This is a genomic window from Sulfuricurvum sp., assembly GCF_028713855.1.
In the GTDB taxonomy this organism is placed as follows: Bacteria; Campylobacterota; Campylobacteria; order Campylobacterales; family Sulfurimonadaceae; genus Sulfuricurvum.
This window is the reverse complement of the sequence record NZ_JAQTNN010000008.1, coordinates 57672-115342: the sequence shown is the minus strand read 5'-3', so window position 1 is coordinate 115342 and position 57671 is coordinate 57672. Positions and strand designations below refer to the sequence as shown.

General features: G+C 44.3%; 56 protein-coding genes and 1 tRNA gene (1 of these 57 only partly in view). 30 read left to right on the top strand and 27 right to left on the bottom strand.

The window, feature by feature from the left end; all coding sequences use genetic code 11:
- Nucleotides 1-104: 104 nt before the first annotated feature.
- Genes PHI47_RS08980 through mnmH form a run of 5 tightly spaced genes read right to left on the bottom strand, consistent with a single transcriptional unit; the run spans nt 105 to nt 4103 of the window.
- Nucleotides 105-371, bottom strand: coding sequence for a heavy metal-associated domain-containing protein (locus PHI47_RS08980; protein ID WP_299936436.1), 267 nt, complete (start codon nt 369-371; stop codon nt 105-107).
- On the bottom strand, nt 359-967 hold the full coding sequence (locus PHI47_RS08975; protein WP_299936433.1) for a sulfurtransferase TusA family protein: 609 nt from the start codon (nt 965-967) through the stop codon (nt 359-361). The genes PHI47_RS08980 and PHI47_RS08975 overlap by 13 nt, the downstream gene beginning before the upstream one ends.
- Nucleotides 967-2055 (bottom strand): transglutaminase-like domain-containing protein, encoded by a 1089-nt coding sequence (locus PHI47_RS08970; protein WP_299936430.1) that lies wholly within the window; start codon nt 2053-2055, stop codon nt 967-969. The genes PHI47_RS08975 and PHI47_RS08970 overlap by 1 nt, the downstream gene beginning before the upstream one ends.
- 4 nt (nt 2056-2059) lie before the next feature.
- A complete protein-coding gene (gene selD / locus PHI47_RS08965) occupies nt 2060-3094 on the bottom strand; it encodes a selenide, water dikinase SelD (protein ID WP_299936428.1) in 1035 nt (344 codons plus the stop codon).
- Nucleotides 3078-4103 (bottom strand): tRNA 2-selenouridine(34) synthase MnmH, encoded by a 1026-nt coding sequence (gene mnmH / locus PHI47_RS08960; RefSeq protein ID WP_299936426.1) that lies wholly within the window; start codon nt 4101-4103, stop codon nt 3078-3080. Before mnmH ends, selD begins: the two co-directional genes overlap by 17 nt.
- 66 nt (nt 4104-4169) lie before the next feature.
- Here mnmH and PHI47_RS08955 point away from each other — a divergent pair, with 66 nt between their 5' ends.
- Together PHI47_RS08955 and PHI47_RS08950 are read left to right on the top strand one after the other, a co-directional pair.
- Nucleotides 4170-4697, top strand: a complete 528-nt coding sequence (locus PHI47_RS08955) for a YaeQ family protein (RefSeq protein WP_299936424.1) — start codon at nt 4170-4172, stop codon at nt 4695-4697.
- A 98-nt stretch (nt 4698-4795) separates the two neighbouring features.
- Entirely contained in the window at nt 4796-5518 is a 723-nt protein-coding gene (locus tag PHI47_RS08950; RefSeq protein WP_299936421.1) for an ATP-binding protein, read from the top strand.
- Between the two features lie 25 nt (nt 5519-5543).
- Here the strand turns inward: PHI47_RS08950 and PHI47_RS08945 are convergent, their stop codons facing one another.
- Complete coding sequence (locus PHI47_RS08945) at nt 5544-8657, bottom strand: EAL domain-containing protein (RefSeq protein WP_299936419.1); 3114 nt, start codon at nt 8655-8657, stop codon at nt 5544-5546.
- A 164-nt stretch (nt 8658-8821) separates the two neighbouring features.
- Between PHI47_RS08945 and PHI47_RS08940 the strand changes: the two genes are divergently transcribed.
- On the top strand, nt 8822-9529 hold the full coding sequence (locus PHI47_RS08940) for a YebC/PmpR family DNA-binding transcriptional regulator (RefSeq protein WP_299936417.1): 708 nt from the start codon (nt 8822-8824) through the stop codon (nt 9527-9529).
- A gap of 38 nt (nt 9530-9567) precedes the next feature.
- Here PHI47_RS08940 and PHI47_RS08935 read toward each other — a convergent pair whose 3' ends face one another.
- Entirely contained in the window at nt 9568-10248 is a 681-nt protein-coding gene (locus PHI47_RS08935) for a lytic transglycosylase domain-containing protein (protein ID WP_299936414.1), read from the bottom strand.
- 78 nt (nt 10249-10326) lie between these two features.
- Entirely contained in the window at nt 10327-12456 is a 2130-nt protein-coding gene (locus tag PHI47_RS08930) for a hypothetical protein (RefSeq protein WP_299936411.1), read from the bottom strand.
- A 118-nt stretch (nt 12457-12574) separates the two neighbouring features.
- Here PHI47_RS08930 and PHI47_RS08925 point away from each other — a divergent pair, with 118 nt between their 5' ends.
- Nucleotides 12575-12892 carry a hypothetical protein gene (locus PHI47_RS08925; RefSeq protein WP_299936408.1) on the top strand — a complete coding sequence of 106 codons (318 nt, stop codon included), beginning with the start codon at nt 12575-12577 and terminating at the stop codon, nt 12890-12892.
- Between the two features lies 1 nt (nt 12893).
- On the opposite strand, the gene PHI47_RS08920 is transcribed toward PHI47_RS08925, so the two are convergent.
- Entirely contained in the window at nt 12894-13820 is a 927-nt protein-coding gene (locus tag PHI47_RS08920) for a methyltransferase domain-containing protein (RefSeq protein WP_299936406.1), read from the bottom strand.
- Nucleotides 13817-14491, bottom strand: a complete 675-nt coding sequence (locus tag PHI47_RS08915; protein ID WP_299936403.1) for a TIGR01621 family pseudouridine synthase — start codon at nt 14489-14491, stop codon at nt 13817-13819. The genes PHI47_RS08920 and PHI47_RS08915 overlap by 4 nt, the downstream gene beginning before the upstream one ends.
- Before the next feature lie 115 nt (nt 14492-14606).
- On the opposite strand from PHI47_RS08915, the gene PHI47_RS08910 reads away from it, so the two are divergent.
- Genes PHI47_RS08910 through PHI47_RS08890 form a run of 5 tightly spaced genes read left to right on the top strand, consistent with a single transcriptional unit; the run spans nt 14607 to nt 22635 of the window.
- On the top strand, nt 14607-14987 hold the full coding sequence (locus PHI47_RS08910) for a FixH family protein (protein WP_299936401.1): 381 nt from the start codon (nt 14607-14609) through the stop codon (nt 14985-14987).
- Nucleotides 14988-14997: 10 nt separating this feature from the next.
- Nucleotides 14998-16197 (top strand): TolC family protein, encoded by a 1200-nt coding sequence (locus PHI47_RS08905; RefSeq protein ID WP_299936398.1) that lies wholly within the window; start codon nt 14998-15000, stop codon nt 16195-16197.
- A complete protein-coding gene (locus PHI47_RS08900) occupies nt 16194-17192 on the top strand; it encodes an efflux RND transporter periplasmic adaptor subunit (protein ID WP_299936395.1) in 999 nt (332 codons plus the stop codon). Before PHI47_RS08905 ends, PHI47_RS08900 begins: the two co-directional genes overlap by 4 nt.
- Nucleotides 17193-17200: 8 nt before the next feature.
- Nucleotides 17201-20305, top strand: coding sequence for a CusA/CzcA family heavy metal efflux RND transporter (locus tag PHI47_RS08895; protein ID WP_299936393.1), 3105 nt, complete (start codon nt 17201-17203; stop codon nt 20303-20305).
- A 20-nt stretch (nt 20306-20325) separates the two neighbouring features.
- Nucleotides 20326-22635: a heavy metal translocating P-type ATPase gene (locus PHI47_RS08890; protein ID WP_299936391.1), complete on the top strand. Its 2310-nt coding sequence runs from the start codon at nt 20326-20328 to the stop codon at nt 22633-22635.
- Nucleotides 22636-22637: 2 nt separating this feature from the next.
- Here PHI47_RS08890 and PHI47_RS08885 read toward each other — a convergent pair whose 3' ends face one another.
- From PHI47_RS08885 to PHI47_RS08865, 5 genes are read right to left on the bottom strand one after another with little or no spacing between them, the layout of a single operon-like run.
- Entirely contained in the window at nt 22638-23354 is a 717-nt protein-coding gene (locus PHI47_RS08885; RefSeq protein ID WP_299936388.1) for a 16S rRNA pseudouridine(516) synthase, read from the bottom strand.
- Nucleotides 23332-25164, bottom strand: coding sequence for an ABC-F family ATP-binding cassette domain-containing protein (locus PHI47_RS08880; protein WP_299936385.1), 1833 nt, complete (start codon nt 25162-25164; stop codon nt 23332-23334). The genes PHI47_RS08885 and PHI47_RS08880 overlap by 23 nt, the downstream gene beginning before the upstream one ends.
- Before the next feature lie 9 nt (nt 25165-25173).
- Complete coding sequence (locus PHI47_RS08875) at nt 25174-26250, bottom strand: phosphoesterase (RefSeq protein WP_299936383.1); 1077 nt, start codon at nt 26248-26250, stop codon at nt 25174-25176.
- A 7-nt stretch (nt 26251-26257) separates the two neighbouring features.
- A complete protein-coding gene (gene flhA, locus PHI47_RS08870; protein WP_299936501.1) occupies nt 26258-28396 on the bottom strand; it encodes a flagellar biosynthesis protein FlhA in 2139 nt (712 codons plus the stop codon).
- A gap of 54 nt (nt 28397-28450) precedes the next feature.
- The gene (locus PHI47_RS08865) at nt 28451-28855 is read right to left on the bottom strand and encodes an Rrf2 family transcriptional regulator (protein WP_299936373.1); all 405 of its coding nucleotides are present in this window, start codon (nt 28853-28855) and stop codon (nt 28451-28453) included.
- 160 nt (nt 28856-29015) lie between these two features.
- On the opposite strand from PHI47_RS08865, the gene rpsO reads away from it, so the two are divergent.
- Nucleotides 29016-29291: a 30S ribosomal protein S15 gene (gene rpsO / locus PHI47_RS08860; RefSeq protein ID WP_299936370.1), complete on the top strand. Its 276-nt coding sequence runs from the start codon at nt 29016-29018 to the stop codon at nt 29289-29291.
- A gap of 94 nt (nt 29292-29385) precedes the next feature.
- Here the strand turns inward: rpsO and PHI47_RS08855 are convergent, their stop codons facing one another.
- Nucleotides 29386-29766 carry a PaaI family thioesterase gene (locus PHI47_RS08855; protein WP_299936367.1) on the bottom strand — a complete coding sequence of 127 codons (381 nt, stop codon included), beginning with the start codon at nt 29764-29766 and terminating at the stop codon, nt 29386-29388.
- 24 nt (nt 29767-29790) lie between these two features.
- A complete protein-coding gene (locus PHI47_RS08850) occupies nt 29791-30903 on the bottom strand; it encodes a PLP-dependent aminotransferase family protein (RefSeq protein WP_299936364.1) in 1113 nt (370 codons plus the stop codon).
- A gap of 119 nt (nt 30904-31022) precedes the next feature.
- Here PHI47_RS08850 and PHI47_RS08845 point away from each other — a divergent pair, with 119 nt between their 5' ends.
- A complete protein-coding gene (locus PHI47_RS08845) occupies nt 31023-31901 on the top strand; it encodes a GyrI-like domain-containing protein (protein ID WP_299936361.1) in 879 nt (292 codons plus the stop codon).
- Between the two features lie 13 nt (nt 31902-31914).
- On the opposite strand, the gene PHI47_RS08840 is transcribed toward PHI47_RS08845, so the two are convergent.
- The gene (locus tag PHI47_RS08840; protein WP_299936358.1) at nt 31915-32256 is read right to left on the bottom strand and encodes a hypothetical protein; all 342 of its coding nucleotides are present in this window, start codon (nt 32254-32256) and stop codon (nt 31915-31917) included.
- Between the two features lie 74 nt (nt 32257-32330).
- Nucleotides 32331-33050: a 3-deoxy-manno-octulosonate cytidylyltransferase gene (gene kdsB, locus PHI47_RS08835; RefSeq protein ID WP_299936355.1), complete on the bottom strand. Its 720-nt coding sequence runs from the start codon at nt 33048-33050 to the stop codon at nt 32331-32333.
- Nucleotides 33051-33142: 92 nt separating this feature from the next.
- Between kdsB and PHI47_RS08830 the strand changes: the two genes are divergently transcribed.
- The 12 genes from PHI47_RS08830 (at nt 33143) to PHI47_RS08775 (ending at nt 44465) form a co-directional block, all read left to right on the top strand.
- Nucleotides 33143-34051: a hypothetical protein gene (locus PHI47_RS08830; RefSeq protein ID WP_299936352.1), complete on the top strand. Its 909-nt coding sequence runs from the start codon at nt 33143-33145 to the stop codon at nt 34049-34051.
- A 12-nt stretch (nt 34052-34063) separates the two neighbouring features.
- Entirely contained in the window at nt 34064-35143 is a 1080-nt protein-coding gene (locus tag PHI47_RS08825) for a Fic family protein (RefSeq protein ID WP_299936350.1), read from the top strand.
- 126 nt (nt 35144-35269) lie between these two features.
- A complete protein-coding gene (locus tag PHI47_RS08820; protein WP_299936347.1) occupies nt 35270-35968 on the top strand; it encodes a methyltransferase in 699 nt (232 codons plus the stop codon).
- Nucleotides 35953-36333, top strand: coding sequence for a YkgJ family cysteine cluster protein (locus tag PHI47_RS08815; protein ID WP_299936344.1), 381 nt, complete (start codon nt 35953-35955; stop codon nt 36331-36333). Before PHI47_RS08820 ends, PHI47_RS08815 begins: the two co-directional genes overlap by 16 nt.
- Complete coding sequence (locus PHI47_RS08810) at nt 36326-37582, top strand: hypothetical protein (RefSeq protein WP_299936342.1); 1257 nt, start codon at nt 36326-36328, stop codon at nt 37580-37582. The genes PHI47_RS08815 and PHI47_RS08810 overlap by 8 nt, the downstream gene beginning before the upstream one ends.
- Nucleotides 37579-38364 (top strand): indole-3-glycerol phosphate synthase TrpC, encoded by a 786-nt coding sequence (gene trpC / locus PHI47_RS08805; RefSeq protein ID WP_299936339.1) that lies wholly within the window; start codon nt 37579-37581, stop codon nt 38362-38364. The genes PHI47_RS08810 and trpC overlap by 4 nt, the downstream gene beginning before the upstream one ends.
- An 84-nt stretch (nt 38365-38448) precedes the next feature.
- A complete protein-coding gene (locus PHI47_RS08800) occupies nt 38449-39813 on the top strand; it encodes a circularly permuted type 2 ATP-grasp protein (protein ID WP_299936336.1) in 1365 nt (454 codons plus the stop codon).
- The gene (locus tag PHI47_RS08795) at nt 39810-40508 is read left to right on the top strand and encodes an alpha-E domain-containing protein (RefSeq protein WP_299936333.1); all 699 of its coding nucleotides are present in this window, start codon (nt 39810-39812) and stop codon (nt 40506-40508) included. The genes PHI47_RS08800 and PHI47_RS08795 overlap by 4 nt, the downstream gene beginning before the upstream one ends.
- Complete coding sequence (locus PHI47_RS08790) at nt 40475-41443, top strand: M14 family metallopeptidase (RefSeq protein ID WP_299936331.1); 969 nt, start codon at nt 40475-40477, stop codon at nt 41441-41443. Before PHI47_RS08795 ends, PHI47_RS08790 begins: the two co-directional genes overlap by 34 nt.
- Complete coding sequence (locus tag PHI47_RS08785) at nt 41440-42369, top strand: M14 family metallopeptidase (RefSeq protein WP_299936328.1); 930 nt, start codon at nt 41440-41442, stop codon at nt 42367-42369. The genes PHI47_RS08790 and PHI47_RS08785 overlap by 4 nt, the downstream gene beginning before the upstream one ends.
- A 73-nt stretch (nt 42370-42442) precedes the next feature.
- Nucleotides 42443-43771, top strand: coding sequence for a GGDEF domain-containing protein (locus PHI47_RS08780; protein ID WP_299936326.1), 1329 nt, complete (start codon nt 42443-42445; stop codon nt 43769-43771).
- A 22-nt stretch (nt 43772-43793) separates the two neighbouring features.
- Nucleotides 43794-44465 carry an EAL domain-containing protein gene (locus PHI47_RS08775; RefSeq protein ID WP_299936323.1) on the top strand — a complete coding sequence of 224 codons (672 nt, stop codon included), beginning with the start codon at nt 43794-43796 and terminating at the stop codon, nt 44463-44465.
- A gap of 14 nt (nt 44466-44479) precedes the next feature.
- Here the strand turns inward: PHI47_RS08775 and PHI47_RS08770 are convergent, their stop codons facing one another.
- Both PHI47_RS08770 and PHI47_RS08765 read right to left on the bottom strand, forming a co-directional pair.
- The gene (locus PHI47_RS08770) at nt 44480-45769 is read right to left on the bottom strand and encodes a sensor domain-containing diguanylate cyclase (protein ID WP_299936322.1); all 1290 of its coding nucleotides are present in this window, start codon (nt 45767-45769) and stop codon (nt 44480-44482) included.
- A 3-nt stretch (nt 45770-45772) separates the two neighbouring features.
- Complete coding sequence (locus PHI47_RS08765; RefSeq protein ID WP_299936319.1) at nt 45773-46216, bottom strand: GatB/YqeY domain-containing protein; 444 nt, start codon at nt 46214-46216, stop codon at nt 45773-45775.
- Nucleotides 46217-46274: 58 nt separating this feature from the next.
- Here PHI47_RS08765 and flgH point away from each other — a divergent pair, with 58 nt between their 5' ends.
- Nucleotides 46275-46991: a flagellar basal body L-ring protein FlgH gene (flgH, locus tag PHI47_RS08760; RefSeq protein WP_299936316.1), complete on the top strand. Its 717-nt coding sequence runs from the start codon at nt 46275-46277 to the stop codon at nt 46989-46991.
- An 87-nt stretch (nt 46992-47078) separates the two neighbouring features.
- On the opposite strand, the gene PHI47_RS08755 is transcribed toward flgH, so the two are convergent.
- From PHI47_RS08755 to PHI47_RS08730, 6 genes are read right to left on the bottom strand one after another with little or no spacing between them, the layout of a single operon-like run.
- Nucleotides 47079-48296, bottom strand: coding sequence for a peptidoglycan DD-metalloendopeptidase family protein (locus tag PHI47_RS08755; protein ID WP_299936313.1), 1218 nt, complete (start codon nt 48294-48296; stop codon nt 47079-47081).
- Nucleotides 48297-49109 (bottom strand): cell division protein FtsX, encoded by an 813-nt coding sequence (locus tag PHI47_RS08750; protein ID WP_299936311.1) that lies wholly within the window; start codon nt 49107-49109, stop codon nt 48297-48299.
- A complete protein-coding gene (locus PHI47_RS08745; RefSeq protein ID WP_299936309.1) occupies nt 49096-49767 on the bottom strand; it encodes an ABC transporter ATP-binding protein in 672 nt (223 codons plus the stop codon). Before PHI47_RS08745 ends, PHI47_RS08750 begins: the two co-directional genes overlap by 14 nt.
- A complete protein-coding gene (gene trmB, locus PHI47_RS08740; RefSeq protein WP_299936306.1) occupies nt 49760-50935 on the bottom strand; it encodes a tRNA (guanosine(46)-N7)-methyltransferase TrmB in 1176 nt (391 codons plus the stop codon). Before trmB ends, PHI47_RS08745 begins: the two co-directional genes overlap by 8 nt.
- Before the next feature lie 3 nt (nt 50936-50938).
- Nucleotides 50939-52192: a hypothetical protein gene (locus PHI47_RS08735; protein WP_299936303.1), complete on the bottom strand. Its 1254-nt coding sequence runs from the start codon at nt 52190-52192 to the stop codon at nt 50939-50941.
- The gene (locus PHI47_RS08730) at nt 52137-53114 is read right to left on the bottom strand and encodes an RluA family pseudouridine synthase (protein WP_299936300.1); all 978 of its coding nucleotides are present in this window, start codon (nt 53112-53114) and stop codon (nt 52137-52139) included. The genes PHI47_RS08735 and PHI47_RS08730 overlap by 56 nt, the downstream gene beginning before the upstream one ends.
- Before the next feature lie 167 nt (nt 53115-53281).
- Here PHI47_RS08730 and PHI47_RS08725 point away from each other — a divergent pair, with 167 nt between their 5' ends.
- The 6 genes from PHI47_RS08725 to PHI47_RS08700 form a co-directional block, all read left to right on the top strand.
- Nucleotides 53282-54391 carry an FtsW/RodA/SpoVE family cell cycle protein gene (locus PHI47_RS08725; RefSeq protein WP_299936297.1) on the top strand — a complete coding sequence of 370 codons (1110 nt, stop codon included), beginning with the start codon at nt 53282-53284 and terminating at the stop codon, nt 54389-54391.
- Nucleotides 54392-54425: 34 nt separating this feature from the next.
- Nucleotides 54426-54501: transfer RNA gene (locus tag PHI47_RS08720), tRNA-Ile, on the top strand.
- Nucleotides 54502-54960: 459 nt separating this feature from the next.
- Nucleotides 54961-55110: a lmo0937 family membrane protein gene (locus PHI47_RS08715; RefSeq protein WP_299936294.1), complete on the top strand. Its 150-nt coding sequence runs from the start codon at nt 54961-54963 to the stop codon at nt 55108-55110.
- 22 nt (nt 55111-55132) lie between these two features.
- Entirely contained in the window at nt 55133-56245 is a 1113-nt protein-coding gene (locus PHI47_RS08710; RefSeq protein ID WP_299936291.1) for a phospholipase A, read from the top strand.
- Nucleotides 56246-56420: 175 nt separating this feature from the next.
- Nucleotides 56421-56807: a PA2779 family protein gene (locus PHI47_RS08705; RefSeq protein WP_299936289.1), complete on the top strand. Its 387-nt coding sequence runs from the start codon at nt 56421-56423 to the stop codon at nt 56805-56807.
- Nucleotides 56808-56859: 52 nt separating this feature from the next.
- A protein-coding gene (locus tag PHI47_RS08700) for a PA2778 family cysteine peptidase (protein ID WP_299936286.1) crosses the window boundary here: on the top strand, nt 56860-57671 show its 5' portion. 100 nt of this gene lie beyond the right edge of the window; 812 of the gene's 912 nt are visible here — the first part of the coding sequence; its start codon is at nt 56860-56862; its stop codon lies beyond the right edge, outside the window.

The following is a 57671-nucleotide window of genomic DNA, read 5'->3' as shown; positions in this document are numbered from 1 at the left end:
TTTGAATGTGAATTCTACTTAGATTAATATTGAATAGGTCTTAATGTATTTATATTGTATTTTATGATCAGAAGGAATTCTCATGTCGGAAGGTTCGAGGTAACTTAGAATCGCGAATTTGGCGTGGCACTATACCCTGTTTGTGCAACGGCATCCTGCATCATTTGAAGCATAACCTTCTCATCGCTTATGACTATCGCGCTCTCATTTTTGAAATTCACTTTCGCCTCTTGAACTCCAGAGACACCCATCAACGCTTTTTTAACCGCTAGCGTACACGCGATGCAGTGCATTCCGTTGATATGGAGTTTCCACTCTTTTGCATGCGCTAGAGACGCTAACAGAAGTAATCCTAAGACTATTCTCCCCATATCAATACCTCATAATAGGGATAGAAGAGGGCGGCAAGGCTAAAGAGAAACAATCCCCAAAAAAGGATCAACAGAATTTTGGAGGTGAGACTTGGCTCACAGTCGCATTCGATCTGTTTTTTGATCACCATTTGGTAAAATCCGATACTTAGCATCAAGACGGCAAAGGCGGTAAATAGCCACCGATAACTGTTGAGTTCAGGAACATTGATAATCCCGGCGAAGGAGATCCCGAACACCATAAAAAGGGTAGGAACCAAACAGCATGAGGCGGATAGAAGTGCCGTGATGAGTGCGCCGAACAGCACCAGTACCGCACTGCGTCTCTCCTGCTGCATCATTACATCGACGGGGTTCTCCTCGTCGTTCTCAACGTATCCTCTCCCTTTGAGTATGACGAGGCGTGTCGCTCCATCATCTAGAGTCTCTTCGGTATAGGTACAGTGCTGTGAGAGGGCGAAGCGTTTGCAGTTTTCCCGTCCGCTGAGGGTGTTGACCTCTACGGTGAGGGTTGCATCTTCAGGGAGGGCATCGAGAGCCTTTTTCGTCTCCAGTACGGGACGCGGGCAATCCATATCACGGCAATCGAGAATCATTAAGCCTCTTTTGTGGAGCGGATCGTATAACGATAGCTTTTCGGCTCAAAGGGGTCGAGGTATTCGCCGTCCACTTCGGCGTAAGGGTAGCCGAACGAGTCGAGCGAGCCTTGGGTATTGGCGGGGTAGAGATCAAAGTCGCGGGCGTGGTTGAACGCCATCCAGTTGTTTTCCCAAAATCCGAAGAACTTGTTTGCCAGTTCAATCGCGCGCGGGGAGTTTTTCTCGATATTCTCTTTCAGTACCAGTTTCGTGATATCGGCAGGATCACACGGTATCCACCCCATGCTCGGGATAAAAAATTCCACTTTGCAGTGTTGCGCTTTGGTAATATCCTCACCCGCTCCGAAGGCAGGAGAGAGACGTGAAGCGCCGACACGGATTCCTAACACTTCCCGTGCAGGGATATGGGATGCCCGCATCAGCGCGACACAGAGAGCCGACATATCGAGGCATTTGCCTCCCATACGACCATCCCGTTCAAGCTGTGCCAACATAGCGTTAGGACTCCCTACGCCGCATCCGTGAACACTCTCATCGCGATAACCGTTGGCAATAATCCAGTCGTAAATTTTACGGGCTTTTTTGAGAGGGTCTTTTTCAGAACCTACGATACTTTTGGCCGTTTTCGCAACGGCTCCGTCGATGGGGATATGCTCTGAGGGGGCTAAAAATACTTTGGCACTCTTTATTTCATCAGGAGAAATACGTTTGGATCGGAAATCGCATTGACGATCTCTTAACGCGACACTCATCGACAGTTCACATTTTTTACTCACGGCATTTTTGTCCCAACGGGCATAAAAGGTACGGGCGGTGTAACGGTTATGATCGCTTTCGTAGTGGGTATCTCCATCGCATGAGTCTCCCCGTTCAATAATCCTCTGAAATCCGCTGATATCAGAGGGGAGTGGAACCCAAAGGGCGCACTCTTTATCCTTATGGAGGGAGAGATCAAAGCTCCAACGGATGTCATAGAGGGCAAGCCCTTCATTGAACTTTGAAGTTGAGGCGGCGGTTAGAAAAGAGGGGGTAAGGCAGATCGCCCCTGAAATAGCGGTAATTTTCATAAATTCGCGTCTGTGCATCGTGTTATCCTACAATAATATCAGTATCGGTTTTGGCAACGACCTGTGCGACAATCGCTGAGGGTATCCCCTCGTTAAGAGAACGTTCTACTATACGGCGTGCATTTTCAGGGGTAGCGGCGATTAAAAGTCCTCCTGATGTCTGTGCATCAAAAAGGATCATCTCCATATCGGCTCCGACGTCACGTTTGAAGCGTACTTTGGATTCGAGATACTCTTTGTTGGCATAGCTTCCTGCTGGGATGATTCCCATCGATGCCATCGGCAACGCTTCGGCGAAAAACGGGACGGAGGAACACTCTACTTCGATCGATTTTGTGCCTCCGCTCATCTCCGCCAAATGGCCTAAAAAGCCAAACCCCGTTACGTCGGTACACGCATGGGCGTCAAACTCCCGCGCGATGAGAGAGGCTTTATAGTTGAGGGTGCGCATCGTCTCTGCGACTTTTAGCACGGTTGGCTCATTCAAAAGGTCAGCTTTGATCGCGGTGATCAGAATTCCCAGCCCCAGCGGTTTGGTGAGGACGATTAAATCCCCCTCCTGTACCGTGTTGTTGCGGAGGATTTTGTCGGGATGGACAAATCCGGTGCAGGAGAGACCGTAAAGCATCTCAGGGGTTTCGATCGTGTGGCCGCCGACGATCACCGCTCCGCACTCTTGCGCTTTGCTCTGCCCGCCTCGTAGAATCTCGGTTAGCACTTCGGTGCGGTGGTTCTTGCCGTCAAAGCCGACGAGGTTGAGGGCTGTTTTGGCATCGCCCCCCATTGCGAACACGTCGCTCAGAGAATTGGCCGCCGCGATTTGGCCGTAGATAAAGGGATCATCGACTACGGGAGTGATAAAATCGACCGTCTGCACCATCGCGAGGCTCTCATGTATCCGATAAACTCCCGCATCCTCATTCCCCTCAAATCCGACGAGCAAATCTTTATGAAACGATTTCAGATGACAGGTGACGTTTTCGAGTGATCCGGGGGAGAGTTTGGCGGCACATCCCGAAGCACGGACGAATTTTGTAAGCTTAGCGCTGTTGTTCATCTTGAATTCCTCTGAGAATTTCGAGCGTTTTAAGTGGGTCATCGTTGTGGATAATCATATCAGGTTTGATCGTTACTTTATAAACTTTGTCGTAATACTGTGTCAATAATATCTCGGAAACTCTGACGAGATCACCATTGCCGAAAGCGGCAATAGAGGAGGATTTGTCGTCACGGCTGATATAGGGGGAAATCCGCTCCATCCGCTCCATGAAAAAGCTCTCGTCCATAGAGTCGTACATCCGCATGATCCGCTCCACCCGCTGCTCCAGCGGAGCCGTAATCTCAATACGGAATCCTGACTCCATTTGCTTGTAAAGAGTAGGCGGGAGCATGATCTTTCCGATACGTTTACTTTCGGCTTCGACAAAAGCTCTTTTCCCGGTCGCTAATATGAGAAGTGCATTCGCTAGCCGATTTTGAAACTCTTTTTGAGTGGGTTGTGCGCCGTTGACATCGCCGAAGACCGAACCGTAGTGATTGGCCATTTTTTCGAGATCGATCACATTGTCGAGTTCATTTAGGAGGTCGCTTTTACCGCACCCCGTATTTCCGGCAAGGGTTATAAAATTTACCGCGGGGAGATTGTCAAGATACTCGGTTACAAATGTCCGATAGGCTTTATATCCGCCCGTGATACGGTCGATCCGGTAGCCGATGTTGGACAAAATCGTTCCCAGCGAAGAGGACCGCATACCGCCGCGTGCGCAATAAATGGCGATTCTGGAGTTGGGTGTAAATGCAGGATAGATATCGTGTATATGACGCGCCGCGTTGAGGCAGACATAGGAAGCTCCCTTTACCCGTGCTTCAAAGGGGGAAATTTGTTTGTATATCGTACCAATTTCGTGGTGTTCTTCGTCATTTAACGCATAAAAATTTTGAGCAAAGGGGATATGGGATTCACCGTACTCGTGCGGACTTCGCGCATCGATGATGAGGTCATAGATATTTTGGGATTCTAAAAAGGTTTCAATCGGTATGGTTTGTATCATTTCGAATTTTACCATTTATCCGCTAATAGCTCCATTATAAGCCCCCTTATGCCATAATCTCATACTTATAAGGGAGTTCTCATGGCCGCAGGTTCGACAATCTACAAAGCACAACTTAGCATAGCCGATATGGATCGAAACTACTACGAGACCCATGAGATTACGATTGCACAGCATCCTTCAGAGACCGATCAACGCCTAATGATCCGTCTCGTAGCCTTCGCTCTCAACGCAAGTGATCGTATGGTAATAACCAAAGGGATCGGCGGAGATGACGAGCCAGAACTGTGGGAAAAAGACTATAGTAGTGATATTCTTCTTTGGATTGATTTGGGACAGATGGATGAGAAGCGTCTTCGTAAAGCGTGCGGTAGAGCTGAGAATGTGATTGTCTACACCTATAACCTCAAAAGCGCTACGGCGTGGTGGAGACAATACGGTGCGACGTTTGCGCGTTTTAAAAATCTCCGTGTGATCCATTTGGATGCGGAGGGGATAGAGAAGCTGTGCGAGCGTTCAATGCGTCTTCAATGCAATATCAGTGACGGAGAACTCAGTTTTCACAGTGAACGGGGAGATGTTACGATTATGCAAGAACAGTGGCAATAATACGTCACTATTCTCTACACCGGCTCGCCCTTTATCTCTAAATCTGTTACCTTTAGCTATACTTATCCACAATATTATCTCCCTTTACGGATAAACTCATGAAACGAAAAATCGGAAAATTTAAAAGCTCTATCGCGACACTCGAACTCCAAGACCGCGTATTACGCGAGAACACCCTTATTCTGGCAGAACCGGGTTCGGGTAAAACACATCTTGCAAATAAGATTCGGGCATTTGTTATCGACAGCGGTATCCCGACCCTTTATCTTGATTTTTCGAATCCGACCCCGGATCAGGTTGAGGAGAAATTCAAAACAAGCAGTGATTTCCACTACATGTGTTTTGATGAGAGTGATGAATTTAATGCCGCTTTAGATAAAGCGATTGCCGAGCGTAAAAATATTTATATGGCAGTCAGTCCTAGCTTTTTCGCGAGTAAACGAGACATCAAAAGCAAGCTTTCTCAAATGATGCAAAAGCGTGAACTTTTGGATAATTATTACTACATTATGCAGGAAATCGCCAGTTTGGAAGGGTTCTATACCAAGTTTGAAGATTTCATGTTCTATATCTTCGACCTCGTCAATCTTAAAAAATTCGGTCTTACCTTTTTGGCACAACCGCACGAGATGTTTGAGAACCCACGTATTAAACTTCTGTTTTCATTCCTCTTTGTCGGTCGTTGTACGAATGCTTTTTATTACAACACGACGGTTCTTCGTTCGATGGAGCCGAATACCTTTTTGTATCAACACCGCGTCGATAACCGTTCACTCCTCTTTAACAACATCCAAAGCGATGTTGTCTTTATCGACGCCTAACTATTTAAATCCTGATAGGAGAGAGTTAATGGCTCTCTCTGAACGCTTCAAAGATTTCTTGTGGGAGCGGTTTGGAAAAATAGTATCCCTGTATTTCGTTACACCCCTGTTCTCTTAGATATTCAAACTGTTCGATTGTCTCAACTCCTTCCGCTATCGTTTGCAGTCCCAGACTTTTTGCCATGATGATGATAGCGGCGACAATCGCTTTATCTTCAGGATTGATATCAATCTCACGGACAAAGGATTGATCGATTTTGAGTTTATAGATATTAAACTTTTTGAGATAATTCAGTGAGGAGTATCCGGTTCCGAAATCATCGATCGACATTCGTACCCCTCGTTCGTTTAGATCATTCATAACATTGATAGCTCTTTGAGGATCGTGCATTGCGACGCTTTCGGTAAGCTCCAGCTCCAAATACTCCGGAGGCAATCCCACCTCTTCGAGTATGGTGGTAACAAGCAAAGGAAGATTGGATGAGCGAAACTGTACGGCTGAGAGGTTCACAGCCATAATGATCGCCGGATATCCTTGTTCTAGCCACATTTTAGCTTGCTTGGCTGCTGTACGCAATACCCATTCTCCAATAGAGAGGATTGTCCCGTTTTCCTCGGCAATCGGGATAAATTCAGCGGGTGACACCATCCCAAAATCTGGGTGAGTCCATCGCAATAGTGCTTCTGCTCCGATAATTGTTCCGTTTTGAGATGAGAATTGGGGTTGATAGTGAAGTTGCAGTTCGTTGCGATTCAAGGCATGTCGGAGTGCATTGCTCAGTTCAAGATTACGTATTGAATAACGCTGCATCTCATCGGTAAAAAAGGAAAAAGTATCTCGTCCGTTATGCTTCGCCCGATACATTGCAGTATCGGCATTTTTGTAAAGTGTTTCGAAATCGGTTCCGTCATCCGGATAAAGAGCAATACCGATAGAGATACTAATCGTGAGTTCATGATATTCAATATGGAATGGAGCTTTAAATGCGTCCAAAAGTTTTTGAGCTACCTGAGCGGCCCCTTCCATTTTGGTATTGGGGAGAAGAAGAATAAATTCATCGCCGCCGAGACGAGCAACGGTATCCTCTTCGCGTAAAAGTGATGTGATTCGTGCAGATGATTCGATCAGAAGTATATCTCCGATATTGTGACCTAATGAGTCATTGATCTCTTTAAATCGATCAAGATCGAGAAACATAACGGTGATATGGTTCTTGTGGCGTTTTGCAAAACTGAGCAGGTCTTTGATTCGGTTATCGAGCTGTGTACGATTGGGAAGTCCGGTTAAATGGTCGAAATTTGCCAAATAACGAATCTGTTCTTCTTGTTGTTTTCGTTCCGTAGTATCGCGTGTGATGCCCAGTAGCATTGAGACATTTCCGTCGGTATCGCGTAACGGAGTTGCATGGGTTTCAAGCCAGCGTCGTGTCCCCCTCAGCCCTTTTATCTCAAATTCCAAAAGGGCATTTTCTCCCTTCATCACCTGTTTATGCAAGGCAATGAACGAAGCTCGCCATTCGGGTAAAAGATAATCGATCAGGTTGCATTTTTGCGCCTCTTCCAGCGTATCTGCTTCTAACATCGCGAGTCCGGCAGGGTTCATTTCCAAGAGGTTTCCGTGTGTATCGACCAGTTTGACACATTCGGGTTCATTGTCGATAATGGCCATTAGATGATTTTGTTTTTTCTGCAAGGCCTCTTCTGCTTGTTTACGGGCAATATCGCGATCAAAAGTCTCCAAGGCATAGCTGATATCCATCACCATCTCTTCAAGCAGTTTTTGAACCGGTTCATCAAAAGCACCTGCTTCTTTTGCATATAGGGTAAACACCCCTACGCCTTTGCCGCTGCGGTGAAGCGGCAAAGCAGCAGATGATCCCCACCCGTATTGCCTACCTTTCTCATGCCATTGAGCTGTTGATGGATCATTTTGAAAATCTTGGCACCAAATCGGTCGGTTTTCATGGAGTGAGCGTCCAGTCGGCCCACATGCGGTTGGATTGTCAGGATCGGTTGATATTATCAGTTCTTTAAGGTAATCGGTTCCGCTTCCATAATAACTGACCACTTTTAGCTCTTGCGTTGATTCATCGTGTATTCCTATCCACGCCATTTTCATACCACCGAAATTGACGGCATCCCGACAAATGATCGGAAATAATTCCTCTTCGTTTTTCGAACGGACGATCGCTTGATTACACTGACTGAGTGCTGAATAGAGTTGTTTGAGACGTTCGTTGTTTGATATGAGTTGTTTGAGTCTCTCTTGTGTTTCACTGAGCCACCCTAATACACTGTTTTTATTGTCGTTATCTACACGGATCAGATGGGAAAAATCTCCTCGTCCGATACGGGTTATATGAGCATGAACCTCATCCACTGAGCTTCCCAGTATTGTGTTCAGTGTTTGGTTAAGACGCCGAAGCATGAACATGAATATAATGCCGATGAAAATAAAAACGATCCGCAGGATAAATGCCATTATCTGAGCATTATGGACAGCTGTATCTGTCCTTTGTTGCATCAAAAGATAAAATTCGTCAATCGGACGCATAATGGAAGCTTTGGCCTGATGATAGAACTCATCATGCAAGAGTTCCATTGCTTTGTGTTGCTGAATATCTTTTTCTGCAGGTGAGGATGCCTTTGACTCTATCAGTTTCATGGCGGCATATTCGGTTTCTGTCAGGGTATCGGAATTGTTTTTAGCCTCGGTAAGTTTGGCAAATTCGGTTTGAGTAAATCCGGACTGACGCATCATCTCGATCAGAGGAATGGCTTGTGTGCTGTATCCTCTAGGACGTTTGTCGTCCAAGCCGACTAAATCCCAATAAATATTCTGATATTTCAGAGGACGAGGTTTTAGTCCGTTGCGGATATCAAGGATCTCTTGATAGTGTGCTTTATAAATGGGATTTCCGGTGGCGATATAGGTTCGAACCATCCGAGTCAAATCATCCGAAGAGTGGCGCAACTCATCGGCAAGGAGGAATGAGTGCAATCGCATCTCATTGGCACGGTCAATTTGTTTCTCAGAATAGACGTAAACGACAAACGAAATACCAAAGAGTATCAATACCGCAACACTCTGCCAAAAGTTTCGTGCAAGAGGAGAAGCAAAATATTTTGAAGAGGTCATACAGCCCCTTTTTTTAAAGATATACCTACATTTCAAAGATGATAGCATAATTGTCTATTTTTTGAATAAATGTGTTGCTCAGATAGTAAAACAATGGTTGTCTAAATCCCTTAAAACGGCTATAATTTCACAATTTTTTAAAGTTGATTTTAGGAGCGTACCGTATGGGAAGAGCGTTTGAATATCGCAAAGCGGCAAAAATGAAGCGCTGGGGAAATATGTCGAGAATATTTCCAAAATTGGGCAAAATCATTACAATGGCGGCTAAAGAGGGTGGGGAAGATCCCGACATGAACCCGAAACTCCGCAGTGCTATTTTGACGGCAAAAGCGCAAAATATGCCAAAAGACAATATCGATGCGGCAATCAAACGTGCCAGCGGTAAAGATGCTATTTCATTGGCTGAAATGAATATCGAGGGAAAAGGCCCTCACGGTGTTTTGTTTTTTGTAGAGTGTGCTACCGATAACAATGCACGAACGATTTCCAATGTTCGTACGATTTTTGGCCGTGCCAAAGGGGAAACGCTTAACAATGGTTCACTTGAATTTATGTTCAGTCGTAAAGCGGTATTTCGCTTTCCAACGCCGGCTATGGATTTGGAAGAGCTTGAATTTGCCCTTATCGATGCAGGATTGGATAGCATCGAAGAAGAAGAGGGTGAAGTGAGTGTTTACGGTGAATATACCGCATTCGGAGCGTTGTCCACAGAGTTAGAAAAAATGGGGATTACCCCAGATAGTGCTGCATTAGAGCGTATCGCAAACTCTCCGGTAGAGTTTAGTGAAGAGCAGATGGAGGATATCGAAAAACTTATCGATAAACTCGAAGAGGACGATGACGTCCAAGCAGTTTATACGAATATCGGCTAATTATAATCGTTCACCCTGAGCTCGTCGAAGGGTGCTGTTCATGGTTCGACATGCTCGCCACGAACGGAAACATCTTCTTTTTCTTCGGCTTTTAAATAATGAATTTTTGCATCTAATAGAAGCGTTTTCGCAAAATGAGCCTTTGTCCCTGAGGGAAAATGGGGATCTTTCAGTAAAACGGATATTTTTTTACTTCTGTTTTTATCAATAAGTCTTTGAAGTGTTCCCTCTCCCATTCCATACGCAAAATCGGCCAAATACCAGCTTCCAAACTCTTTTTTGAGACTTTTAAGATAACGTATCACCGCTTCGGTGGAGCGGTTGACATCAAGTCGTCCGTCATTTCCTTTTTTGACGGAAAGACCGAAATTTTTGGCACTTTGTTTACTGAATTGCCATAGTCCTGCGGTATTGTACCCCCGGGCTGAAGGGTTGAATTTGGATTCACAATAGGGGATCAATGCAAAGTAGAGGGGAATGCCTGCTTCGGTAAATTTGGCTTCAATAAGTGCTAAATCATTTTGCGTTGCTTGGTAGCGTCTATAAAGCGGGGGAATGGTTCCTCGGTATTTATCCAACATAGTGTTTAATACTGTGGTTTCGAGGATGGACTCGTCGCTTTCTAACGATTGGAGAGACAGATCGATCGATTCGGCAGTATTTTGGGCAAATCCGGATAGAGATAACAATAAGAACATGATTGCAATGCGTTTCTTCATCCTTCTATCCCTCTGATGTATATGAAATATTTATAATAGCTAAAAAAAGAGAACGACGTTTCTGTCATTCGGATTAATTCAGACAATATAATCGGGAAGACTTCGCAGATTATGAAGCCATTCATCCCGTTTTTGAAGATGCAGTTGCGAGGAATCGATTTCTATCGCTAATTTCTGCCGTCTCGCCTTTTTTATCAAGTGGCGTATTTCCGTATCGATGCCGAACAGTTTGCAATAATTTGTTACACCCAATGAAAAATGTAATGGATTTTTGGATTGGAGGATTTTGAGCTGTACTTGGTATCCCATTCGCAGAATATCTCCGATACGTTCGTAGCGCGCCGGAAGGTTCATGAGATTTTCAAGGGTTGTTTTTATGGATGCTATATTGCCGTGAATAGCATAGTTTTCGCACAGCAGTAATTTTTCTTGCCATTGTTTTTCGAGTTCCTGCGCCCAAGGGAGAATCATTAGATCCGGATGCGAATCGAGCATATGATAGGCGGAACGCCAAAGCTGATTCATAATGGCGTGATGGAGGTTGGAAGTTAGAGAAAAAAATATTTTAAGCTGAGAATAGGCATCTTCGTATTGAATAATGCCGCTTAGTTCATGAATCAATAATGAAGCGTGATCGAAAGCTTTGTTTTTTAGGGCTTCCATAACAGCATTGATGAGCTCGCCCGCTTCACCAATCAGTTGTGAGTATGAGGGGAGTTTGCGAAGAATTGGGTGCTGTTGCGTTAGCTGGTTGAGTATGTGATAGTCATGTTCATATATCGCTTTGGAATACGTTTTCAATACATCGGAATGATGAATCAGCAGTTGAATCAAGGGACGCTTAGCGTTAACGGTAGCAAACGCTTCAAGCTCCTTTTGAGCCTCTTTTGTTTTACCGAGTAGAATGAGTTTTTGCGCTTTGGTAAAGTGCTCGGCCCACATTTTTTCCGCTTGTTTGTAAAGGGCGGTTGTTTGCAGTAAGGGAAACTGCTCAACTAATCCGTAAAAAGGGGAAAATTTTCGGCTTTCATAAAGAAACTTGAGTCGTTCCACGTAGGATAATGTATTTAATATGGGGATGATTTCTTTTGATTTAGCACTTTTGAAAGGTTCAAGTAACTCTTTTACGTGATCGATGGAGCCTTTTTCTAAAGCAATTGCGGCTTTTTTCATTGCATTAACAAAGATGGATTCCAGTAACACATACGATTCACTCTCTTGTAGCAATGGTTCCTCTTCACAAAGGCGATAGGCTTCCGTATAGGCATTTGAATCGATAAGTGTTTTCAACTGGTTGGTTGGCTGTAAATCAAACTGGTAGAGTTCACCGTTTTGTGTACCGATGAAGAGAAGCTCATTGTTATCCTTGCCTATCCATGTAATAGGATGCTCAAGTTCAATGTAGCGCTCTTTTAATATTTTCATGGTTTCTATATTGACCAGTGTCAAGGATCGTTGTTGCGAAGCTGCCAGAACAAAAGGGGTAGAACCGACTTGCAAAAGGTGGACAATAGGACCTAATGCCGTAGCTAGTCTTTGGTTGGGAAATTTTTTATTTCGAGATATTTTTAACAAAACTCCATCGTGATTTCCGGCAATAAGGAAATCTTGGTAAAAAAGAATGGCTTGATTTCTCATTGGACCCGGATGAAACCGTTGAGTGTTTGTTTGGCTTCGATAATTCGTTACAACAATATTTCCGCCGTATCCGGAAGAAGCCAGCATATTTTCCTCAAATGCTAGGGCGGAGACAAAATTTATTTTCGGTTTGGTGTACAACGAGGTATATTCAGGAAATGAATGCAATCTCGAGATCATAGTATTAGTATCGTGCCGCCATAGAAGAACACGACCTTGATTCGTACCGCATACGAAATGGGAACCATCAGGAGAAAAAGCGATTGCTGTCGGTGATTGCTGATCCAGTTCAAACCGGTTTAGGAGCTTTTTTTGGTTGAGGTCAACAATGTGAAGAATATTGTTTTCTTTCGATCCAAATACCAATCGCATATGATGTGGATCAAAGGCGTAGAGGAACTCGGAATCTTTCGGTACGTTAAGATGTAATAGCTTTTCTTTGGTATCGGTGAGCGTATTATAAAGAAAGATTTCATGTTCAGCCGTAACGATTCCCAGTTTAGATAACGGTAACGGCATAATAAAAGAGATAGATGATTCAAATTGCGCCAAGCGGGTTTTGAGAGGCATTATTCAATTTCTTTATATAGGGTATTTATGGAGTATAGCACAAACGAAATATAATATTTATTTGAATGAAGATTCGCTATAATAGTACTCAGATGTATATGTTAAAAAGGGTGAAATAATGCAAGCGGAAAGAAAGAAAATAATTCGATATGCCTTGGATTATGAGATTGAGGATATCAATACCTATTCCGGCTATAAAGGTGATTTGATTGCTAAAATCGTAACCAAAGATTTAAAAGCGGCGGTAGAGATTCAACGATATGCGCGCAGTTTAAATATTTTGGAAGTTGTTGTCAAACATAACCCGAATCTTGAAATCTATGAAATTTATTGCGTTACAAAAGATTCACAGGTGTACCATTTGAAGCAGGAAAATATTATGGAGGAAGTCCATACACATCATCCGAAAAAAGATGTTTGGAACGGAAGCAAATAATTTATACTATTTTTGTTCCCGTTAAAAACAGATAATCTTTTCCCGTTACCGTAGCCCGAAACTTTTTTTGCTGCAAATATTTTTTACAATAATAAATATCTTTTACGAGTATCGACATCTCCGAATAAGGGTAGTTCGGTGCTTTGGCTCCGTAGATCATCTCGCCCCCTATCCAACGGCAATTCGGAAATCCTAAAATCATCGCCCCCTCTTTACTCAAATACTCTTGTACTAGCGAGGCAAAGAGAGATTTGAACTCCAGCGTACTGCTTTGCAGTGTTCCGATGGTGATGATGAGGTCGAAGCGTCCTAGATTCAAAGAGGCGAGGTCGTTGATGTCGTAGACATAAAAGGTGGCATTTCCTTCGTTGAATCGTTCTCGTGCGACGGAAATGGCACTCTCAGAGTGGTCGATCCCGACGAGGGAGAGATTCATGTACTCTTCGTGAGAGAGGATTTGACGGATGAGGTCGAATTCATCTCCCGTATTGATTCCCAGATTGAGAATCCGTTTTTTCTCCCCGACTTTAACACTTCGCAATGCACGCAGATAGGCAGATAGAAAAGCGGGCTCTTCGTTTTTGCGGATGGCGGCAAAACGGGACGCGGTTCCGTATTTTTCTTCTTTCTCCTGTGAGCGGTGAAACGAGTCGCTGAGGTCGAGTTTTTCATAGGTGAGGATAATGGTGTGTTCTGATGCGGGTTTTGGAGTCAGCATCCGGCAAAAGAGGAGTTCCCCAAGATCGCTCCATGCTTTATAACTGCGGTACACATAGGTAGCATCGTCAATAATTACCGATTCTCCGGCATAACTTCCACGTCCGATATCGGGATTGAGGACTTCAAAGGTTAGGTGATCGGACTCTTTTAGGGTTTCATGCGCCCATGCGAGGATAGTGTTCATGGGTTCGGAGGTAAAATATTTCAAAACTGTTCCCACGGTGTTGCCCAGTTTTCCAGCTGTTCTTTGCATTCCTCGCTTACGAATCGCTCTCCCCCATCGGGCGGTGAGACAAAACTAAACTCTTCATCATTGAGACGAAACCGCAGCGCATAGGCATGCAGATACCCCCGTTCTTCTTTGCGTGCCTCATCGGCTTGCGCATAGCGCTCATCTCCCGCGATAGGGGAACCGAGACTTTTTAGAGCGACGCGGATCTGATGCGTTCTCCCCGTATGGGGTTTGATGAGAAAAAACCGCTCATGGGTACGTAAAGCACAGCTGACGAACTGGGTAATGGCGGGATTTTCCGTCGTAGTGAGGAGTTTGTAGTCCCCCCGTCGCGCACTTGTCATGTCCCCCTTAACCCATCCCATTTTTTTCTTCGGTTTGCGCATTGAGATCGCGAGATAGTATTTTTCGATTTCACGCTTTTCAAACATCTTTCCAAATTGTGCGGCGGTTTCGGCATTTTTGGCGAGGATCACGAGGCCTGAGGTCATTTTATCGAGTCGGTGGACGGGGAAGAGGGGAATGCCGAGTTGGGAACTGACCTGTACGACAAATCCCGCTTCTTTTTCGGAATGAAAATTGACCCCTGCTTCTTTGGCGGCAATTAAAAAGGCAGGGTTTTCAAACACAATGCGAATAGATTCCAAGCAGACTCTTTCAGTAAAAATTAGGATCATAATTGTACCGAGTATTAATATAGCGTTTACACATATCGCTCAAGAATACCGCTACAATAATAAAATGTTATCCAAGGAGTCTATTATGAAATTCAAATTTATCCTTCTCACTGTCTTGTTTGCCTCGTTAGCATTCGGTGCGGCGTGGGAACAAAGTACTTCAATGCAAAACATCAAAGCAGTTGTCAGTTCTGACAAGCCTCTGATCGTCGGAAGCAACGCCGTTATGATTACTTTGAATCAGCAAAATTTGCCGCTCGATAATGCAGGTGTAGAGGTTAAAGCATTTATGCCGTCCATGCCGGGGATGCCTGCGATGGAATCCAAAGCAAAAGCGGTTGCTCAGGGGCACGGTGTGTATAAAACATCGGTTAATTTGGACATGGGCGGAACATGGCAGTTTCATATTTTCGTAACCACGAAAGAGGGAAAAAAATACCGTCTTAAAACATCGTTGAGTCTCTAGGACCAGTGCGATGATAAGAGTTGCATTTGCATTGTCGGTTATCGCGGCACTAAGCTACGCTGAGAGTGTAGAAGTCTTAATACAGCAGGCATTGCACAACAATCCCACCCTTATCAGCGCGCAATCGCGGGTCGATCAAAGCCGATACCAAAAAGAGATATCGAAAAATTTCGACAATCCCTCGTTGCAGCTGCAGGTAAATGATATCCAGACGCGGGACATCACCAACCGCTCCTTAGAGCCGATGCAGTTTACGACACTCTCTTTGCAGCAAAAACTTCCGTTCGCCGGGAAAAGGGATCTGCGGTATGAGGATGCGCAGGCTCAGGAAGCGTATGCGGGATTATTTCTGAGCCAATCTAGGGCACTGCTCTCTAGTGAGATTAAAAAAGAGGCCTACCGTCTCTGGCAGATTGGTGAAGAGGAGCGGATATACCATGATTTTGAGATAATAGTCCGTCAAAACAGTGAACTTTACACAGCGCTTTCCTCTGCCGCTGCAGGGCGGCATATGGGGATCATGTCCTCTCAGATGGATCTTTCCCAGATCAAAATCATCCAGGCCGATCTGGCTCAGGAAAAAGAGCGCTCGTATGCGAATCTTTCACAGCTGTGTGCAAAACGGATCGAGAAAGTAGATGTGGATTTGAGTATGGGACAGATTGAGCCGATCGAGTCGTATGAAAAATCTCTGGAAAATAATTTCGGCTACCGTGCCAAAGATGCTCAGCTAAAATCGGCAGGAGTACAGCTGCGCCAATCACAGCTCGATGTTTATCCCGACGTGACGGTGCAGGCGGGATACAGCCGCCGTGAAGCGTTTAATGATTTCTGGAATGTCGGTCTCAATATACCCCTCCCCGTGTACGGTACAGAGTCGGTGAAAGAGCAGATCAGTCGGGAAAAAGTGCTGGAGCGAAGCCGTGACAAAGAGGCGACGTATTTGCAGCTGGAATCCACTTTGCGTCAAAAATATGCGGAGATGCGCAAGGCATCCGAGGTATGGGAAGTGATCCATGATGAGAGCTTACCGCAGCTCAACCACATGTTCGAACTCTCCGAAGCTTCAATCCGTAACGGCGAGGATTTGTTCCGTTTTACCGAACTGCTTAAGCAAAAACTGCAGCTTGAACTGCAGCTCTCGCGTTCGGTTGCAGCATTCTACCGCGCACAGGCGGAACTTGATCTATTGGTGGGGAAAGAGTCATGAGATATTTTTTAGGCTTAGTGATGGCAGGAGCGGTTTTATGGGGTAAACCAGCCCCGATTATCCAGCAGTTCAATGTGACGACAATAAAAGTTAAACGTGCCGATGCCACGGCAAATATGGGAAAAAACTTCGGCTATATCAGAGCGGATGAATCTCAGGAATCGATCATAGCGCTCCGTTTCGGCGGGTATGTTGAAAAGCTCCGAGCCACCGAGACCTATCAGCATATTTCCAAAGGGGAAGTGATCGCCGAAGTTTACAGTCCCGAAGTGCTGCAGGCCAAGGATGAATATCTCAGTTCACTCAAATACAATGCCATCCGTCCCAACCCAGGTATGGTTCAGAGTACAAAAGAGCGACTGATCTATCTCAATGTCCCAATGTCCGAGATAACGGCTATTGAAAAAACAGGGACAGTGGGCTCCACTACGACTGTCCGCTCTCCCGTATCCGGGTATATTTTCGAGAAAAAGATCGATAAAGGCTCAGCCTTTAGTGCGATGCAGCCTCTGTTTCGGATTGTCAAACTTGACCCGATCTGGCTGGAGATGCGATTCCCTCCCGAACAGCTCGAAGCACTGCAAAAAGTGGACTCTTACGAAATCCGTGTAACGGGATTCGAGCGCCCTTTGTACGCTAAGCGGGGGAAAATCTATCCGAATACCAACCCTTCCGAATCGACATTGACAATGCGTCTCAATCTTTCCAACACGAGCGGGAAACTGTTTCCGGGGATGTATGCGGCCATCACACCGATCGTGCAGTCTAAAGCTGCTTTGATCGTGCCGCGCACTGCCGTGATTCGTAAAAAAGGGAAATGGTTCTGTTTCAAAAAAGGGGAATACGAGGGGGAATATGAACCGGTAGAGGTGAATGTGGTTCCGGTCGGAAATGACCGTTATGAGATCCGCTCGGGATTGGTCGAAGGGGATGAAGTGGTTGCGAATGCCCTCTTTATGATCGATTCGGATGCCCAGATTAACGGGAACTTTTAGGATATGTCATGGTAGAGCGTCTGATAGAGTGGAGTTTACGGTTTCGTTACTGGGTCATTGCGGCAGCTATCGTTTTGGGCTTGTTATCAATTTGGGCAATTCGGCATACTCCGCTCGACGCTATTCCCGATCTTTCCCCTCCACAGGTGATCTTGCAGCTCAAATGGAAAGGGCAAAGCCCAGAGATCATTGAAGCTCAGGCAACCTATCCGATTGTACGGCAGCTTCTTTCTCTTCCCGCTATTAAAACAGTTCGGGGATTTTCTGGGTATGAAAACGCTCTGATCTACATCATCTTCAATGACAATGTCGATCTTTATTGGGCAAGATCTCGGGTACTCGAGCAGCTCTCAACCCTCCAATCGCAGCTTCCAAAATCGCTTGAAGTCTCGCTCGGACCCGATGCATCCGGAGTTGGATGGGTATACGAGTACGCGCTTGTTTCCAAAACTAAAAATCTTGCCGAACTGCGGACATTGCAGGACTATACCTATCGCTATGCGTTGCAGGGGGTATCCGGGGTCAGCGAGGTTGCTTCGGTAGGCGGATTCGTACCGACCTATCAGGTAACACTGAACAATGACGCATTGGTGCGCTATAACCTCAGTGTCGGCGAAGTTGCCGCTGCGATCAAAGGGAACAATAATGATGTCGGAGGGCGGATTGTCGTCCAAAACGGGTATGAGTGGATGGTACAAGCCAAAGGGTATCTTCAAAACATCGATTCGATCGAAAGCATCGTCATTACGACGCGCGGCGGTGTTCCTATCCTTTTTTCCCAGATCGCCCGTATCGAAAAAGTTCCTGAGAATCGTCGCGGCTATGCCGATCTAAACGGGCAGGGGGAAGCGGTCGGGGGAATCGTTGTTGTCCGATACGGCGAAGATGTTTATCGTGTTATCCAGCGGATACAGGAAAAACTTGATTCAATCCATGTCGAAGGGGTAGAGGTGGTTCCCGTGTATGACCGCTCCGACCTGATCCAAGCCGCCATTGCTACCCTCACCACAACCCTTGAGCACGAAAGCCTGATCGTTATCGCGGTGATCGCCCTCTTTTTACTCCATTTGCGTAGCGCACTGATCGTTCTGATTATATTGCCGTTGACGATTGCTATCACGTTTTTACTGATGAAACTTTTCGGTATCGGATCAAATATTATGTCGCTTGGTGGGATTGCTATCGCGGTAGGGACGATGGTGGATGCGTCGATTATCATGATTGAAAATGCCCACAAAGTACTGGTACAGCGTGAAAGCGAGTTGGGAACCCTTACCAGCGCACAGCGATTAGACGCCGTATTGTACTCTTCGAAGATGGTGGGGCGTCCTATCTTTTTCGCGTTGGCTCTCGTCGTCGTATCGTTTTTGCCTATTTTTGCCTTGCAGGGGCAGGAAGGGTTATTATTTACTCCGCTGGCGTTTACTAAAAGTTTTGCGATGGGGGTGGGAGCGCTACTCTCGGTGACGCTTGTTCCGGTATTAATCTATATGATCGTTCGCGGACGTATCCTCTCGGAACAGGCCAATCCTATCAGCCGTTTTTTTATTTGGCTTTATCATCCGATCCTTTTGGTCTCAATGAAATTTCGGTATGTACTCCTTATTTTGGTTATTGCGACATTAGGATATACGGTGCATGTCTATCGCTCTTTAGGGTGGGAATTTATGCCGATGATGGACGAGCAGACGCTGATGTATATGCCGGTCACCCAAAGCGGCGTGAGTATCGATCAGAGCAAAGCGCTGACCCAGTATACCGATTCGGTGATCAAAAGCTTCCCGGAAGTGGAGAGCGTATTTGGTAAAGGGGGACGGGCTGAGAGTGCAACCGATCCCGCTCCACTGGGGATGATCGAGACGATTATTACCCTCAAACCCAAAGATCAGTGGCGGGAGGGGATGACGACCGAAAAACTACAGCAGGAACTTGACGGTGCATTGCAGGTTCCGGGGTTGGTGAACTCCTGGACCTATCCGATCCGTGGGCGGATCGATATGCTTCTCAGCGGTATCCGTACCCCTTTGGGAATCAAAATCTACGGGGATGACCTCTCGACGCTACAAAAAACAGCTCGTGAAATCGAAAGCGCTCTTCAGCAGATTCCCGATACCCAGAGCGTCTTTGCTGACCGCAGCGACAGTGGGTACTATATCGATATCGACATCGACGAAGCGGCATTGGCACGCTATAACCTCCGCAAAGAGGTGCTGCTTGATTACACTTCTGCTGCGATCGGAGGGATGGGACTCTCAACGATGTACAAGGCTCGTGAGCGGTACAGTGTCAACCTTCGCCTTGAAGACGATGAGCGCACTTCTCTTGATGACATCCGCTCGATTCTGATCAAAACGCCGCTCGGATTTACCCCTCTTTCGACCTTTGCACGAGTTCAATACCGTGAGAGTGCCGCGATGATTAAAAGCGAAAAAGCGCGTCCCGTAGCCTATGTCTATATTACCCCAAAAGAGGGGGTGAGTGCCACGGCGTACAAAGCAGAGGCGCAAAAACAGCTCACTTCGATCAAACTGCCCGAGGGTTATACCTACGAGTGGGCAGGGCAGAGCGAATATCTCGAATCGGCACTCAAAACACTCCTATGGATCGTTCCTGCGGTAATTGCTTTGATTATATTACTTATTTATTTGGCTTTGCGCGAATGGATACCGACTTTGATCGTCCTCTTGATGCTCCCTTTTGCCCTTTTAGGAGGAGTTCTGTATCTCGACTGGTTGCAGTTTAATATCAGCGTTGCCGTTATTGTCGGGTTTTTGGCACTGCTTGGGGTAGCGGCAGAGACGGCGATTGTGATGATCGTATATTTGCAAGAGAGCATAGAGACCCGTATCAAATCAGGTGTCGTGATGAATGCGGCGCTTCTCAAAGAGGCGATTTATGAGGGTGCGGTCAAACGGGTACGTCCGAAACTGATGACGGTATTCGCGATTCTTGCAGGGTTACTGCCGATTATGATCAACCACGGTGTCGGCAGCGAAGTAATGCAACGGATTGCTGCACCGATGATCGGCGGTATCGTCACCTCTGCTGTAGTCAGTCTCATATTGATTCCGATTTTATATCAAATGCTAATGCAGCGAAAATATTTGAAGTAATCTCGTACAAAGGAAATCCGATGGCAAAAGATATTGTCTGCGGCATGGAGGTGTCCCCTTCTACCCCGTATCAAAGCGATTATAAAGATCAACATTACCTTTTTTGCTCTGCACATTGTCAGCATAGATTTTTAGAGCACCCTGAAAACTTTCTCCTCTCTGAACCCTCACTCTCATCGTGTCACAATTATAACTGTTCAATCGATACAGCCAAGAGTGTTCTCTACACGTGTCCCATGCATCCTGAAGTGGAGCAAAAAGGGCCGGGAAGCTGTCCCAAATGCGGTATGGCGCTCGAACCAAAAACAGTGCAATTCGAAGACGATACCAGCGAATATGATACGATGAAACGCCATTTTTGGATCAGCGTACTGTTCTCAGTAGTGGTATTGATCAGCGCGATGGGTGCGGAGTTTTTTCCCGGACAATTTGCTGCGATGATCGATCCCAAATCGCGTCAGTGGATGGAGATGATTCTCTCGATTCCGGTCGTGTGGTGGGGCGGATTTATTTTTTATGTGCGTGCATGGGAATCGGTTCGCAACCGCAGTCTCAATATGTTTACCCTCATCGCACTGGGTACCGCGACCGCATGGACCTACAGTGCCGTTGCCGTTTTGTTTCCACATATTTTTCCGGAAAATCTATCGATGCAGATGGGGGTTGTTCCGGTCTATTTTGAAGCGGCATCGGTTATCACCGCCCTCGTCTTGCTGGGGCAGGTATTGGAGCTTCGTGCCCGCAGCCGAACTAACGATGCGATCCGATTGTTGATGGGGCTTTCACCGAAGAATGCGCGTATTATCCGCCCGAACGGAAGTGAAGAGGAGATATCCCTCAAGCTCGTTCAGCCGGGGGATCGGCTCCGTATCCGTCCGGGTGAGAAAATTCCGGTAGATGGCATCGTTGTCGAAGGGGAGAGTCATGTGGATGAGTCGATGGTGACCGGAGAACCGATTCCAGTTTCCAAAAAAAACGGAGAGCCTCTGATCGGTGCAACCATCAATACGACGGGAAGTCTCATTATGCTGGCGCAGAAAGTGGGAGCCGATACGCTCCTCTCTCAGATCGTCTCTATGGTTTCGCAGGCACAGCGTTCCCGTGCACCGATTCAGAAGAGTGCTGATCGGGTGTCGGGTTATTTTGTCCCTGTGGTGATTTTTATCGCCGTGGTGACGTTTATTATTTGGTATTTTTACGGCCCCGAACCCTCGTTAGGTTATGCTCTCGTCAATGCCGTCGCGGTGTTGATTATCGCTTGTCCGTGTGCGCTGGGATTGGCCACACCCATATCGATTATGGTCGGTACCGGCAAAGGGGCAATGGAGGGTGTGTTAATCAAAAATGCCGAAGCACTGGAGATGATGGAAAAAATCGATACCCTCGTCGTCGATAAAACGGGAACACTTACGGAGGGAAAACCGAAACTGGTCTCCGTCATCGCTCAAGAGGGGTGGGATGAAAACAGGATTGTTTCTTTGGCGGCCTCATTGGAGCGTTCCAGCGAACATCCTCTCGCGTCGGCGGTAGTGACTGCCGCGCAGGAGAGAGGCGTGCCCCTGAGTGAAACGGATCAGTTCCGATCGGTAACGGGAAAAGGGGTTGTCGGAAAAGTCGAGGGATTAGAAATCGCCTTGGGAAACAGCAAACTGATGGAAGAACTTGGGATCGAAACGGCAGGGCTTTCGGCTGTAGCAGATAATTTACGCCGCGAAGGGGATAGTGTGATGTTTCTTGCCATCGATAATACGCTAGCAGGGCTACTCGGGGTTGCCGACCCGATCAAAGAGACCACCGCGCAAGCAATCCGTGATTTGCATGAGGAGGGGATAACGGTCGTGATGCTCAGCGGAGACAGCCGCATTACCGTCGAAGCGGTCGCCGCCCGATTGGGGATCGATCACTTTGAAGCCGAAGTTCTGCCGCAGCAAAAAGCCGAAACGATAAAACGGCTCCAAAGTGAGGGGCATATCGTCGCGATGGCAGGGGATGGGATCAACGATGCCCCCGCATTGGCTCAGGCGCAGGTGGGAATTGCCATGGGGAGCGGAACCGATGTCGCGATGGAGAGTGCGGGAATCACCCTCATCAAAGGGGATTTACGCGGGATTGTCCGCGCACGCCGTCTCAGCCGCGCCACGATGCGCAATATCCGACAGAATCTCTTTTTTGCCTTTATTTATAACAGTGCCGGGATACCGATTGCGGCGGGGGTATTGTATCCGTTCTTCGGTCTTTTGCTATCACCGATGATTGCGGCGGCGGCTATGAGTTTCAGTTCGGTGTCGGTGATTACGAATGCGTTGAGGTTACGAGGGGAGAAGCTATAAAATTATTCGGTGATTTTATTCGGATCGATCAAACGGTATTCCCCCACCTCTAAATCCCCCAACGTCAAATCCCCGAAGCTAGAGCGATGAAGCGCCGTGACATGGTTCCCCACCGCCGCGAACATACGACGTACCTGATGGTATCGCCCTTCGGTAATTTCCAGTGTTACATGTGTATCGTCTATAACAGTAAGCTTCGCAGGGAGGCACGGAAATTTTTCACCGTTTAACATTAACGTTCCCGAGGCGAAAATCTCTGCTTCATCCCCTCTAAGCGGTCGATCAAGGGTCGCTTCGTAGAGTTTGGCAACATGATGGCGTGGGGAGGTGAGGCGGTGGAGGAGTTGCCCATCATCGGTGAGGAGGAGCAATCCGCTTGTCTCTTTGTCGAGCCGCCCGATGGTGGAAATTTTGGGATCGCGCATTCTCCAACGCAGCGGGAGAAGATCGTAGACGAGTTTCCCCTCACCATCATCATGAGAGCAGACGAGACCGAGCGGCTTGTGCATCAATATTACGATTCCAGAGGGGGGATCGAGAGGTTCATTCTCAAAGAGGATTTCGTCGTGAGAGACTTTGGTATCGGTTTTGAGGCTCAATCCCTCGCTGTGGGTAATGATCCCGTCTCGTAGAAGAGCGGCAACTTCTTTGCGTACGCAATAGCCGAGATTGGCGAGCAGTTTGTCGAGGCGGACTTTAGAGGGCTTCGAGTTTTTCATCGGTCTCTTTGGTAATCCGCTCAAATTCATTCGTAGCGATTTCGAGCCGCTCGAACAGCTCTTCGATCATTTTCTCATCGCTTGCAACTTGTTTTGATACGTCCATCAGTTTGCCGCTTTCCCCTTGGTTGGAGTAAACGATGAGCTGCTCATGCGCCGTTTTCACTTTAGCCTCCAGAGTCATAATCGTGTTTTCACAATAATCGATCTCTTTTTTGAGTGGATTCAGGAGGCGGGAACGCTCTTGGATCAGTTCGGCACGCTGCTGTTTTTGCTCTTTTTTGTTCACATTCGCGGTCACTTTGACAGCTTTAGGTGCATCGGATATCTCTTCATCCCATCCGATTTTTTCTAAAAAGTCATCGTATCCCCCGTCGAAAAATTCCGCATTTCCCTCACGAAAGATGATGAGTTGATCGGCTAACTCACGCAATAGCATTTCGGAGTGGGTGACGATGACGACAGAACCTTCAAATCGTTTGACGGCGTCAGACAATGAATCGATGGATTGCATATCGAGGTGGTTGGTCGGCTCATCGAGGAAGAGGAGGTTGGCAGGGGTAGCGATAATCTTCCCCAGCATAACGCGGCTGCGTTCTCCCCCTGAGAGGATAGAGATTTTTTTATCGGCATCGTCGCCGCTGAACATCATCGTTCCGCAAATGCCTCGAATACGAACATTTTGAAGCGTATTGTCGGCACTTTGTATCTCTTCGGTGATCGTGCGATTTTTATCAAGACGATCGATGTTGGTTTGACCGAAATGGGCAATGGCGGTGGCAGGGTGGGTAAGTATTTCACCATCGGGCGTTAGTAAGCCTGCGAGAGTGTTTAGGAGGGTTGATTTTCCTTTACCGTTTTTCCCGATGATGGCAAGGCATTTGTTTTTTTCCAAAACAAAGGAAAGCTTTTCAAACAGCGGTTCATTAGGACGATAGCCAAACGATAGATTTTTGACTTCCATCGTGATTTTGGAGGGGGTAGGGCGGTAGGAGAAGGAAAAACTTAAATCTTTTTCCCCTTCCAGCGACTCCATTATCCCCATTTTATCCAGCTCTTTTTGTTTGGATTGTGCCATCACCGCCGTAGAAGCACGGGCTTTGTTGCGGGCGACAAAATCGATAAGTTCTTCACGCTTTTTGTCGTGATTTATTTTAGTTTTGACGTAAAGTTCATCTTCGCTCTCCATCATCTCATAATATTTATGACTATTGCCTTTGATAATAGAGACACCTCTACGGCGTAATCCCATCGTATGGGTGCTGACTGAATCCATAAAATCACGATCGTGGGTGATAAGGATCACTTCCCCCTCAAACGCGCGGATAAAGCTTGCTAACCAGCGGAGAGAGACGATGTCGAGGTAGTTGGTCGGCTCATCGAGTAAGAGGAGATTAGGCTCGGTGACGAGGAGTTTAACGAGGTTAAGACGGATCTGATATCCCCCCGAAAAACTAAGGGGATCTTTTTCCAAATCGTCCTGTGTAAATCCGAGACCGAAGAGGATCTTTTCGACACGGTAGACTTCATGTTCCATATCCCCCGTAAGGACGGAAGCGCACTCTTCACGCACCGTTTTATGAGTGAAATGGAGATGCTGACGGAGCGTACCGATACGGTAGTTTTTCGGGATGATGATTTCGCCGCTATCATAAGGCTCTTCATCAAGAATGATCTTAAAGAGGGTCGATTTTCCGCTCCCGTTGCGTCCGACGAATCCGACTTTGTTTCCGGCGTTCAGTTTGAGGGAGAGATCCTGAAACAGGACCCGTGTGCCATAGCTTTTGGTGAGGTTATTGATTTGAATCATACGGTAGTGTTACTCTTCAACTTTTGCAGGTAGTTTACCGGGCATAGCCTCTTTATTAGCGAGCATATCTTCCATTTGACGCTTTACTTTGTCATATCGGAATTGTTCTTTGAAGCCTTGGATTCGCCCACCTGCCGCGTTGGGATGTCCGCCGCCGCCGACCCATTCTCCCGCCATCATTGCCACATCCACCTTGTCATGCCCGCGTAGACTCATTGTTCCGCGTGTTCCGACATCGACGATGAAATCAAAGTCCGGAAATTCGGTCAAAAAGCCGTTTCCGATGATCGAGGTATTTCCCAATCCGTAGCTTAAAAATCCTCTCCATCCTTTGTAATAGACAGTCATAGTTGAACGTTTGGTTCCCAGCAGTGCAACGATGTATTTGGTCGAGAGGTTATCGAGGGTATTATCCACATCGTCTTTAAAGAACTCTTTTTTCATCTTATGGAGTGCTTCATCGAGGACGATATTGGCATTCGGAAGATATCGCATGGTTGCGGCATGTTCGAGCATGGCGAGTTTGTATTGGCGATCTTCATTTCCGAACATGACGCGGCTAAGCTCTTTTGCATCACTGATAAGACGCATACACACTTTACCGTATTCAAAATCATCCTTTTCGTCTTGGTGCCAGAGATCGACGGCGTTGACCACTTTTACAAACGATTCAAGCCATCCGCCACCTTGTAACCCATAATGTTCCATCGCATATTCATAAACAATTTTGGTGGCACAACGCTCGGTATCCAAAAAGTACCATGGATATTGAGCCGCTGTATCTTTGCCGCTGCCATGGTGATCGAGGAGGGTGATAGTGATCGTCCATCCGCCCTCATTGAGGCGATTGACTTCCGTGTTAAGCCAACGCGCTTCATCGGGATAAAGGTTGAGATCGGTGATAAGAATCGTAGCGGTTTGTTTGCTTTTTTTGATCGTGTCGATAATCTCTTCGAGGCGATCCATTACTTCGGCACCGTAGTTGGCGTTGTGACTGATCATAGTATGCGGCGTTTGTGCCATGACGAGTTGACAGCTGTATCCGTCGAGGTCGATGTGTGAGAGATGATATATGGTTTTTTTCATAAGTATCCTATTTGGTGTCTAAGGTAATGGAGCCGAGCACTTCGAATTTGGCATTCGAATCGATTTCGGCATGGGAGAGGGTAACGATTTCAAGACTGAATCGTTCATAAATCTCTGCCAACGGTCGGCGGAGTTTTGGATCGACGATAACGATGATCGGTGAAATCCCTTTTTGGAGCAGTTCGGTCGCTTTTTGACTGGTCGCTTGAATGAGACCGTTGATCTCTCCGACATTCAACAGAAGCTGGCGTACCCCGTCTCGTTCTTGCGATTTTTCCAACATTTTTTGTTCGCTGGTTGTATCAAATGTCAGTAAACGGATAACGCCATCCTGCCCGGTATAGAGCTGAGTTATGACACGGGACATTTTTGCACGGACATGTTCGGTAATGGTGTCGACGCTTTTGGTATATTCAGCTACATCGGCCATGGTTTCAAGGATAGTAATCATATCTTTCAGCGGTATCCGCTCATGCAACAGCGCTTTAAAGACTCTTTGAATAAGACCGATATTAGCCACTTTAAGAAGATCATCGACCACGACGGGATAATCGTTTTTGATCTTCTCGATAAGCGATTGTGTCTCTTGACGGGTGAGAAGTTCTTCGGCGTATTTTTTCACCAGTTCGCTCATGTGGGTTGAGATAACGGTAGCAGGATCAACGACGGTATAGCCGTTGATAATTGCATCTTCTTTAAGTTCCGGGGCAATCCAAAATGCATCCAGTCCAAAGGCCGGTTCTTTTGTTGGTTCTCCCTCAATCTCGCTGATAGCCATCCCGCTGTCCATCGCCAAAAATCGGTCGGGCTGTATCAGACCGTCACCGATATTGACCCCTTTGAGAAGGATTTCGTATTGGGTTGGCTTGAGGTGGAGATTGTCACGAATACGTACCTGCGGCATTAAAAAGCCGAAATCAGAGGCGATTTTACGGCGCATACTACGGATACGCTCGAGTAAATCTCCTCCTTGCGCACTGTCAGCCAAACGGATAAGCTGATACCCCAGCGTGAGTTCGAGCATCTCGATTTTGAGAATATCTTCGAGGGCGGCTTCTTCTTCTTTGGCGATCTCTTCGTTAGTCTTTTTACGTGATGTGGTTGGCGTGTCTCCATCCGTCGATTCCGATGTCCCGGCGGATGTTCCCCCTTTTTTGTTGATGAGAGGGGCAGAGGTGAGGATGAGATCCCCTTTCTCGTATTTGTAAAGAGCATATCCCAATCCGGCGAATACGAGCCCTACAAAGCCCATCGAAATGGTTGGAAGACCGGGAACTGCCGCGAACATAATCATGATAAATCCGACGATAATCATGATACGGGCATTTCCCATCAGTTGCTTGATACTTCCTTCGGCGAAGTTCCCTTCGTCATTGGACGCACGGGTAATCATAATACCGGTTGCAGTTGAGATGATGAGGGCAGGAATTTGCATTACAAGCCCGTCTCCGATGGTTAGAATAGTGTAGGTTTGGGCACTGGCGGAAACATCGAGATTAAATTGAAAAATCCCGATCAAAAATCCGCCGATAATATTGATCATCGTAATGATGATACTGGCTATCGCGTCCCCTTTGATAAATTTTCCCGACCCGTCCATCGCTCCGTAGAAATTGGCATCCTGCAGAATCTCGGCACGTCGTGTTTTGGCCTGTTTTTCATCGATTAGACCGCTATTGAGGTCGGCATCGATAGCCATCTGTTTTCCGGGCATCGCATCGAGCGTAAACCGTGCCGCTACTTCGGCGACGCGATTCGACCCTTTGGTTACGACCATAAAATTGATCAAAACCAAGATACTAAAGACGATCACCCCGATGACGTAGTTCCCGCCGACGACGAAATTTCCGAAACTGGTGATGATGTCACTCACTGCCTGCGGCCCCTCGTGCCCATGGCTGAGAATCATACGTGTCGTAGCAATGGACAGCGAGAGCCTAAAGAGGGTGATGACCAGCAACAGTGTCGGAAATGTCGTTAAATCGGTCGGCTTCGGGATATAAAGAGAGATTAATAATATCAGTACCGCAAGGGCGATGACGACCGCGAGAAGCAGGTCGAGCAGAGCACTGGGCAACGGGACGATAATGATGGCCAAAATCGCCATAACAAAAAAGACGACACTAAGGTCGCGTGAGGCGAAAATAGCCGATAATACCGATTTTACGTCGGGTGTTTTATTTTTTGCTTTTGCCAAGCATCACTCTTCTAAAATGGCTTCGAGGGTAAGGATCCCTAAAAAAGCATCCACTTTTCCCTGCAATCGGTTTAAAAACGGCCAAAGCCCGCAACTCATCGCTTTATTGGAAGGGCAGTCTTCTTGAGACGGGGAACAGCTGAACACGGCGGGGCTTTTTCCCTCTGCCGCTTCCATCACTTCGAGTACTGTGATTTCACTGCTTTTGCGTGCCAGTTCAAATCCGCCGTTAACCCCTTTATATGAGTTAAGTATCCCGTGACGTGCAAGAGATTGGAGGATTTTTGCTAAAAAACTTTTGGAGATATCGAGTTCGCGAGAAAGGGTATCCACATCAAGGGGACGACCCGCTTTGGCTAAAACGATCAGCGACAACAGTGCGTATTCACTCGCTTTAGTCATTAGCATCTGCTACACTCCTCCGATTTAAAAGGTTATTATAGCTAAAAATTATTAGAGGTGACTTGCGGAAGAATTTAGCACTAAATCAGAATTTTTTGGCTATAATTCCGACCCTGCTTGAAAAAAATGTTTTTCGAGTAAAATTTATACCCATCAGGAGGCTATTATGGCTTTAGATACGGCTAACAAAGCACAAATTATCAAACAATACCAAAGAACTGAAGGTGATACCGGTTCAAGTGAAGTACAAATCGCACTTCTTTCAACTCGTATTGCAGGTCTTACAGATCACCTTAAAACATTCAAAAAAGACCACTCATCACGTCTTGGTCTTTTGAAACTTGTTGGTCAACGTCGTCGTTTGATGCGTTATTTGAAACGTACAAACCGCGAAAGCTACAACAAATTAGTTGCTGATCTCGGAATCCGCGACAACATCTAAATCTTAACTGATTTAATTTACCGATAAGAGCGATAGCTCTGTTCGGTTCTTCCTCCTTTCTTTAATTTCCTTCCATATTTTTTTCATATTTGACTTATTTTTCTTGCAAGACCGCATAGGTTCCTGTCGCAAAGGCCACAAGATTCATGTCATCAAACAGTTCTATTTTGACGAATGACGTTGTTCTTCCCTGACGTATCACATTTCCGACGGCGCGTAAATAGCTCCCCACTACCGGTTTCAAATAATTGATTTTAATCTCCATAGTCACGGAAGTATACCCGTCTCCGAGATTTGAGACGGCAGCATACCATCCGGTATTGTCCATCAAGGTGGAAATGACTCCGCCGTGAACAAAACCCATGTGCTGTAAATGATACGATTCCACACGCAGTTCGACTTCAGCCATCCCTTTTTCACTTTGAACCAGCCTGCCGCCAATATGTTCTAAAAACGGAAATTTTATATCGTCCATAGTAATCCTTTTATCTGTTGCATTTTAACGTTTTGTTAGACTATTTTTATATGTCTGCGCAATGATCGATATTCCCCGGTTCATCTCATCAAACGTCGAGTGCGTAAAATTGAATCTGGCTTCTGAACACTGAGGTGTGGCAGTATAAAACTCTCCTCCCGGAACAAAAACGGCTCCGGCTTTTAAGGATGCCATTGCCAGAGCATGAGCATCAATCTCGCCTTTAAATGTACCGTAAATAAACATACCCCCTTTAGGCTTTTCAAAAACAAATTCGGGAAGAAGCGTTGTGAGTTTATCGGCGAGATAATTGCATTTGGCATCGTATACGGCTCTTATATTAGGTAGATGATATTCAAATTTACCGGATTCCCAAAAAATATCGGCAATCATTTGCGATAATGTTGATGTGTGTAAATCAGAGCGCTCTTTGAGTGCTAAAATCGGCTGAAGCAACGCCGCATCCCCTCGTATCCATCCCAGCCGCAATCCCGGAGCTAAAATCTTTGAAAACGACCCTACATGCAGTGAATGATTCGGTGCAAACAACGAAAGTATCGGTAATCTCTCCTCGAAATAGAGTTCCATATAAGCTCCGTCCTCTACGATAATACCGTTTTCACGGATGGCCGCTTGGGCAATTCTTTTCCGATCATCTATACTGTAACAGTATCCTGTCGGGTTTTGGAAATCACACATGATATAGGCCCGCTTCGTTTTTTCAAAAAGAGCTTCAAACTCCTCCGTCTTTCGAAGCTCATAGGGGTACAATGGACATCCGTTTGCATTAAATGCATTCAACGCTCCCAAATAGGCGGGCGCTTCAACAACTGTCCCCTCTTTAAAATAGACACGACTGATGAGATCAAGTGCCTGTTGAGCTCCGGTAGTAATAAGGATATTATCTCTTGACGTTTCCAATCCCATTGCGGTGTAATAAGCTGCCAGTTTATCACGTAGCGCCGGGATACCGGCACTGAATGAGTATTGCAGCGATTTAGGATCGGACAATGCCTTTTGAGCAGAAACCGCAATGGCTTCCATCGGAAATAAATTTTCGTTGGGCAATCCACCCGCAAACGATATAGTGTCGGTATCGATAACTTCTAGAATTTCTCGGATAAATGAGCGTTTCACGGATCTTCCTTTTTTTGATGACAGTTTAGAGAAAAACAAAAAAATATTCTTTATCCAAATAGTCATAAAAATTATCCAAAATATGCATTTTTATAATTTGTATGTGATATTATTCTCGTATGAAGCGTGAAACAAAAAACCAAAGAGCGGATACTGTTAACGGGGTACTTTCCTATATCTATCTCCATATCGATACCGATTTAAATGTTGCCGAACTGGCACAAATGAATGAACTGAGTCCTCACCATCTTCACCGTATTTTTAAAGAAGAGACGGGAAAAAATTTATTTGAAACGATCAAATCGATACGCTTGCAAAAAGCGGCGAGTTTACTTCTGACGAATAAATATGCAACAATATCTCAGATTGCGCGTATGTGTGGATACAGCTCTCAAACTTCTTTTATAAAAGCGTTTAAAGAGCGCTTCAATACGACTCCGAAAGTATGGAAAAACGGTGCGTATCTCATATACTCCGAAAAAAATATCGAGAGTTCCAAAAGTGCCAGCGCATCCACCCGTGATTTTGCAGGGACCATACCGAAAATCATAAAAACATCTCCGATACGAGCCGCCTATATACGCCATAGCGGGTACGATATTTCGATCAAAAACAGCTGGAACCGGCTTTATGCGTGGAGTCTCGAAAACGCCATATCGGAAACGGCACGCCAAATCGGATTACACCATGACAACCCGACGATTACACCACTCAGTCAGTGTGCCTATATCGCCGCTCTCGAAATCGATAAGGATATTCAGCCGCACGGTACGGTTGCTTATTTTGAAATACCTGCATCCTTGTGTGCTGTGTTTAGTATTAGCGGAAAATACGGAGATGTTTTACGCTTCATGCAGTATGTGTATCAGATATGGCTTCCAAACAGCGGTTTTGAGGCTAAAACACTGCCGCCCTATGCGATTTATCGAAAAAATCATTTTTTAAATGAAACGGGTGAGTTTGATCTGGAGTTTTATCTCCCGATCAGTGTATTATAAGGGAGAAATGTAATCACACATCATGATGATAGTGTTCTAGTATCCGCTTATATTCTTCATACACCTGCGTAGGTGTTTGTGAATTTTTATACATTTTTAGAATTTGGCGAATGAAATCAAGTGGATATTCGATAGATAGACCCGCATTACGCGCATAAATCTTTTTTAATGTTTCGTACATTCCCTCGTAAATCTCCGGTTCTTCTTGTTTAAGACGTTGAAGGTTCTCTTCCGCTTGGATCAGTTTGGCATCGTTAAACTCGCCGCGTTCATTGATCGTTTTGCGCAGTTCAACATATTCTTTTAAGTTTTTACGGTTTAGGACATAATCGGTAAACAGTTCTATAAGTGACATTTCTACACCTTTATTCGTTTTGATAATTTTACGCTTTAAGTATAGCAACAGTATAGCAGTGAAAAACCTTTATATCAAACCCCGAAAATCTTTTTCGCCCGCTCCAGATCTTCCACCGTATCGATCCCGAATCCTGCACTTGCCACTTTAACCATCGAGATTTTTTTGCCGTGGTAGAGGGCGCGGAGCTGTTCGAGTTTTTCGATGTCTTCCAGTGGTGCCTCACCGAGGGCGCAGAAATCGTGGAGGCTCTTTTTGGTAAACCCGTAAATCCCGATATGTCCGAAATAGTTGGCTTCCCCGCTGCGGTTAAACGGGATCGGTGAACGGGAGAAATAGATCGCGTTATGCTCCACGTCGGTGATGACTTTGACCAAATTAGGGTCTTGTGCCGATTCGGTATTGATCGCGTTGTAACAGCTTCCCATGATAAATGGGGCATTTTGGGCTTTGAGAGCGTTGAGACGTTCGATCAGGAGTTCAAGCACTTCCGTTTCGATAAACGGCTCATCCGCTTGGACGTTGATGATGAGTTCATCATCAGGAACATCGATGATCTGGGCGCACTCGTTGATACGGTCGGTACCGCTTTTATGCGTCGTGGAGGTGAGACGCGCTTCGACGCCGTGAGCGGCGCAGATGTCGAGGATTTTTTCATCGTCACACGCGACGACGACACGGTCAATGGATGCGACCCGTTTGGCGGTGCGGATCACCATCGGCAAACCGCCGATGTCGGCTAAAACTTTTTCGGGGAAGCGGGTGGAGGCGAGACGGGCAGGGATGATAATCATAGTTAAACCTGATATGAAGTGATATAATTGTTGAATTATATCCCAAAGGGTGAAAGATTGGGTGGTTTGGAATTGCAAGGTGAGGTGATTAGATGATTGAAACAATTATTGGTGGATTATTTTTATTTGTACTTACATCAATAGTTATGTATTTCTACAAAGCAAAACAACTTTATGTAGTGGCAACTCAACTATACAATACATCATTTTTATCCGATAAAGGCACTATTGCTGAAATTATAATTTATAATCAAGGCAACGGAGTAGAAGAAAATATAAAATTAAAACTTTCACCAGAACTAAAAATAGATATTCTTGCATCATCAAGTGATGATATTAATTTAATAAATAACAATGTATTTCACATTACTAGATTACATGCTAGATCTCATATTTCATTACAGCTGTTAGTTGAAAATGGAGCACTTACTAATGAAGAAATTGTAGAAATATCTTCTGATACTCATGTCGGAAGTAAGGGATCTATTTCACCAAATTATGGAAGTGTTGCCACTGTTATTGCTTCTATAATTGTTGGACTGTCCTTGTATGTATTTCTACTAATGAATAGATCTGAATTGATTGAGTTATATGGAAAATACAAATATGGCAGTTTATATAAAGAAGGTTGGAATAATTTACATTATTACATTGGATCAGATTTATCAAAAAGTTATAGTTCTGAAGAATTTCCGATTAGATACATAAGCCAATCAGACGAAAATAATTATACGGTTTTAAAATTTGAAGCTATTAATAAGAGTGCTATACCAATTAATATAGACATTAAAAATGAAAAAAAATTGAAATTTTTATCCTCTCAGAATGGATGTAGTTCAATGGAGCTGAATAGCGCATCTAAAACAATAGAACCTTTATCAAAATCGGAGCTATTGTTTACAACGAAAACTGAAAATAAATTTAATATAGAAGTTACAATTTATCATGGCAATGAGTTTATATTTAGTCTAAAAAATACTATTTTAAAAGAAAATGAGTGAAAGGCATAAAATTTGGAAAGTAAAGTAATCCCAGTTATACCAAAAACTCTACCCCTTCAAAAAGAGATAGAAACCACCAAAATCCTTAAAAAATCAATCAGTGCCAATCGTGCTTTGGCACGTCTGAACGGTGTGGCGAAGATTATCCCGAATAGTGCGATCCTCATCAACTCTTTGGTGCTCCAAGAGGCAAAAGACAGCTCCGAGATCGAAAATATTATCACAACGCATGATGAACTCTACCGTGCAGGTTTGGATATTTCCAGTGTCACCAATGAAGCTAAAGAGGTACAAAACTATCGAGAAGCACTGCTAAGAGGTTTTTCTCTCGTACAAGATAATCGTCTGTTGCTCAAAAAATACATCATAGAGATTCAGCAGGTATTAGAACAGAACAATGCAGGTGTACGCCGTCAAAGCGGTACGATTTTGAAAAATATACAAACGGGAGAGGTCGTTTTTACGCCACCGCAAGAGTATGAGGTCATTCAGGTACTTTTGGATAATCTCGAAACGTATATCAATGAACCCAACGAGATAGACGATCTCATCAATATGGCGATTATCCATTATCAGTTTGAGTCTATTCATCCGTTTTATGACGGAAATGGGAGAACTGGGCGGATTATCAATATCTTGTATCTGATTTTAAAAGATTTACTCGATATTCCTATCCTCTATCTGAGCCGCTATATCATTACTCATAAGGCGGATTATTATAGACTTCTCCAAGAGGTTAGAACCAAAGATAATTGGGAAGAGTGGATTTTATATATGCTCGATGGTGTTGAGCAAACGTCGCTCGAAACGGTTGAACTTATAAATGGCATCAATGATTTGATGATTGCTACGCAAGATAAAATATCTACCGAACTGCCGAAGATTTACAGCAAAGATTTGGTTGAGGTGCTATTTATGCATCCGTATACGAAGATAGAATTTTTGGTGGATAGATTAAATGTCACGAGAAAAACGGCTTCAAAATATCTCAATGAACTAGAAGCGTTAGGTATATTAAAAACGATACAAATCAAAAACAGTAAATTTTTTATAAACGTTGACTTATTTGAGATATTACGCAAAGGGATATAGGTAAAAAATAGCAAAATTTACGCATAGCATATAAGCTATGGGTAAAAAATCTATAAATTTACCTATAGGTCTAAACCTATGTTAAAAAAACGGCAAAATTTACACATTACTAAAAAAGGTATCTAAATGCTACTTTATCAGCCCGATGGCGGCTACTGTTACAATAGTGATTCGATACTGCTGTACGGGTTTATCTCCCGATTTTCACCAAAAGGGAAGCTTTTGGACGTCGGTGCAGGGAGCGGAATTGTAGGATTATTGATAGGGCGTGATTTTCCTGAGATTACCCTGGAATCCGTTGAAAAACAGCCGTTGTATGCTGAATTTGCCCGTCGCAATGCTGAAATCAACAAAATCGGATATACCCTGTATGAGGGGGATTTTTTAGAACTCGGAAATCACGGCAGTTATGACTGGATTGTTTCCAATCCTCCGTTTTACCATGAGAACGTATCTCGCTCTGAAAATCCGATTCTCCATCAGGCACGTTATAACGTTCATTTGCCGATTGAGCCGTTTGTCACGAAAATCTCCAAACTCCTCAAATCCAATGGCGAAGCGGCAATCTGCTACGACGCGCGTCAATTTGTCCAGCTTTGCAGTGCGTGTGAACGTGCAGGATTAAGAGTCGTTGAGGTACAATTCGTCCATTCAAAAGAGGATCGTCCCAGTACACTGGTGATGCTCCATCTGAAAAAAAACAGCAAAGCAATGCTGAATGTTCTCCCTCCGTTAATCACGTTTTCGGGAGAGAATTATACCCCTGCGGTGCAGGCGATTTACGATAAAGCAAAGGTACACAGTATTAAATGTCCGAGTATATGACACAAGAAGGTTTCAGTTATGCGTTTGATCCCTCTGCCTGCGCCAAATGCGGTGGAAACTGCTGTACGGGTGAGAGCGGCAATATCTTCGTCTCCGTCACTGAGATAGCGGCTATCGCAAAACTGCTTGAGATGGAGGAGGGGGAGTTCCGCCGTACCTATTTGCGTAAAGAGGGATTCCGTTTTTCGCTCAAAGAAAAAAAGGTCAACGCCTCATTTGATTGTGTGTTTTTTGACCGTTCACTAAATGGGTGTAGTATCTACACAGCTCGTCCGTTGCAGTGCCGAACATTTCCGTTTTGGGACTATTTTCGTCACCGAATCGATGAGCTTAAAGCTGAATGTCCGGGGATAATTCATGACTAAAATTTTATTTGTTGTAACGCTGTTGGTTTGTATCGCGGGGGCTTCTACCAAATTGGTGCCCAATCCAAACCTGCTTGAAGATACGTTTACTCTCTATGCCCTTGATGCACAAGTACGTCAAAAATATCATAATGCTTCAAGTTTTTTTACTGAACTCTATAAACAAACGTCTAAAAAAGAGTATCTCTATCAGTCGTTGCAAATGCTTCAGCAAGCCGGTGATACGAAAGGGCTTTCCAAAACGACAGCGGAAGCTTTGGTTAAATTTCCTGAAGACGAGACGCTGAAACGATTTGAAATTATCGGATTGCTCAAAGGAGGGAATTTTGGCGAAGCATCCCAAAAAGCTCTTTTGCTTAGTGAAAAAACCAAAAAAGCCCCTGATTATCTCCTTTATGCAGATGCACGCTTAAAATTGAGTGATTTTGACGGGACATTGGTCGGTTTGAAAAAGGCATACGATCTGACGTATGATGATGCAACGGCCGAACGGATTGCCCTTATCCAATACACGCAGCTGGGAGAAAAATCTGCAGCGATCAAGTTTTTAAAAGAGCACATCGGGACGCACGGCAACAGTAAAGTCGTGGGGAAACGTTTGGCAACTTTGTATGCAGACAGCGGTGATTTTAATGCAGCGGCGCAGATGTATGAACAAACGTATGAGCTCGACGCTGATTCTACGATTGCGGAAGAAGCGGTTAAAATCTATGCGTATCAGCAGGATCTATCCAAAATGAGTGTGATCCTCGAAAAATCCCATATTAATGATCCTTTATTGCTTGACATATATGTGAGAAGCAAAGTATTTGACAAGGCATCCGCACTTGCATTTAAACTCTATGAACATGAAGACAATCCTCTGTATCTGGCGCAAAGTTCCGTATATACGTATGAAGCATCGAACGATAAAAAAGATGTTGTCATGCTCGATAAAGTAGTGGATGGACTGAAAAAAGCGACCAAAGATTTGGATGATCCACTTTATTTAAATTATTTGGGCTATTTGCTGATTGATCATGATTTGAATATTACTGAGGGGATCGGATATGTACGCAAGGCTCTCGAAAAACAGCCCGATTCGCCGTTTTACATCGATTCACTGGCATGGGGAAACTATAAACTGGGCGAGTGTGCCGAAGCGTTACGTTTGATGAAACAGGTTGAATCGATGATCGGAACGGATGAGGAAGAGGTTAAAGAACATCTCAAAGCGATTGAAAAGTGTAAAACTAAGGAGAAACAGTGATATTAGACGACATCATCAAAAAAACCAAAGAAGATTTAAAAGAGCGCGAAGCCAAGTTTAGTATGGATTGGCTGGGACGTTCATTAGCATTTAACGCCCGTGCTCCGCGTGACGTGCGTCCATTTTTGACATCGACTCCCGATGAACCGTACCGTATTATTTCGGAAGTGAAAAAAGCAAGCCCGTCAAAAGGGGTGATCCGCGAAGATTTCGATCCGGTAGCTATCGCACAGGCGTATGAGCGTGGCGGTGCCAATGCTATTTCGATCCTTACTGAGCCGCACTTCTTTCAGGGAAATCTTGACTATTTAGCTGAAATTCGCCGTTATGTGAGTATTCCATTACTGCGCAAAGATTTTATCATCTCCAAATATCAGCTTCTCGAAGCGCTTGTCTACGGAGCTGATTTTGTTCTTCTCATCGCAGCGGCTCTCTCTACAAGCGAACTCAAAGAGCTGTTGAACTATACCCGTCATTTAGGGATGGAAGCCCTTGTAGAGATTCACGATAAATCGGAATTGACCAAAGCGATCACAGCGGGTGCCGATATCATCGGGATTAATCACCGCAACCTTCAGACGTTTGATATGAATATGAATCTCAGCTACGATCTCATCCCTCTTATCCCCAACGGAAAAATCATCGTTGCCGAGAGCGGTATCTACGAACACGGTCAGTTGGAAGATTTGAACAAAGCGGGAGTCGATGCCTTTTTGGTCGGTGAATCGCTGATGCGTCAGGATGATGTAGAAAGTGCACTCCGCACGCTCAAAAATGGATAAATAGAGCATTTGGTGGTTTTTTAAGCAACCCTTGAGATTACTTTAGGATATGATTGACTTAGTCCTAATACTCAAGGGGTGCCGATGCTTGAACCTGTGTGTCCAGAATTACAAAAGTTTTATGATATCTTCGATAGTGTAGATCAGACAAAAGTCTCCGAATTTAAAGACTTTTTAGAAGCCAATGCGGTGAATTTCAACCTCTTTAAAGAGGGAAATTTTATAGAACGCTCTTTCCCTTTTGACATGATCCCCCGTATTATCCCTAAAGCAGAATTTGACGAATTAGAAGCCGGAATCATCCAGCGCGTTAAAGCACTAAATGCCTTTTTAAATGATATTTACAACGATCAGAAAATCGTGAATGATGGTGTAGTACCGCGTGAGTATGTTGACTCTGCAAAAGCATTTTTACCGGAATTTATGGGGGTTAACCCTCCTAAAGGGGTTCGTACCCATATCAGCGGAATCGATTTGGTTAAAGATGCGGTAAGCGGGAAATGGATTATCCTCGAAGATAATCTCCGTGTCCCAAGTGGTGTGAGTTATCCGCTTACTATTCGACGTGCATTTCGTCACACTTACCCGGAGTTTTTTGAATCGATGAAGATTTCAAAAATCAAACATTACGGAGATGAGCTCAAAGCTGCTATGGATTATGTCAATACCGGCGGACTCAATGTTGTCCTTACACCCGGACGCTACAACTCTGCTTATTACGAACACAGCTATTTGGCAAAAATAACCGGAGCGACACTCGCTTCAGGGGATGATTTAGTGGTTATCAACGATGAAGTCTTTTTATGTTCGTATGATGGGGAGCGTCTTCGAGTCGGAGCGATTTATCGGCGTCTCGATGATGATTTCCTTGATCCTGAAGAGTTCGAAGCCGATAGTTTGATCGGCGTAAAAGGGATTACAAGAGCGTACCGTGCCGGAAATGTTGCCATTATGAACAGTATCGGTAACGGCGTTGCCGATGACAAAGGGATTTACTATTTCGTCCCTCAAATGGTCAAATATTATTTGGATGAAGAGCCGATTCTTTCGAACGCGCCGACGTATCTGCCATATTATGAGAAAGATCGACAATACGTCCTTGATAATATCGATAAACTCGTTATTAAAGATGTTGCGGAAGCAGGCGGATATGGAGTATTGTTCGGAAATCGGTTAACGAGCGAAAAACGTGCTGAGATTATCGAAATGATTTTGGCAGAACCGCGCCGTTGGATTGCTCAGGAAGTTATCGAGTTTTATGATTTACCGTGCATGATGGAAGAGGGTATCGTCCCTCGAAAAGCTGATTTGCGTGCTTATGTTATCCATGGTGAAAATATCACTGTCAGTATGGGTGGATTGACCCGATACGCGATGGAAGAGGGGAATTACTTGGTCAACTCGTCTCAAGGGGGCGGATTTAAAGATACGTGGGTGGTGGAATTATGATTATTAACAGTATAGCTATTTCGGTCAATACGGCGCAGCGGCTGTATTGGTTCGGACGCTACGTTCAGCGTGCGGAGACGATGCTCAAAGAGTTGGTCAACAGTTATGATTATGTGATCGATCGCGATTTCGATGACGGACGTAAACTCTATACCAAACTAGGGGTAGAGATTGAGTATAAAAATGCCCTCGATTTTCTCAAGCAGGGGGTATACGGAACGTATGGCGGAAGTATTGAACAGATCATTAGCTGGGCACGTGAAAATGCGATAGAGACCCGTCATTTACTCGATGAGAGAGGTTTTGCCACCCTCAATAAAATCCATAATCAACTGGTTTCCGGACGTGATTGTGCCGTGAGCCCGAGCAATCTTGAAGAGATTATTGACAACTGCAGTTTGATTTTGGGGATATTCTCGACAGAGCTTGATCGAACCCGTGCGTATCAGCTGATCCGATTCGGACAGCAGATCGAACGGTTTGATCTGATTTTACGACTCTATGGAGAAATTGAGATGGTAACGGCTGATATTGATGTAATAAACACAATTGCCAGACAGTTGAATCGTAATTACCGCCCAATCAATGTGACGACATCAGATATCTCGAAATTTTTAGTGTTTCTCAACAGCGTGGTGGATCGAGTGATCCAAAAAGATGCGTGCGCATCGATATCATCGCAAGCACAATCATGAGTGTGATAGAAGAGGTCTTTTCGATCGATCTACCGGTAGGGGAGCAGTTTAGGATTCAAAGATGCCGATATACTCCTGCAAGCGGTGAAACGACCAAACGTATTTCGATTGTCAGCGGAATCCACGGGGATGAATTAGAGGGGCAGTATGTCTGTTTTCTCCTCGGTGAGTGGCTTCGTGCGAATCCTGAAAAAATAAAGGCGACGATCGATATCTATCCGGCGATTAACAGCCTCGGTATTGACAGTATTACCCGTTCGGTTCCGTTTTATGAGGTCGATTTGAACCGAATTTTCCCCGGTAGTAAAAACGATTTTCTCCCTGCGCAAATTGCCGATGGGGTAGTAAGTGCGATGAAAGGGTCTGAAATCGCGATCGACATCCACTCTTCAAACATTTTTTTACGCGAAATTCCGCAGGTTCGGATTGCCAAATCGCAAGCCCAAACGCTTGTCCCGTTGGCGAATAAACTCAATATCGATTTTGTCTGGGTACACGATGCGGTAACGGTTTTGGAATCGACGTTTGCCCATGCAATGAATACGCTTGGGACAAAAACATTGGTTGTCGAGATGGGAGTAGGGATGCGTTTGAGCAAAGCTTACGGTCATCAACTGTTGGACGGTCTTTTGAATCTTATGGCATGTGAAGGGTTTTTGGACATTAAACCGCTGGATGTCAGGATGCCGATACAATCGCATGTCGGAGAGGTGGCCTATCTCAATGCATCGGGTCCCGGATTGTTTGTTCCCTCAATCGAGCACTGTCAAATGATTGAAAAAGGGTCGGTCGTAGGGCAGATTGTTGATCCTCTGAGCGGTCAGGTACTGGATGAGGTGATTGCCCCCATCGGAGGGATACTTTTTACCCTCAGAGCCTATCCGATTGTCTATGAAGGGTCGTTAGTCGGTCGAATTTTCGGAGAGAACGAATGAAACGCATAGAGATACTCAATTTTAAGTCACCTAATCGTGCTCCACTGATCGTTGAGGGGTTTTTATTCGGAGAGGAGTCAAAAGGGCCCTCAGTTGCTATTGTCGGAGCTATGAGCGGAGACCATATTAACCAGCTTTACGTTGCTTCACGTCTGGTTGATTATCTCACTCATAAAGAGGAAGAGGGGAAAATCAGCGGAAAGATTTTGGTGATTCCTGCTGTGAATACCTATGCTTTGAATATGGGACAGCCTTTTTGGCCATTGGATAAAACCGATATCAATATGATGTTTCCCGGATATGCACAGGGTGAGACGACTCAGCGGATTGCCGCAAAACTTTTTGAATCGCTTCAAGGATATGATTTCGGAATCATTTTGGAAGGGCGTCGCGATCAGGGGATGTGTCTGCCGTACGTTAAACTGATCAAAAGCGGGTATGAGGACCTTGAAGCAGCGAAAGATATGGGGATGCGTTTTATCCATTACCGTGAGTACAGCCCTATTGAGACGGTGATGCTGCAGTATAACTGGCAATTGTGGGGAAGCAAGGCACTTTCACTGGTTTTTGGTAAAAACGGTTCGATCGACCATCGCAGCAGCGGCGAGGTTCACAGTGCATTGGTGCGATTTATGGCGAAGCATACAATATTGGATGTATCGTCATTTGAGGGCTTTTCAAGCAATGTTATCGGACCTGAACATATAACCCTTCTAAAAGCATCGCATGCCGGTATTTTTGATTCGTTAGTTGCTTGTGGAGATACAATCGAAAAAGGGGATACTCTTGGACGGATTACGGATGCCTTGAGCGGCAAGAAGTTAGAAAAAATCATTGCACCTTTAGGGGGAATCGTAACATGCCAATATTCCCATCCTCTGATTTTCCAAAATTCGATCGCATTTAGGATCGCATCTCTGAACTAATTAGTTTTTTTAATCTAGTTGTTTTAAAAGTTCCATGATATAATCATTTAATTTTGTAATGCGGGTTATCTAAATGCAGTCGTATACTACCTATAAACAGCTTATCGCAAAAACAGTCATTCTCTCTTTGCTAAGCAGTTTAGCTATAGCATTTTTATACGGTATTTACATTAAAAAGCGGGCAATTGACGATCTCGCCCGCATCGATGCCCGCAAAACGAGCCGGATGGCGTTTGAAGCGCTGTATTCTGCGATGGAAAAAGGGTGGAGCAAGAAAGAACTCGATGCGATTATTGTCCGTTTGAACAAGGTCGAGCCGAATATGCGGATCAATGCATACCGCAGCCCTATTGTTGCGGCACTTTTTGGTGATCGCAGTCAAGACGAACAAATTCGTGCTCATGACCCGATGGTTGCATCGGCAATGAAAGGGAATGAAATTTTAACAGGGGATGAAGAGATTCGCTATCTTTATCCGATTGTTGTCAGACAAGAGTGTATTGCCTGTCATACGAATGCCCATGTCGGGGATATTAACGGTGTTATCGACGTCCGTTTCCCTGTTGCTAACCTAAAAATATCACTCACTACTATGATTAACTCTTTTATCATCTTTTTTGTCTTTTTTACCATTGTTATTTTTGCAATTCTTTACTTCCGACTGAATGCCTTGCTCGTTCAACCGTTAAAACAATTTATTACCTTGATCCAAGAGATTATCAACAAGAATGATATGGCTAAACGGGTAAGCCTCAAAACAAAAATCTTGGAAGTTAAAAATATTGAAAATTATTTTAACAAAATGCTCGATTCGATCCAAGATTACTACGAAAAACTTCAAGAGCTTTCGGATCGGGACTATTTGACCGGACTTTATAACCGTCGAAAGTTCGAAGAATTTTTAGGATATGAAATTAAACGTTCACTACGTCATCACCATCAATTTACCATTCTGATGATCGATTTGGACAATTTTAAATACATCAATGATACGTATGGGCATGCATCGGGAGATTTAGTACTGAAAGAGGTGACGCAAATATTCGGATCTAATCTCCGTAATGCCGACATATTAGCCCGTTTGGGTGGAGATGAATTTGCGGTGCTTTTACCTGAGACTCCGTATGTGAATGGATTTGCCGTGGTTGAGAAACTTCGATCACGTCTTGAAGCAACACCGATATCACTAATGTTTGATCAGATTACTTTGACGGCGAGTTTCGGGATCGCGGAATACCCGGATCAGGGAGAAAATATCGAATCGCTTCTTACCGGATCGGATTTGGCGATGTATAAAGCCAAACGTGCTGGGAAAAATACGATTGCCAGAGCGGATCAAAGCGATCAGGAGATGGCGGCAGAGATTCAGAAAAAAAGGGGAATTCCTCCGCCGTGCAATTGATGAAGATAGAATCGAGCCATTTGTGCAGTCAATATATCATGTTAAAAGCGGAGAACTGTTCGGATATGAAGTTTTGGCGCGTATTCGTGACGGAAAGCGCTTTATGGCGGCAGGACAGTTTATCGAAGTGGCTGAACGCTTAGGATTAGCACCTAAGATAGATCAGATTATTTTGACCAAAGGACTCCGTATACGGGAAGAAAAAGGGTGGTGGGATAAACGCTTCTTCTTTAACCTCTCAACAAACAGTCTTTTCGGAGGAGAATACATTGATCTGATTCGTTCTCATTATGAGCGTAATCCGGAAGCTTCCGAAAATACGGGTGTCACCATCGAAATTTTAGAACGTGAAGCCATCCATAACGTAAATGGCTTGATGGAGATAATAGAAGCGATGAAAAAAGTCGGGATCACTTTTGCTTTGGATGATTTTGGTTCCGGATTTTCATCTTTTGTTTATCTAAAATATTTTGATACGGATTTTGTCAAAATAGACGGTGAATTTGTAAAAAATATTGCCGTGAATGAAAAAGACCGTATTTTTGTCAAGCACATCAACCAAATTGCCCAAGAATTCGGCAAGCAAACTATTGCTGAATATGTCGAAGATAAAGAGACGTTGGATATTCTCAAAGAGATCGGAGTTGATTACGCCCAAGGCTACCATTACGGTCGACCTCAGCTATTGGAGTAATCGCTTAAGAGCGATTACTCAACCCGATTTCGGCCGTTTTGTTTGGCTAAATAGAGTTTTGCATCGACCGTATGGACGTATTTTTGAATAGTATCTTTGGTGACGAAAGAGAGATCATGAGTATCGATGTCGCATACCCCGATGCTTACGGTATAAGAAATATCAATGTTTTCATACTTAATCTTCTGACTTGCACTTTTACAACAGATAGTTTCTGCAAGTTGGTGTGCTTCTTGGTAATTGGTCGAAGGGAGAAGAATTAAAAACTCTTCTCCTCCGAATCTGAAAATAAAATCTGATTTACGCAGTGATTTCTGTAAAATAGATGCAAAATTTTTGATCACTTCATCTCCGGCAAGATGCCCGAAACGGTCATTTATCTCTTTGAAATGATCCAGATCACACATAATCATTGCACATTCGCTTTCGGTTGCTTTGGCTATTTCGACTTGACCCATAACGATTTTTTCAAAGAGTCGTCGTCCGAGAAGTCCTGTTAAAGGATCCTTGGTATATTCTCCAATGATCAGCATATCATTAATAATCGCAATTTCATTGCCGATTTCGAGGGAAGTGTAATCGAGTTGTTGTAACAGCTGAATCATACTTTTATGATCGAGTTTCTTGGATGCATGTTGAGAAAAAATATTGGATGCCAACTCGTGTAAGTTGATGTGAAGCCGTTGGATATCAGCGAAGTGGCTTGTCGTGGAGAGGTAGGGTATAGAGGGATTATGCAGCCATTGGCCAAAAGAACACTTTGTATGATCAAGTTCGCATTGACTCCCTTCCCTTGCCGTTCCCTGCAATTGTGCGATAAGTACCAGCATCCATTCCAAATGGTGCTGATAATGGATCATCAGATGCTTTTCAATCAGATGTGAGAGATGAGATAGACGTATGTGGTGTTTTGTAGCTAATTTACGTAAAAAATGGCGGTAGTACTCTTCTGCTATGCGCGATTCCAAATCGGTAAAATGGGCATTGGCATCGTTAATGAAGTAACATTTCTCCTCAGAGGCTAAAAGGCCTAATATCTCTCTGGCAACATTGGAGAGTTCACTGTGAACAAAAAGGTAGGGAAGGTCATTATGAATACAAAAATCAAGGTAATCTTCAATCGCTTCGCTTTCATCTTGAGTATCAAAGAGATTAAATACACTTAGAAGTTTCTCTTTTTGTTCATTGATGGTTTGCGCATAAGAGGAATCTTGCTTTGCAAAGCATTCACTGGTTTGTACTTCTTGGGTAAAGTTTTCTAATGTTGAGCGAATAACCGGTAAATAGACTTTCCATTTCAGCATAGATTAGCTCAAGAGTGCTTTGGCACACTCGTTGATCCGCTTGCCGTCTGCTTGAGTACCAATGGTTTTGGAAGCAGCTCCCATAATACGGCCGATATCTTTCATTGAGGTTGCACCCGTTTCTGCGATAATCGTGCGAAGTGCATTTTCAAGCTCATCATCACTTAGCTGTTTGGGTAAATAAGTTTCGAAAATAGCCGCTTCGGAAGCTTCTTTTTCGTATAAATCTTCACGTCCGGCATCACGGTATTGTGTCATGGCATCGTTACGCTGTTTAACCTGTTTTTGGATGATTTTAATAATATCGTCATCACTGAGTTCTTTACGCTCATCGACTTCGATTTGCTTCATTGCACTGCTGAGAAGACGCAAAGCATCGCGTAACGGAGCATTTTTTTCTTTCATAGCGGTTTTAATATCATTACTGATTTGTTCTTTTAAACTCATCGGGATCCCTTGGAACTATTTTTGCTTTATTATAGCTAAATATGACTTGGATGGAATTATGCGCATACCACTATATTATTCGATTCTATCAGCGTCATTGTTGCTAAGCGGTTGTACTGCACGGATGATTGAGCCTGAAATCGCTTTTACTCCTCCTAAATACGTCGAAGAGATGCCCTCCCGCGAAGAAGAAAACAGTTTTGTGGCACGCGGAAGTTTATTCGGACAAGGGGACAGTCCGCTTTTTTCTGACCATAAAGCGATGCACGTCAATGACATTGTAACGGTCGTTATTTCAGAAACCGCAAGCAGTTCCAATGTAGGTAAAAAAGCACTTTCGGAAGCGGATACCATCGGCTTAAAAGGGGGCATTATGACCTCTGGTGGTGGAAATTCTGCGGTGAATGCGGTAACTAGCAAGTTAAACGGATTAGCTGATATCGGTTTGACCGGAGGCTCGACATCGTCGTATTCCGGATCGGGAAGCGCAACCAAAAATGCATCCTTTACGACAACGGTTTCAGCCCGGATTGTTAAAGTAATGGCAAACGGTAACTATTTCATCACCGGTCGACGGGAAATCATGGTGGATGATCAAAAGCAGATTATGCAGCTTAGCGGTGTGATTCGACCGTATGACATTGATCAGAATAACCAAATCAACTCATCTAAAATCTCGGATGCCAAAATCCTTTATGCGAATGAGGGAGATGTCGACCGCTCAACGAATCAAGGCTGGGGAAGCAAGATTGTCAATGCCGTTTGGCCGTTTTGATTCTTTAAACGCGATCGGAACTAAGTCCCGATTCGCTACGCTAACGCTGAGTTCTCTTCAGCAGAGTGCTCATTTTTTAATCCGTATTTAACGGATCATTTGCAGAGGGTCAATGTGTGCATTGCGCTGGGTTACCTGGAACATGAGTTCTCTTCCTACACGTCCGATGATTGAACCTTGTTTGATACGTTTGCCTACTTCGACCGTAGGGGCGATTTTATCCAAGTGAGCATAAATGGTATGAAGACCATTGTCGTGCTCAATAATGACAACATTTTCAAGCATAGCGGTCGGTTTAGCAAAAATAATTTTTCCGTTAAGTACCGTTTTGACTTTTGCATCGGCTTCGGTAGGACGCAATGAGACGGAGTCATTAAAGATTTTAATCCCATATACCGGATCCGTGTAGGGACCGAAGCGTTTGGTGACGACATAACCATCCAGCGGTGCAATGGTATGTTCGCCGACATATCCTGCGACGCTTGATGGATTATAATCCGCAACGGCTTGTTTAACATCTGCGGGAATGGGTTTACTGCCCGGTTTGGGAGCAATAAGCGGTGGAAGTGCTTTTTTAGGCTGAACGACGGCTTGGCGTTTGATGATGTTGAGACTTGCTAATGTGTTTTGCAATGAACGTTGTTGGTTTAGGACTTTATCCAATGATTTTTTATAGACACTCTTCTCTTTTTCGAGTTGAACGATCGCTTTTTCATTCTCTTTTTTGGTCTCTAATACTTTGTTTTTTTGTTGATCGATGACGGCAATAGATTGTTTAAGAACGGTTGTTTTTGACGAGAGACCGGCAATCTTTTCGTTGTTTTCGAGGAACATAGTATTGAGTGCTTTGATATCTTGATTAATCTGTTTTAGGTGCAGTTTGAGTGCTTCTTCGGTGATAAGTGCATCCGCTTCTTTTGCACGGTCATCGTTAATCAGCAATGAGATAGAAGTATTGCGCGCAATGGCGAAAACGAGACGCTGCTCAATCTCATTTTGGGTTTTTGTCAGGAGAACTTGTTGGCTCTCCAACCCTTTGAGCGTCGATTTGTTGGATTGATATACCGTCTCTTTGGATTGCAGTTCTTGGACAAGGGTGTCGAGATGCTGTTGTTGCGTCCCGACGATTTGCTTTTGCTGCATGATTTTGGATGCGGTTTCTTCGAGTTTGGCGCTGAGACTGGTATATGTTTGTTTGGTCTCAATCAATTTTTTTGATGTTGTTTGAATCTTTTCATCGATTTTCGCTGCAGGGGCTGAAATCGACAGTAAAGAGACTAAAAGCAATGAGAAGGAGAATTTCATTTATTCCTCTTCTTCATTTCCGATAACGATCGTCAGTGTGAGAGCGATGGCAACACCTAGTGCGATGAGCAGCGATCGGACACCATCATTGAGGAAATTGAAAAGCTGGATTTTAATCCCGACGGTTTGCAATAATACATCCATCCATCCGTATTGATCGATGACAAAAAAAGCGAGACACAACACGATTGTAGCGATGATCGCATCAACAATGGCCAGACGAAAGAGTACTGCGGAACGCAGCCACATCGGTGCACCGAAAAGGGCCATAATAGACATCCGATCCGAATGCTGAAATTGCCATAAACGCATCTCTTTTAGGATGAGCAAAGAGGTGACGGCAGCAATAGCGATGGAGAATACCTGCACAACGTCTTTAAAGAGCAACATCAGTTTATAAACGGTGTCGTGTGTTTGTGCATATCCTTCTACCCGTACTATTGCAGGGTTTTTCTGAAGTCGTTTTTGAAGTTTTCCAATCTCTGAGGGTGTCGGAAAGCGGTTCAAATAGAGACGGTAGAACTTCGGAAGGGTTAGCTTGAGCAAATCAAGATTTTGTTTGGTCATCTCTCCCTGAAGTCGGTTTAAAACCTGATCGGTCGCAATGGCTTCACTGCGCTCGACCAAATTATCCATTGCTTTGAATTCAACAGGGGTGAAGGTTTTATTGGAAACTACGATAATTGAATAATCATTTTTAAGACGTGTTTCGTATGCCGCAATGGTACGATCAACCGCAACGTAAATCTGAACCGCGAATAAAACCGTAAAGAGGGCGACGATAAGTGAAATATGATTTTTAAGAGACTTCATGGATATTCCCTAATTCGATATGAAAATGTTTGTACGGTACGGTGATCTCGGATGGGATATGGTGGGTAACAACGACGATGGTTGTTTTGAGCTGACTATTCGCCCCCTCTAACAAATTCCATATCACTTGCGATGAGTATTCATCCAAATTCCCGGTAGGTTCATCCGCCAAGATGAGAATCGGGTTATGCGCCAATGCTCGTGCCATAGCGACACGCTGTTGTTCACCGCCGCTGAGTTCCGGCGGATATTTACCCGCTTGATGGATCAGTTTGACGTGTCCGAGGAGTTTTTGTACCTGTGCACCGCTCACATCTTTGGTATAGCCTGAGATGATGAGGGGAAGCATCACATTTTTTTCTATCGTCCACTCTTTGATCAGTTTGTAGTCTTGAAAAACCACACCGATGTGACGGCGGAGAAAGTTGAGTTTCGAGGTGCTGATTTTATTCATCTTCACCCCGCCTACCATGAGCGATCCGGCTCTGGGTGTGATCGCTCCGTAGAATGATTTTAGGAGTGTTGATTTGCCGCTTCCGCTGGCACCGGTAATAAACACAAAACTCCCCGCATCGATTGAAAAGTTCGCTTTGCTGATGATGCTTTCGAACTCTTTGTATGAGAGGGAGAGATTTTCCGCAATAATGACTTTATCCATGGATCAACTCGTTTAATAAGATATGGGCTTTTAAGTTTGCGCTTGATGGGACGGGGGGTGTCGGGAAATAACGTGCCGTGCCGTTTTGGATAATGACATAGGTACTCTCAGGTCGGTCAAAACTTCCCATGGAAAGACGGAGCATACTGCCGTCTTGGCCTATGGTAAAGGTACGTTCGACATGTAAAAAGCCCCATTCGCATTTGTAGGTCTCTTTATTGATGCGATCGGTAACCGTATAATCGATTGGAGTAGAAGTGAAAGAAAAATCCCCGATCATATCAGGTTCAGGGCTTTCGGATTCACAGGTAAAGGTGACATCGTAGATATTTTTTTCCATCTTTTTCCAGCGGTCTTCGTATTTACTCACGATCGCGATCTCTTGATTTTTACGTACATCAAAACGGCTTATTGCCGGAGAACTGAACGTCTCAAGGGCAAATCGGTAATAGTTTTCACTGTCGGTACGAAGTTCGAGTGTTCCGCCGACCTTTAAGACACGATCGGATTCTTGTAAAAACGCTTCCGAAATAACACGTCGATGCGGTTTCTTATCCCACGGAACTGGAAAATGGACGTAGATTTTACCGACGATATTGGAAGGGACAAATTCTAAAAAGAGGCGTGCATCGTAATCGAGTACCATGATGTTGGAAAGATTTTGGATGACGATTTGTTTAAGTGCCTGTTCGATGGAGGGTTTGTGAATTTCTAGTCCGATAAACAAGACATCGGGATTGGCGGCAGCTTGATGGAGTAAATGACGGGCTGAACCGAATCCGATCTCGATACGCACTTCACGATCACGTGGGAAATTTTCGACGAAAAAAGGGATCGATTTTAGGGCATCATGGGTTTTGAGATGGGTGTTTTCAGGGGCATTATCGACATTGGAATCGAGGATGTGAGAACCTGAACACTCAGCGTAGGCCAAAAGAGCATGTTTGACTAAAAAATTAGGGGAGGGACGGGTAACCTTATCGCTTTTGAGGAGTTCTTTATTCTCAGTTTTTTTATGAACCAAAAAGAATTCTCTACCTTTATAGCGGGTAGCGATAAGTGCTCCACCGCCTAGGTTTTTGTAGTCTGCTTGGAAAAGAAACTCTACATCACCGCACTGAACAGGTAATGCGAGCGGTTTAAATGATTCGAGATTTAAATGCGGCATACTTTATTTTGCCTCGAAACTGAGTTCAATCGCTTGCGTCGGGAGAGAACGGATACCGTCTTTGTCGACACTCATGATTTCATACGTATAGCTGATATCCGGTTTGATATCGGTATCGCGGAAATTAGTACCGGTAATATTGTTGATATCGATAGTCTCACGGCTAATCCAGCTGGTTTTTGTCGTTTTGACAACCGTATAAGAGACGGTACGCGGATCATTGTTTGTCCATTGCAGTTCAACAGTTTTGTTGAGTATTTTTCCTTCATACGCGATCGGTGTCTGCGGTTTTGAGAGAGTAGAACCTTGAGTCGCTACCGGTGAAAGAGGACTTTCTAATCCGTCTTTATCCACGGCGGTGATTTTGTAAAAATAGAACTTCCCGTCTTCGGTAATTTTATCGGTGAAACTGGTTGTTTCAAGTTTGACATGGTAATCAAACGTTCCGTTGGGAGTGGAAGCACGATAAATGTTGTAGTGACTGAAGTCACTTAACGGACTCGGTTCCCAGCTTAAAGTGATAGCACGAGGTACATTGTTGGTAGAGGTAATGTTTTTGATTTCCGGTGGGAGCGGTTTGGTAACGACTTTAGTCACTTCACTCGGATCGGTTGCCAGTTTGTCAAACGTCGTCGCTTTGATACGGTAAAAATAGACTTGTCCGTCTTTGAGGTCTCGATCGATGAATTCAGCATTCAGACGTCCCGTAATGGTGGCAACGGTATTCCATTTTTGATCGGTTGCATCTTGACGTTCGATGATATAGCCGTTAATTTTTCCATTAGGATGCGGACGCCAAAGTAGTTTTGCACTGCGGGGCATATTGCCGACCGATTGGAAAAAACTGATCGGAGCGATCATCGGCTGTGTTGCAACGATCATGGTTTCACTTCCCACTGATTCGGTTTCGGCTTTGGTGAATGTCGAGAAACGGTATTGGTATTGTGAAGCAGGCACAAGATCGTTGTCCACATAATGGGTTGAAAAACGGCTATCGATAGTTGCGATACGCTGCAGCTTTTGATCCTCGGCACCCGGCGTGTTACGATATACGTATACCCCGTTTACCCGTGTGTCTTCGATAGGCTTCCATTCAAAAGCGGCAGATGTGATATCGGCGATAAACCCGTTCATAGAAGGAGTAGGGAGCGTCGAATCAATCGTTACTGTTTTTTGAGGCGTTGGCTGAGACGTACAACCACTAAAGAGAATCAGAGCTAAAGAGGTGCTCAATACGTATCGGATCGATGAGTGCATGTAATTCCTTTGGATCAAAATGTTTATTTAAATAATCTTCCACAACCGGGTCCAAAGAAGCGGTGAAAGTCACCTTTTCATGGGAGGTAGGATGGGTAAAATAGAGTATGTAAGCATGAAGCAAGATACGTTCCATCTTGTCGCTTTTCGTGTGGCTTCCATAGAGATGATCGCCGATGATATGGCGGCTGATTGACTCCAAATGGACCCGTATCTGATGGGTTCGTCCGGTGTAGAGTTTACAGACAATCAGCTCTTCCGTTTCATCATGGCTTGGGAGGAGTTTGCGAAACTCGGTTTTGGCATTTTTGCCCGTTTCACTGATCGCCATTTTGAGACGGTTATGGGCACTTCGTCCAATCGGACGGTCGATAATCGTGATCTCATCTTTCATCGGAGGATTGACGACCGCCAGATAAAAACGTCCCATGGTTTTGTCTTGGAGCTGAAGAGAGAGGGCTTCGTGGGCTTCATTGTTTTTAGCGATAACCATCGCTCCGCTGGTTCCGCGGTCGAGCCGATGGACGATGCCGTGGCGCTCTTCGCCGCTGAGGGTTGAGAGGGCGATTCCTTTGTGTTTGAGCCAGTCTACTAGGGTCGGTTCTTTGACGCTTGGTGCGGGATGGACGGTAAGGGAACTCGGTTTATTGATTACGAGGATGTCATCGTCCTCGTACAAAATCTCGACGTCAAAATCGATCTCCTGAGCAGGGGTCGATTTTTGCTCAGGGAAGATGATATAGACAGTTTGACCCTCTTTGAGTTTTAGTCCTGCTTTAGAGGTGGCTTTACCATCAACGCTAACGCATTCTTGATCGATGAGCTGGGTGATTTGGTTGCGGGTCTGTCCTAACTGCTGCGTTAAAAAAACGTCCAAGCGGACTGCAGTATCGGTAGTGAAGTGAGCTTTTGCTTGTGTCAAAAATGTGACCTTTATTTGGATAAATTTGTGTAGAATCCTCTGCCTCGATAGAGGCAAGCTTTAGTGCCATAGCGGCGAGCGTAGCTAAAGGGATTTGATTCCTTTGGCGTTAAAAATTAATATCATAAGCCCGCTATGCTACAATTAGCAAAAAAATAAGGACCGTAGTGCTTAATATTGATCGCCGAATTTTAGCACACTTTGATTTCATAACGGTTATCTTACTGATTCCGCTCATATTTACTTCAGGTTGGCTCATTTACGAGATACATCCTGTTTTGGGACAAAAGCATTTAGTCTATGTTTCCGTAGGAATCGGTGTCTTTATTACCCTTTTTCTCCTCCCGATTAGACGGATGGTGTGGATGATCCCTATTTTTTATTGGGTGAGCATTTTGCTCCTTATCGCCGTAGAATTCGTCGGACATGCGCGGCTCGGGGCACAACGGTGGATTGAAATACCGTTTATACACTTTACCCTTCAGCCCTCGGAGCTCCTGAAACCTGCATTCGTGTTGATGCTCGCCTATCTCATCAGCCGTAACCCGCCGCCGAGAGACGGTTATGGACTTAAGGCGTTTGCAAAACTCTCGTTTTTCATCCTCTTTCCCTTTTTACTGATCGCAAAAGAGCCTGACTTGGGGACAGCAACGGTGTTGGTGATGCTGGGATTCGGGATTTTGTTTATCGTTGGGGTACACTGGAAAATTTGGGTCGGTTTGATTGCAACGTTCATCATTTCGTTACCGCTCATCTATACGCAGCTGCATGATTATCAAAAGCAGCGTTTGACCGATTTCGTCGGTGAAAAACCGAGTTACCACGTCGAACAATCAATGATTGCTGTCGGATCGGGAGGATTTTTCGGTAAAGCCAAAGAAGACGCAACCCAAACACAGATGAAATTTTTGCCCATCGCATCAAGTGACTTTATCTTCGCCTACGTGGTGGAACGATTCGGATTTTTCGGGGCATTTTTACTTATATCACTCTATGCCGCTCTCATTATCCATCTGATGATTACCGCATTCTGGGCGCAGGATTATTATATCAAGGTGGTTGCCGCAGGGATATCTCTGCTGTTTTTCATCTATATGGCGGTCAATATCGCTATGACGATCGGAGTTGCCCCCGTCGTCGGTGTCCCGCTTCCGATGTTTAGTTACGGTGGGAGCAGTTTTGTAAACTTTATGGTCCTGTTAGCGATTTTGGAAAACCTTGTTGCCTACCGATTTCGTTATCTTTACGGCGATACGGGTAAAAAAAGCTTCGTCTAATGATAGAGCGTTTATAATACCGCTCCACAAAAACGGGTCAATAGTTCAGTGGTTAGAGCCCCCCGCTCATAACGGGGTTGTCCCAGGTTCAAGTCCTGGTTGACCCACCACCTTCAAACCTCATAAATACGTACTTTCACGAGATTTTCACAATATGCATCCAAATGATATTTTTAACTGAGTATACTTTTGTTGAAGCATTTAATAGTATTTTCAATTGAATATTGCTCTACTAAGAAATTGTTTTTGTCAATATTATAGTAGATAAATCCCCCAAGCTCTGAGTATGGAAGCTTCTTTTTATGCCAAACATGTCTGTCAAGTGACCTTTAAAAACAATATATCTTACAATATCATATCGCCATTTATTAATCAATAATTTAATCTCTATCGACAAGGATAAATTATAGATAAGTATATTAAATAAAATTATAACTTAAATACTTTTGTTTATAAATATTTGGGTTATAATGTTAATAAATAATTAGGTATATTAGAATAAGTTTTGAGAAATTACGTCAAGCGATATTTAAAAATGACCATTGAGTAATACATAAAAGGAGTCAGATATGTTGTGGACAATAGCAGTAATCTTATTGGTTCTATGGGCATTAGGACTGGTCAGCAGTTACACATTGGGTGGATTTATCCATCTATTGCTAGTCATTGCTATCATAGTTGTTCTTATCCGAGTGATTCAGGGACGACGACCGCTCTAAAGAGCAAAAAAAGGAAAATCGATTGAAACTATTGCTATGGCTAATATTCTTAAATATTGCATTGATAGCCGATAGCATGAAGCAGCCTGCAAGATCTTTTCAAGATATTGAAAAATCAGCTCGTAGCGGGGATCGATATTCCCAATATCAATTGGCTGTAATGTATGAAACCGGATCGGGTACTGAGCAAAACATGAGAAAGGCTTTTTACTGGTATAAGCAAGCCGCACACAACGCAATAGTTAATATAGAAGCTAATACTTCTATGAGTGTCGATAAACAGGTCTATCAGATCGATCCGGCTACCGACAAAGAAATGCAGAAATTTGGGATTGAGCATTTGGATATGCCAAAAAATTCCGAGGAACGTAAATCGTTGGTATCTACAATGTTTAGTAACTTCGGAATACTTCCCCATGAAAAAAATTATTTACTTCCCTTTTCATATACTACCGTAGATTACGAGAAACGAAACAGTATAGACTACCCTGGATACAATGTTTTTAATAGCAATATTGAAACAGAATTTCAGATAAGTTTTAAAAAAACGTTTAGTTATAATTTACTGGATTTAAATGAAATTCTTTCGTTTGGGTACACGCAAAAAGTCTGGTGGCAGTTGTATTCAGCTTCAGCCCCTTTTCGTGAAACGAATTACAAACCTGAATTTTGGATAACCATTCCTACTACACGTGCGTTAGATTCCCAAAGCGGTTTAAAAGATATCAGTATCGGATTTTTACATGAATCCAACGGTCTTGGAGAACCATTATCTCGAGATTGGAACCAAGTATATTCAGATTTGGATTTTCAATATAATGATTTACTGATCCAACTAAGAGGATGGTATGTTCACGCCAGTCGTGATAATAAAGACATTACTTCATATCTCGGATATGGTCATATGAAGTTTAAATATCTTTATGGTCAACATCAATTTGAACTAACGTTGAGAGATAATCTTTATTTTAATAGGAATAACCGCGGCTCAATCGAAGGTGAATGGTCCTATCCAATCAACAACTCTAAAAATAATTTTTGGTATATAAAGGGTTTTAGTGGTTATGGCGCCAGTTTAATGGATTACAATCATCAACAAAATCGTTTAGGAATCGGGTTGTTGATTTCCAGATAAATATAGGCATTTTTTTATTCTGAGGTAAGGTTTTATTTAACAATACTTGTATATTTTTTTCTTATAAAACACTAAGGTATGTTTTACATGAACATACTTATAATTAATAGAGAAAAATTCACTGTTAACAATGAGGCAGTAAAATGCCGATTGAAAACAAATTAAAGGAAAACAGATGAAGATGTCAAAAGTGATTTTATCGTTCGTATTAAGTATCACACTGTTTGCCCAAGTTTCATGGGCTCAAATGGCTTCGACTGAGGCAGTTTTGGAACAACCTGTGTCGGTTTCGTCGCACGAAAAAGTGAGTCAGTTTGTTGCGCGTGAGGATGTCGCAAAAACGTTTGAAAGTATGGGTGTTGATCCTAAAATGGTTGAACAAAGAATTGCCCTGATGAGTGATGAAGAGGTATCAAAAATCTCTTCTCAAATCGATACATTGCCGGCTGGCGGTGATTTTGGAGGTATCGTAGGAGCGGTTGTTTTTGTCTTTATCGTTTTATTGATTACCGATATCCTCGGATTAACAAAAGTATTTGGTTTTACCCGCTCAGTTCGTTAATAGTATGCTGTATTACTACCGCATAGTACTATATGCAATCGTTGCCGCTATCATGGCAACAGGTTGCGTTCCTAAAGATCCGTTTCCTCCTGAGCAACATTACGCATCATCCGCCATCAATGTCCCTTTTATCCCTCCCCGTTCAGAGTTGTGCGGTTCAACATCCATTGAAATGGTTTCTTCGTATTGGCAATCTACAACCTCTTTTGTCCCTAAACTGTCCATGCAAGAACTGGATGGTCGTACACTGATTCCGGCAAAAGGGGGTACCTTACAGATAGAACTGGTTACCGCCGCACGCTCTGAGGGTCTGATTGCTTATCCGTTGGAACCGACCTATGAAGCACTGTTTTCAGAACTCTCTGCGCATCATCCGGTGATTGTGTTGGTAAATCGCAGTTTTTCATGGCATCCGCTTTGGCACTATGCGCCGGTGATTGGATATGATGAAGAAAAACGAAGCATCCTCGTCCATTTTTCCGATCAGCCAAACGAAGCAGTATCCCTTGCAACCTTTGCCGCACTGTGGAAACGAAGCGGTAATTGGGGAATTGTTCTTCTACCGCCGGGAGAGCTTCCTTCATCGGTTTCACCAAAAACATTTCTCCGTTCTGTGTATGAATTTGAGAAAACAGGGGATGTTGAGGGAGCTATTAGGGGATATCAAAGTGCACTGATGCGCTGGCCGGATAATACGGAGATCCTTTTTGCTTTAGCCAACGCTAATTACAGTGCATCACATCTGATTGAAGCAGAGGAAAATTATCGCAAGCTGTTAGCACTGAATCCCTCGCATCCTCTTGCATTGAATAATTTGGCAATGGTTTTATGTCAATCTCACAGATCGGAGGAAGCATTAAAATT

What these genes read in the sequence shown, in the direction of transcription:
- PHI47_RS08890 (WP_299936391.1), top strand. Translation starts at nt 20,326, where the DNA reads ATGGCAAAAGATATTGTCTGCGGCATGGAGGTGTCCCCTTCTACCCCG.
- PHI47_RS08910 (WP_299936401.1), top strand. Translation starts at nt 14,607, where the DNA reads ATGAAATTCAAATTTATCCTTCTCACTGTCTTGTTTGCCTCGTTAGCA.
- kdsB (WP_299936355.1), bottom strand. Translation starts at nt 33,050, where the DNA reads ATGATTATCATCCCTGCCCGTCTCGCCTCCACCCGCTTCCCCGAAAAA.
- PHI47_RS08885 (WP_299936388.1), bottom strand. Translation starts at nt 23,354, where the DNA reads ATGAAAAACTCGAAGCCCTCTAAAGTCCGCCTCGACAAACTGCTCGCC.
- PHI47_RS08925 (WP_299936408.1), top strand. Translation starts at nt 12,575, where the DNA reads ATGCAAGCGGAAAGAAAGAAAATAATTCGATATGCCTTGGATTATGAG.
- PHI47_RS08975 (WP_299936433.1), bottom strand. Translation starts at nt 967, where the DNA reads ATGATTCTCGATTGCCGTGATATGGATTGCCCGCGTCCCGTACTGGAG.
- PHI47_RS08810 (WP_299936342.1), top strand. Translation starts at nt 36,326, where the DNA reads ATGACTAAAATTTTATTTGTTGTAACGCTGTTGGTTTGTATCGCGGGG.
- PHI47_RS08745 (WP_299936309.1), bottom strand. Translation starts at nt 49,767, where the DNA reads ATGGATAAAGTCATTATTGCGGAAAATCTCTCCCTCTCATACAAAGAG.
- PHI47_RS08845 (WP_299936361.1), top strand. Translation starts at nt 31,023, where the DNA reads ATGAAGCGTGAAACAAAAAACCAAAGAGCGGATACTGTTAACGGGGTA.
- PHI47_RS08795 (WP_299936333.1), top strand. Translation starts at nt 39,810, where the DNA reads ATGATTATTAACAGTATAGCTATTTCGGTCAATACGGCGCAGCGGCTG.
- PHI47_RS08945 (WP_299936419.1), bottom strand. Translation starts at nt 8,657, where the DNA reads ATGACCTCTTCAAAATATTTTGCTTCTCCTCTTGCACGAAACTTTTGG.
- PHI47_RS08820 (WP_299936347.1), top strand. Translation starts at nt 35,270, where the DNA reads ATGCTACTTTATCAGCCCGATGGCGGCTACTGTTACAATAGTGATTCG.
- PHI47_RS08770 (WP_299936322.1), bottom strand. Translation starts at nt 45,769, where the DNA reads ATGCTGAAATGGAAAGTCTATTTACCGGTTATTCGCTCAACATTAGAA.
- PHI47_RS08865 (WP_299936373.1), bottom strand. Translation starts at nt 28,855, where the DNA reads ATGCTAATGACTAAAGCGAGTGAATACGCACTGTTGTCGCTGATCGTT.
- PHI47_RS08875 (WP_299936383.1), bottom strand. Translation starts at nt 26,250, where the DNA reads ATGAAAAAAACCATATATCATCTCTCACACATCGACCTCGACGGATAC.
- selD (WP_299936428.1), bottom strand. Translation starts at nt 3,094, where the DNA reads ATGAACAACAGCGCTAAGCTTACAAAATTCGTCCGTGCTTCGGGATGT.
- mnmH (WP_299936426.1), bottom strand. Translation starts at nt 4,103, where the DNA reads ATGGTAAAATTCGAAATGATACAAACCATACCGATTGAAACCTTTTTA.
- PHI47_RS08980 (WP_299936436.1), bottom strand. Translation starts at nt 371, where the DNA reads ATGGGGAGAATAGTCTTAGGATTACTTCTGTTAGCGTCTCTAGCGCAT.
- PHI47_RS08900 (WP_299936395.1), top strand. Translation starts at nt 16,194, where the DNA reads ATGAGATATTTTTTAGGCTTAGTGATGGCAGGAGCGGTTTTATGGGGT.
- PHI47_RS08785 (WP_299936328.1), top strand. Translation starts at nt 41,440, where the DNA reads ATGAAACGCATAGAGATACTCAATTTTAAGTCACCTAATCGTGCTCCA.
- trmB (WP_299936306.1), bottom strand. Translation starts at nt 50,935, where the DNA reads ATGCCGCATTTAAATCTCGAATCATTTAAACCGCTCGCATTACCTGTT.
- PHI47_RS08755 (WP_299936313.1), bottom strand. Translation starts at nt 48,296, where the DNA reads ATGAAATTCTCCTTCTCATTGCTTTTAGTCTCTTTACTGTCGATTTCA.
- PHI47_RS08905 (WP_299936398.1), top strand. Translation starts at nt 14,998, where the DNA reads ATGATAAGAGTTGCATTTGCATTGTCGGTTATCGCGGCACTAAGCTAC.
- PHI47_RS08950 (WP_299936421.1), top strand. Translation starts at nt 4,796, where the DNA reads ATGAAACGAAAAATCGGAAAATTTAAAAGCTCTATCGCGACACTCGAA.
- rpsO (WP_299936370.1), top strand. Translation starts at nt 29,016, where the DNA reads ATGGCTTTAGATACGGCTAACAAAGCACAAATTATCAAACAATACCAA.
- PHI47_RS08930 (WP_299936411.1), bottom strand. Translation starts at nt 12,456, where the DNA reads ATGCCTCTCAAAACCCGCTTGGCGCAATTTGAATCATCTATCTCTTTT.
- PHI47_RS08895 (WP_299936393.1), top strand. Translation starts at nt 17,201, where the DNA reads ATGGTAGAGCGTCTGATAGAGTGGAGTTTACGGTTTCGTTACTGGGTC.
- flgH (WP_299936316.1), top strand. Translation starts at nt 46,275, where the DNA reads ATGCGCATACCACTATATTATTCGATTCTATCAGCGTCATTGTTGCTA.
- PHI47_RS08940 (WP_299936417.1), top strand. Translation starts at nt 8,822, where the DNA reads ATGGGAAGAGCGTTTGAATATCGCAAAGCGGCAAAAATGAAGCGCTGG.
- PHI47_RS08735 (WP_299936303.1), bottom strand. Translation starts at nt 52,192, where the DNA reads ATGCACTCATCGATCCGATACGTATTGAGCACCTCTTTAGCTCTGATT.
- PHI47_RS08955 (WP_299936424.1), top strand. Translation starts at nt 4,170, where the DNA reads ATGGCCGCAGGTTCGACAATCTACAAAGCACAACTTAGCATAGCCGAT.
- PHI47_RS08880 (WP_299936385.1), bottom strand. Translation starts at nt 25,164, where the DNA reads ATGATTCAAATCAATAACCTCACCAAAAGCTATGGCACACGGGTCCTG.
- PHI47_RS08855 (WP_299936367.1), bottom strand. Translation starts at nt 29,766, where the DNA reads ATGGACGATATAAAATTTCCGTTTTTAGAACATATTGGCGGCAGGCTG.
- PHI47_RS08765 (WP_299936319.1), bottom strand. Translation starts at nt 46,216, where the DNA reads ATGAGTTTAAAAGAACAAATCAGTAATGATATTAAAACCGCTATGAAA.
- PHI47_RS08815 (WP_299936344.1), top strand. Translation starts at nt 35,953, where the DNA reads ATGTCCGAGTATATGACACAAGAAGGTTTCAGTTATGCGTTTGATCCC.
- PHI47_RS08970 (WP_299936430.1), bottom strand. Translation starts at nt 2,055, where the DNA reads ATGCACAGACGCGAATTTATGAAAATTACCGCTATTTCAGGGGCGATC.
- PHI47_RS08830 (WP_299936352.1), top strand. Translation starts at nt 33,143, where the DNA reads ATGATTGAAACAATTATTGGTGGATTATTTTTATTTGTACTTACATCA.
- PHI47_RS08935 (WP_299936414.1), bottom strand. Translation starts at nt 10,248, where the DNA reads ATGAAGAAACGCATTGCAATCATGTTCTTATTGTTATCTCTATCCGGA.
- PHI47_RS08840 (WP_299936358.1), bottom strand. Translation starts at nt 32,256, where the DNA reads ATGTCACTTATAGAACTGTTTACCGATTATGTCCTAAACCGTAAAAAC.
- PHI47_RS08780 (WP_299936326.1), top strand. Translation starts at nt 42,443, where the DNA reads ATGCAGTCGTATACTACCTATAAACAGCTTATCGCAAAAACAGTCATT.
- PHI47_RS08705 (WP_299936289.1), top strand. Translation starts at nt 56,421, where the DNA reads ATGAAGATGTCAAAAGTGATTTTATCGTTCGTATTAAGTATCACACTG.
- PHI47_RS08750 (WP_299936311.1), bottom strand. Translation starts at nt 49,109, where the DNA reads ATGAAGTCTCTTAAAAATCATATTTCACTTATCGTCGCCCTCTTTACG.
- PHI47_RS08715 (WP_299936294.1), top strand. Translation starts at nt 54,961, where the DNA reads ATGTTGTGGACAATAGCAGTAATCTTATTGGTTCTATGGGCATTAGGA.
- PHI47_RS08800 (WP_299936336.1), top strand. Translation starts at nt 38,449, where the DNA reads ATGCTTGAACCTGTGTGTCCAGAATTACAAAAGTTTTATGATATCTTC.